We start from the raw sequence: 57,671 nt of genomic DNA, 5'->3' as shown, positions 1-57,671 counted from the left end.
GGCGAGGTGCTGTTCACAAGAAACACATCGCGCCCGCGGATGTTGTCCGCGATCTGCACCCGAATTTCACCATCGGAAAAACGTCCGACGCTGGCGCGCGCGGGCTCGCATCCCAGGTGCTCACAAATGCCAGCCGTCAGCGCCTCGGAGGCGCCGCCGCTGAACACTTTCATATCGCTCGTGTAGGCCACTGAGATGCCAAGTCCTTTACCCAATATGACCTTCCGTGGAAAGCAAAAAAATGGCAGGGGCGGAAGGATTCGAACCTACGATGACCTGCACCAAAAGCAGGTGCCTTACCACTTGGCCACGCCCCTGTGATGTTCAGCCGACACAGCCCTCCGCCCTTCAAGAGCGAGGACCGACAGATGCACAGCGCACACGTGTTTCACGTTGCGGCGTCACGGGATTGGCGAGTATAGCAAGCGGGGGAAGGGCAAGTCAATGAATTGAGGCGTCAACCTACGGCCTCGCTCACCGGACCTTCCGGATTCGCTCCATCAACTTGAGCGACTGCCGGGTGAGATCCTCCGCCTGCTCAATCAGGTCGTCATCATGATTGCGCCGGACCTTCAGCCGCAATCCCGCGATCTTTCGCGCCAGCGGGAGCACCGAGACACCCATCTCGAAAGCGGCGTCGACCTGGCCCGTTCCCAGGAGGCGACAGAGTGCGCCATCGCAGGCGCAGATGGCGGCCCCCGCCTTGGTCAGGCTGCTCCGGGCCTCGGCCAGCTTCGGCGCGCGGTAGATGGAGTTGATCAGTTGCTCCCGGGCTTCGAGGGTCTTGAGCGCATCTTGAAGGGGCTCCCCCGCTCCAATCTGGTGCAGTGACCGCTGGACCGCCTTCGTGTCCAGGTTGTGCCGACGGGCCAGCCCAAGATCCAGCGCTATTTGACGTCGATCATCGTCGCGCAGGCGGCTGCTGATTGCGTCGCGCAACTCCTCGCAGACATGCCGCCGGGCGACGAGCATGATCTGGCCCTGGCCGGGAAACATTTCCAGATGGCGCCGCCAGGCGACGGGCTGCCAGTTGCGGCTGCGAACGAAATCGGTCATATCGAAGACTTCGAGCCCCTCGGGGAGGCCCTGGGGCACGTCGATATAGACCGTCGTGACCTCGGTGAGCTCGTTGCTGATCACGTAGAGCAGCAGGTAATCCGGCCCCTCCAGCCAGCGCCACTGGATGGCGGGCATACCGGGCGGGCGCGTGGTCTCGCGGTGCTCCTCCCAGGTAATGTCGAAGCAGTGGAGCGGGGGCTCGTCAAGGGGCCTCGCCTTGAGGAAAATCGGCGCGAGGGCGGAGAATCGCTCCATGCGATGGCCGAGCTCCGACCAGTTGTCGCTGAAATTGAGGAAGGGCCCCGTGAGCGAGCGCTGGATATTGCCCTGCACCCAGATCGGATCATTGTGATACGCGAAGGAAAACCAGCCTCTCGCCCCGTGCGCAAAGCCGAGATTGATCATCAGGCGCATTTCCGGGCTCGTGTTCCATTCGGGTGTGTCCGTGGCGTACACGAAGGCCGGCGCGACGACCCAGACATGCTGGCCGTCGGCCAGGTGATAATGGGCCTTGAGCGTATCCCCCATTTCCCAGGGCACGTGGGACTTGAAGTGGGATATGCCGCACACCGGAAAGTGGGGCGCGTACAAGGGGAAATTGGTCGGCTCGCGGAGAAGCACCGCCAGGGGATGGTGCGGATCCACGTCGTGGATCAGGGGCTGGGCCTCCATATGCATCTTGAAAGATTGCGATGGCGGCTCGTCTTGAATGGACCAGGCCAGGATGGCGGGCGAATCGGCATAGGGGCGGATGTCGCGCTCGATATACTTGGACTTCTCCGCGTTGAACTCGCTGCGGGGCCAATGGTGGTGCGCCAATACACGGATGCCATAGGATTCCGCCAGCCCGAGGACTTCGCGCCACTCGGATTGGGAGAGGCGGTCAATCTCTTCGATCGCCACACTGTTGTGGTGGTGGCGGGCCACATCTTCCAGGGCGAGACGCCAATAGTCGCGAAACGAAATCTCCATGCACTCCGCCATGCGCTTGGCCGTGCCCGCTTTCATGTACACGCCGAGAGGGAGAAACTCGTCGAGAAGGTCATAGTGCGCCGACTTCGGGGCCGGTCCCCGGCCACTGGCGGGACCATAGCAGGCCTCGTGCTCTTTGGCGCTCAGGCCGCGGAATCGGACCGACTGTATCTCCAGGACCTCCGTGCGGCGCTTGGTCCCGTAGAGGCGAAAAGTACAGTGGAGCACCTGATGCGGAAAGCCGTGGTGCTGCACCAGGCGCGCCACCGTCTGCCACGACTGGACGGGTTCGAGGCCGTCGAAGTGCAATCCGCCCTGATAGCTCAGGGTCCATGCCGGGCGGGCCGAAACGGAGGCGCAACGGTAGGTGATTTCCGCTACGGGAAATCGATTGAGATCGATTGGAAAGCGGGAGTCGAGGCTGCGGCGGGAGCTGAGCGACACCCAGAAACTGGGATCGCTCGACGGCAGGTTGTCGATGGGGCGCACCCCCTCAAAATGCCCGACCAGACTGACGCCCCCATCCCCCAGCTTGCGTTCCGCGGGAATGGACTGCCACTCTCGGTCTGACTCGTCGTCCACGAGGTGCCAATGGGCGATGTCCGACGCGGTAAACTCCACATACTCCGCGGCGTCGCGCCCTTCGGGGTCGGGCTTCTCCAGCACTGTCTTGAGGAATCCGGCGTACTTGTAGTTCATCCGTGGCAACCACCCTTCCAAGCGGAACCTGCACCGGGACTGCCCGGTGCTCAACAAGGCACCGGACGGGTGTAACAGAGGTCCCGGACGCTGATACTATCCAAGCACCCTTCACATTCGCAACCAAAAGCACGGGAGACCGGAGGATCCATGAAACATATCAAACTCGCAACACGCACCCCACAGACCGCCAATATCAATCTGGACGGGTTTATCAACGCCAAAGTACAAACCAAAGAAAACGTGATCAACGCCAAGGCGGGAGCGTTTTAGCGGTTGACAGTTGATCCGCCGCAGGCGGAACAGTTGACAGCGACGCGACCCATAAGACCCATAAGACCCATAAGACCCATTCCCGCAAGCTGCGGAGAAACCATCAACTGTTCCGCATGCGGCGGATCAACCGTCCATTGTCAACTGTCAACTGAAACCGGTACTATAGCGGCCCAACCCGCACAGGAGTACCGTACATGCGCAAAGAGTCCCTCGATTTCCTGAAACGTCTGCTGGCCACCCCGAGCCCTTCCGGCTTCGAAGAAAAGATCCAGAAGGTCTGCAAAGCCTACATGGAACCCTTCGTGGACGAGATCTACAAGGACGTCCACGGCAACCAGTTTCACGTCCTCAACAAGGGCGCGGACCTGCGCATCATGCTGGCGGGACACGTGGACGAAATCGCGCTCATGGTCAACACCATCGACGCCAACGGCTTTATCGGTTTCGTGCCGATCGGTGGCGTGGACAGTGCCGTGCTGGGCGGCCAGAGGGTTACGGTGCATGGCGCCGACGGCCCGGTGCCGGGCGTCATCGGACGCAAGGCCATTCACCTGACTCCGGTGGAGGACCGCAATAAGCCCCTGGAAATGCACCAGATGTGGGTGGACATCGGCGCAAAAGACAAAAAGGACGCCGAAAAGCACGTCACCATCGGCGACCCCATCACCATCGCCGTGGGCTATCAGGAATTGATGAACGAGATGGTCGTCGCCCGCGCGCTGGATGATCGGGTGGGCGCTTTTGTGATTATGGAGGCCGTGCGCCTGCTGGCGAACAAGAAGATCAACGTGGCGGTCTATTGCATCACCACGGTTCAGGAAGAAATCGGCCTGCGCGGCGCCACCACCAGCGCCTACGGTTGCCACCCCCACGCGGGCCTCGCCGTCGATGTGGCCTGGGCCACCGACCACCCCAGGGGCGAGGGCGAGCGCTACGGCGAGACCGCCATCGGCAAAGGGCCCATCATCAGCCGTGGCCCGAACATTAATCCCGTGGTGCACAAGGGCATCGTGGCAACCGCGAAGAAGCACAAGATTCCGATCCAGCCCCTGGCGATGCCGCGCGGCACCGGCACGGACGCCAATGCCATGCAGCTCAGCCGCGGCGGCGTAGCAACGGGCCTCATCGGCATTCCCAACCGCTACATGCACACGCCGGTGGAACTGGTTTCGCTGACCGATGTGGAGAATGCCTCCAAGCTGATCGCGGAGTGGATCCTTTCGCTGAAAGCCAACACGAGCTTCATCCCCAACTGAACGCTCCGACAATCCGAACTCCATCCATTCATTCACGGCCCCGAGCCCATTGCATCGGGGCCTTTTCGTTCTACTCCAACAGAGCGAATCGAAGAAATCATCCTGATTCCTTCAACTGGGGCTGCATTGTGTTCAATAGTCTGCCGCGCATTCCTGATATCATGGTTAAAGCTGGCTTGCACCAAATATCCCGTCATGCGGCGTCCCATTGTTCCAGATTCCCACGGGGACGCAAACCTTCAGCGCAATGTCATGCGCCCTGCAAGACCAAAAGGAGCATCGATTGAAGTATCACAGCCCACCTGTGCACACCCCGCGCAGCCAAATGTATGCGCTCCTGCTGGCCGCCTCCCTCCTTTCGACCTTTGCGAGCAGCGAGACTTTCGTGATCGAGACTGCCGCCCTCCGCTATGAGGTGAACCACACAGGGCGAAGCGTCGCTCTGCTCGACAAATCCACCGGCGACAACCTCCTCGCCAAGGGGGCCGACACCCCCCTATGCACCTTCCAGAAAGATGGAGCCACGTGGGAGTCCCTTTCCCTCGCCGTGCGCGATGGATTGTGGCATGTGGGCTTCGGCGATAGTGGCGTGACGATCGTACTTCGACCGGAAACCTTTTCGACCCATTTCACTCTCGAGGTGGTCTCGGTGAGCGAAGCAGGCGTCGACCAGCTCAATTTCATGTACCTTCCGCTGGGTGCGCAGGCCCGGCAGAGCAACCTGGCCGTATGCAGCCTGGCCCTCAACCTGCAGACCAATGTGCCCGAACTCCCCGGACCGATGGTTACACCCATGGCCACCTGCTATCCCCGCTTCGGCCTGGTGGGCGCGAAAGCGGCCCTCATCGCTGCACCGCAACCGGAAATGCGCGCGGCCATCCAGCACGTGATGCTGTCATCGAACGCCCTCCCCCACTCGCCACTGGGCGGTCCCTGGGCCCTCGATGCCAAAATAAATCGAGGTTCCTATCTCATCGACACGGAGGGCGAGGTGGGCGAATCCTCCATCGACGCCTGGATCGCCCTTGCGAGAAACCTGGGCATGAAGCAGATCGACTTTCACACGGGCAAGTCCATGCGCTTTGGCGATCTCCGGCCCAACCCCGAGCGCTACCCCGGCGGTGCCGATGGCGTGAAGGCCGTCGTGGACAAGCTCCATGACGCCGGGCTGGAAGCGGGCCTGCACACCTACGCCTTCTACATCGCGAAGGACACGCCCTGGGTCACGCCCGTGCCGGATCGGCGGCTGGCGACATCGGCCACGTTCACGCTGGATGCCGATATTGATGCATTGACCAACGCGATACCCGTCGCCGAGTCGACTGCGGCCGTGTCGACCATGACCGGCTTTCAAATCCGCAACAGCGTTACCCTGCGCATCGACGACGAACTAATCGTTTTCTCCGGTGTAAACGCCGAAGCGCCGTTCGGCTTCACGAATTGCGAGCGGGGCGCCCTGGGCACCACGGCCGCGCCCCACGCCAAAGGCGTGGAGGTGGTGCAACTGAAGGAATGCTTCGGCCTCTTTGTGCCCGATGGCGACAGCCCCCTCTTCACCGAAGTGGCGGCCCGCACGGCGGAGGTCTACAATCAGGCCGGCTTCGACATGATCTATCTCGATGCCCTCGACGGGGCGGATATCATGGCGGGCGGCCTGAATAGCTGGCACTATGCCGCAAAGTTTGTTTTCGAACTCAATGCGCGCCTGGAGCGCCCCGCCCTTTTCGAAATGAGCACCATCACCCACCATGTGTGGATGCTGCGCTCGCGCATGGGCGCGTGGGACGTCCCCGCCCGGGGCGCGCAACGCCTGGCCGACATCCACGCCCTCGCCAATGAATCGGCGGGCCGCAACTACATGCCGGTGAACCTGGGCTGGAGTGGGATCTTCGATTGGGCCCCCGTGCAGCCGGAGCGCACCTTCGCCAGCGATGTGGAGCACCTCTGCGCCCGGGCCCTGGCCACGGATTCCAGCCTCTCGCTACTCGTGGGCTTCACCCCCGCCTCGTGGGAGCGCTCCGCGAATGTGCGGCGACTCGGCGGCATCATTCAACGCTATGAGACCCTTCGGCTCGACGGCGGACTGCCCGCCGGTGTGCTCGCGCGCCTTCGGGAATCCCGCAAACCCTTTGTGGTGACGCAGGACGACGGCGGAACCTGGCAGGCGCGCTTGCGCCGCGAGACCGCGCACACGTTGCAGGAAGACGCCGCGACTGAGTGGGGGGTAGACAATCCTTTCGAAGGTCAGCGCCCGCGGATCCGGATTGAGGGACTCGCCGCATTGAAGCCCCTCTCCGACAGCGAGTCTAAGCTACTCGTCGATGGAAACGATCATGCCGACCTGAAGCCCCTGCCCGTCGCGGAGGGCGTGACCTTCTCCTGGGCCACAGGTCCCGCTGCACCCGAAGGGACCGCGCCCAGCTTGAAGCTGATGGCCCGGAACGATGGCGCATCGGCCCATTCCGCCTGGGGCGGCGCGGGCAAGCGCTTCTCGCCCGCACTCAATCTCTACAATCGCGGTATCGGGCTGTGGGTCCACGGCGATGGCTCCGGCGCCGTGCTGAATGTGCAATTGAAGAGCTCGGAAGCCGCTGCGGGCGGTCGGGCGGAGCACTACGTGAACCTCGACTTCCAGGGCTGGCGCTATGTGGAACTGGTGGAGCCCGAGTCCGCGCGGCTCGGTGAATTCGGCTGGCCCTACTCCAAACGGCATGCGGACTGGAAAGGCGAAGTACCCTTCGGCGAGGTATTGCACGACTACATCCTCTGGGTGAACTATGGAGAAATCGCGGAGCTGAACCTCTGGCTCAACAACGTGCCCGAGGGATCCAGCGCGGAGTGCGTCGTGGGTTCGGTCTCCGCCGTGCCCCTGAGGGGTGTCGGCCTGGTCTCTCCGAAGCTAAGCGTGAACGGTACCCTGCTGGAAGTGCCGCTGACGATCAACAGCGGCGAGTACGTCGAAGTGGAGCCTGCGGGTATGGCCACGCACTACAACGCCGTGGGGGATAACCTTCAAACGATTGAATTGCCCGCGCCCCCGATGCTGCTACCGGGACCTAACTCGCTGAGTCTGGACCGAGCAAACCAACCGAGTCGCGCCCGGGTGACGCTCACCCTCGTGGGACCGCCCGAAGCGGAACCCTGAGTCGATGGTTTCGACCGTCCCCGGCGGGACGGCGCCCAGTTCAAGTTTGGGTACCGGTCACCGTGGAGTGCCGACATGCCGCGTAAATGATTGGTCAAATCTGACAACACCTCTTCAATTCCTGCCCCTGTTCATCGCGATTACCGCCAGAACAGCGCCGTGATACGCCAAAAACTCCATAAGTAGCAACATCTTACACTACAGACGGAAATTTGGCACTCCCTATGCTTCACCCTCTCTTGAGAGAGAGTCTGGGATTGGCGGTCTTGGGATACCGCCAATACCCCGTGGTGATTACACCACCAGAAAGGTAGGCGTGCTGTGAAGAAGGGATGTCGCGGGTTGACCCTCTTCGCAATACTGCTGGGCACGGTATTGGCGGAGACAAATGCGGGTGCAACCACACTGGGATCGGAGCGGGAGGAGCATGGAACGGGTCAGACCCTGGAGCGCGGAATGACGCTACACGGGAGCTGGTCAGGAGAATCCGCAGGTTCGGGCATTGCCATTGCTCCGCCCCCGCTCCAGCTTTTCGAATCCGCCCTCACTTGGATTGGAGATCCCGCGCCGCCCCGTACCTCGATTAGTACGCTGGACACTCCTGAACAGGACACCCCGAAATCGAAAATCTCCAACGGCGTAGCCGCTTCCGGCCCGGAGGGGAATACACACGGAGCCGGAGACGTGAACTTCCGATCAAAAGGACCGGCGCTTCAGATCGACGATATTCTTTCGTGGAAATCGACGGGCGACACGCCGCCCGCCGATCCTGAGGACTGGCTTTTCCGCCTTCAATACTCCAAAGCCTCCAGCTATCAGACCCCCGATCCCAACCCGCCATTCCCCATTCCCGAACCAGCGACGAGCACGGTGATGCTGATGGGTCTCGCGGGAATCTTGTCATGGCGTCGGCGCGTCTGAAATAGACCGGCGCAATCGGACGGGATCAGTCGCTTTCGAACTCTTCCACAATCTCGCGCTGCCGTCCGAGGTCTGATTCCACACCCATCGGAGGGCCGGCATGAAGCGGCTCCTGTGGAAAGGGCAGCTCAAGCTGCTGGCGTCGCAGCAGATCGTAACGCTTGAGTAAACGGAGCGTCTGAAGGGTATGGGAAGGGGCATAGTTTCCGTGGCCGCTCAACTGCCCCGCCAGCGCGGCCAGGAGCGCGCCAAATTCGAGAACGTGGCCGATGCCCAGCGCCTGAAGCAACTGGAGCGCGCGGGTGCGTGGAACGGCGGATGCGGGCAACTCCGAGATCACCAGAATCGTCGTGAAATCGGCGCCGCCAAAAGCTTCGCGGGCGAGATCTTCCACCTCGCGCGAGGCCACGTGGGCCAGAATCGGGCTGGACTCTATAACCGACGGATAAAAACGATCCCCGTGCCAGGCCCGCACCTCCACCACCGCGCGCTGAACCGATTGTATGGTGGCGCCGGAAAGCAGGAATGGCGCTCGACCTCCCTCGTCTCCACGAAGATGTTCCACGAAAAGCAAAGACGCATCCTCACTGGCCTTTGCCCGCTCGTCGCCATGGCGCCAGTGGGTCAACACACTGAACCGGTTCAGCTCGAAGAACTCCCGAACCAGTTGCAGGTTGATCTCGCTCATGCCGGGGGCTTTTCGGCGCCCGAACCGGCCAGCAGCGCCGCCACGCGGCTCTTCGGGCGAAGGGCAACGATATCGACCGACAGCTCCCGTGCATCGGCATAACGATCGAGGCGCAGGAGGCACATGCCCCGCCGTTCGAGGACGTCGGCCAGTTCAAAATGCTCGCCATAAGAGTAGTAGTGCACCGCCGTATCCATATGGCTCTGGGCGGTCTGAAAGGCCGCCAGCGCGGCGACAAAATTCTTGCGGGCAAAGTACAACTCACCCCGCAAAAAGTGGGCCTCGGGCTGCTCGGGACTGCCCTCGACGGAGCGCTCCAGCAAGGCATCCGCCTGGTCAAAGGCCGTCAGGGCTACATCGTGGAAGCCGACGAGCTGCGCGGCGCGGGCCTGGAGGTAGAGTGCGGCGAAGTTGGCGCCGCCATTGGTCACGGCTTGCGTGGCCATGGTAAAGGCAAGGTCCCACTCGCCCTTTTCGAAAGCGCAGCAGCCGAGTCCCAGCATCGCCCGGGCATTGTCAGGTTTGACCTTGAGGACCTCCTGGAATATATCGAGGGCCTTGGTTCCATTGCCGCCTTCGAGCAGGGCAAAGCCCAGATCGAGGCGGGGCGGCAGGGGATTGGGCCTGGCCTTGATGGCGCGATAAAAGCACTCCACCGCCTGCTGGAGCTTTCCCTGACGCTGATAGCAGCGGCCCAACTGGTGGCAACTGGCGACGTGATAGGGATCAAGCTGGAGGACCTTCTCGAAATGGCGGATCGCCGCGGCGGTCTCGCCCTTCATGCTGGCGGTAACGCCTTCGTCGTAATAGCTGTCGGCTGTTTCGCCGCCAAAGACCATGGGGTACGTCCTCTCGGAAGTTAACAGGTCACCGCGGCCAGGGCCGCGCGCACCTGTGCCTCCGTTATATCAGTTCGCTGCACCACGCGGCCAATTTGATCCGCCACAATAAACTTCATGGTGCCCGCGCGGACCTTCTTGTCCTTGCGCATCGCGTCGATGGCTTCGTCCGCCGGCAACCCGGCCCAGGAGACGGGCAGACCGTAGGCGCTGAATATATTGCGCTGCCGCGCGTCGAAGTCGGCGCCCACCATGCCCAGTTCCACCGCCAGTGCGCCCGCTGCAACCATGCCAATGGCGATGGCTTCGCCGTGCAGGAATTTCTCGTAGTTCGTGACGGATTCTATGGCATGGCCGAAGGTGTGGCCATAGTTCAAATTGGCCCGCGCGCCGTTTTCCTTTTCGTCCTCCGCGACGACGGCCGCCTTGATCTCGCAGGAACGCACAATCGGCACGGCGAGGGCTTCGGGATCTTTCGCGAGAATCGCGGCGGCGTTCCGCTCCATGAACTCGAATAGTTTCTCATCCGCGATGATGCCGTGCTTGATGGCCTCGGCAAGTCCCGCGCGCAGCTCGCGATCCGGCAGAGACTGAAGCAGGTCCATATCGATAAGCACGCCCAGGGGCTGGTGGAAGGCGCCAATGGTATTTTTTCCCAGGGGATGGTTCACCCCCGTCTTCCCCCCCACACTGGAATCCACCTGAGCCACAATGGTGGTGGGAATCTGAATAAACGGAATGCCGCGCATGAACGAAGCGGCGGCATAGCCCGCCACATCGCCGACGACCCCGCCACCCAGCGCAAGAATGAGGCTGGTGCGATCAAGACCCTCTGCGAGAAAGGTGCCGCAGATGTCCTCCACGGCGGCCATGCGTTTGAACGGCTCGCCCGCCTGCATCGCATGCACGGCCACATGGTGGCCCGCTTCCACGAGGGGCGCTTTCACGCGGTCGGCATAGAGCGGACCCACGTTGGTGTCGGTGACGATGCCGATGCGGCCCTTGATGCCCGTACGCTTTACCAGCGCGGGCAACTCCGACAAGATGCCGTTGCCGATGTGGATGGGGTAGGCGCGTTCGCCAAGCTCTACATTTACGGTTGTGATGATCATTGAATTACCATTTTCGCTCATGAAAAAAAGCGCCCGTGACCGCCGTTGCGATCACGGGCGCGACGTCCAGTGATTATACCGTAACTTTCACGGTCCGCTTCGTGTCGGCGGCCTTCTCGCACGCCAGAATCACCGCGAGACTCTTCAGGCCCTCTTCACCGGTGCAGAAGGGCGCTTCCTCGCCCAGGATCGCGCGGACGAATGCGCCGCCCACGTCCAGACCCCAGGAACCGTCGTAGTTCGTGGGCGGTGCGGGCAGATCGAAGTTGATGGTGCATTTAGGATTGAGCAGGTGGGCCACCAGAGGCTTGTCGGGCTGAAGGCCCACTTCAAGCGTGCCGTTGGCGCAGTGCAGGATCACATAGTTCGCATCGCGGCCCTTGACCGTCCACGAGGCCGCCAGGGTGCCCACGGTACCGTCATCGAACTTGAAGGACGCCACGAAGTTGTCTTCCACGTCGGCCCGCTTCTTCTCCAGCGTTTCGTAGAAGGCGTTCACCTCCACGATCTCCTTCCCGGTGAGGAAGCGGATCAGGTCGGCCTTGTGCACGCCGAGATCGGCCATGGCGCCAAAGCGGGCCTCTTTCTTCTTGAAGAACCACTTGCCCGTGGGACTCCAGAATTCCGGACCCTCATGGCCAAACATGGCGGTGACGTGGAGCACCTTCCCCATGATGCCGCTGTCCATCACTTCCTTCGCCTTCACGTGACCGATATATTTCCGCTGGCTCTGGTTGACCATGAGCAGCTTCTTCGCCTTTTTGGCGGCGGCCACCATGTTCTTCCCTTCCAGCAGGCTCATGGCCATGGGCTTTTCCACGAGCACGTGCTTGCCCGCCTTCAACGCCGCAATGGTCACTTCGCCGTGGAACTTGTTCGGGCTGCACACGGACACCGCGTCCACATTCTTGTCCTTCAACAACGCCTTATAGTCGGTGTAAATCGCGGCTTCCGGCGCGAACTTCGCCGCCACGCCCGCGGCGCGGCTCTTGTCCACGTCGCAGAAGGCGACCAGTTCGGCCTGGGGGCAGGCGGCGTAGTCGGGGATGTGGAGGCGCTCGGCAATGGCGCCGCAAGCGATGATGCCAACTCGGACTTTCTTGGACATGGTGCTCTTCTCCTTCGCAGGTAATTCGGGCTTGTGTGACGCGGCGCGGGTGGAAGGTTGCGCGCGTTTTACGTTCCCCGGATGAATCGTGTCCACTATTGTAAACCTGCGCGAGACGGGAAGCAATTTGCGGACCTTGGGCGGAGCGGACCAACCGGAAAGAGGCGGAAAGACATAGATTTCAATTCAGTCCTATTCCAGCTATCCGTCCTACAAATACCCCATGCCCTCCAGGCCCTGTTCCAGCTCTTCATTGAAGGGCTGGTCTTCCGCTTCGAAGAACGAAGGAAAACTCGCGAGCCAGGTATCCAGCAATGCGCTCAGTTCCTTGACCCGCTCGGGCTGCTCCGCAGCGAGGTCACGCTGCTCGTCGGGATCGGCGGCGAGGTCATAAAGCTGAACAAGCTCGCTGCCCGCGATGCGAATCAGTTTATAGTCACCGAGGATTACCGTGTGCATCGGCGTCTCGGTTTTGTTTGTCGTGCCCTGAGCGAAGATGGGCTCCGCCGGCGGCGCATCCACTTCGCCGCGCAGCAGCGGAGCGAGACTCTTGCCCCGCCACGCGTCGGCGGCGGGCAATTGGAGCATATCCGCCAGGGTGGGTATCAGATGAATGGCGGACACGGGCGCGGAAACAACCTGTTCTTGGATGCCCGGTCCGGTGAGAATCAGGGGAACGTGCAATTGCTCTTCGTACAAGGCTTGCCCGTGCCCCCACTGCCCGTGGTCCCACAACTCTTCGCCATGATCTGAGGTGAAGCAGAAGTAGGTGTTTTCCGCAACGCCTTCGGCCTTCAGCATGTCGAGAATTTTGCCGGCATATTCATCAATATAGGCCACTTCGCCTTCATAGAGCGATTTCACGTAATCTCGATCCGGTTCGGCCACGGCAAAGTTTTTCCCCAGAATGGGCAATCCCCACTGCTCGCCACCGGCATAGGGATGAAAGAAAGGCCAGGGCCCTTCATGGACCCGGCGCAGAGACTCGGGCGGGTCGTAGGGCGCGTGGGGATCGATGTAGTGCACCCAGAGGAAGAAAGGCTGGTTGCGGTGGCGCCTGATGAAGGCCCGCGCGTAATGGTCCAGATCGCGCGTCGTATTGTGGGGCCGGATCTCGGCCAGGGCCGGACACCACGCCTCCACCAGCGCCCCCAGAAATGGCAGCGCGGCGAAGTAGCCCTCTTCCATTAGAAGAATCGGATGGGAACTTGCCCGGGTCTGGATCCCCTCCATCGTGCCGGGAATCGAGGGCAAAAACGCATTGGCCGTTACCGCACCCGTGACGTAACCCGCCGCTTCCAGGCGCATGGGCAGCGTGGGCTCGCTGAGATCCACTTCGTAACGGTTCATCTGTAGACTCCACACGGGGTGGCCACTGCCGGGCGTAAGCGAGCGCGGATACTGGGACGACAACAGCCCCGTCATGGAGGGCAGCGTCCAGGGCGCCAGCGAATAGCTGCGGTCGAAGCGCGTGCCCGACGCCGCCAGTCGCTCCAGGTTGGGCGTGGGCACCTGGCCGCCATAGGCGCTGCAATAGTCGGCCCGAAGCGTATCCGCCACCATGAACACGAGGTTGGGCCGGTCGACATCCCGCCCGACCGGGCGCAGCAGGATTCCGGTACTTACGGGCGGCAAAACAATCACTACGAACGCGGTTGCAAGCAGCGCACGCGGACGCGGCGCCAGAATCTGTGTCGAAAAAAGCAGCACCGCTGACATGCAGGACCACAGTGCCGGATAGATCGTCACCAGCGTGGCCCGATCCGGACGGAAGAGGGCGTACTCCCCCGCAGCCACAAGCGCGCTGAGCGACGATAGCCCGAGGGCGATCAGCAGTCCGCCGAAGCGCGCCGTGGACCACCAGCGCCCCTGCCCCACCGTCATCGCCCCGCTGCACCCGATCAAAGCCGTGGCGACGATGACATCATCCAGCGTGGGGGTCTCTTCTCGATGAACGCTCAGCAGTCCCCACACGACCAGGCCACCGCAAAGGAGCGACGCTGATTCCACGGCGCGCCCCGTCACGTCGGCGCGATGAAGCAGAAAGCGTAGGATTGAAAATACGAGAATGATGGCGAAAGCATAGGCGACAAAGGCCAGACCCGCCCCGACGAGATCCCGCGCCAGAAATCCGGCCCACTGCGATGAGCGCTGGGCCTTCAACCATTCCAGAGCAATAAAGAAAAGCGCCAGTCCGCCGGCGGCGGGCCACGCCTGGAGATTCAGAACCGAATATAACCTGGCGCGCACCGCACCTCCTCAAAACATGAACGCCGCAGAAGCGACCTGACAATCCGGCCCTGCGAAATATTGGAGCGCGCCGATATCCTGTGCTATACTCCGCGCCACACTTCGTCGGGGTGTAGCGCAGTCCGGTTAGCGCACCTGCTTTGGGAGCAGGGGGCCGTAGGTTCGAATCCTACCACCCCGACCATTTATTACACAATCCATCCCCTCCACGCTTGTGTACTTTCGCACCGCGACTCTTTCCCTCTCCGTGTTTTCTCCATGCCGCCGCGACTTCCATGGTTGACTTAACTTGACTATGCGCGCGCGGAGTACGAATATATTGCGATATCGTCGTTTCCCTAGATTCACGGGGCGCCGAGGATTGTGCATCGTCCATCGTTGATCCGGAGAGAGATTCCTATGCGTCCCCTTACCGCTATCCTTGCCGCCGCGACTTGCCTGTGCGCCGCCCTGTCCCACGCCGACTGGCCGGACTGGCGCGGACCAACGGCCGATGGACACACCGACGCCGCCGCGCTGCCCCTCCATTGGTCGGAGACGGAAAACATCGCTTGGAAAACGTCCATTCATGACCTCGGCCTCTCCACGCCGGTGGTGCTGGGCGATCAGGTCTGGCTGACGACGGCGAAGGAAGACGGCACAGTGCTTTATGCGGTGTGCGTCGACTTGAACTCCGGCGCGGTGCTTCACGACGTCCCCGTGTTTGAAATCGCGGAGCCCCAGCGCATTAACCCGCTGAATTCCTATGCCACGCCTTCCGCCGTCATCGAGTCGGGCCGGGCATACGTACACTATGGAACCTTTGGCACCGCCGCTATCGACACCCAGTCCGGCGAAGTCCTCTGGCGGCGCACCGACCTGAATTGCGACCACATGCAGGGCCCCGCATCGTCGCCCGTACTCTTCGAAGATCGGGTCATCATCACCGTCGAAGGCGTCGACAAGCAGTTCATGGCCGCGCTGGACAAAAAGACCGGCGAGACGGCCTGGATGTATGAACGCCCGAAGGACCTCTACACCGGCATCCAGGGCGTATACATGAAGTCCTACCAGACCCCCGTGCTCCTGGAAATAGACGGGATGACGCAACTCGTGAGCAATGGCGCCCTCCTGGTCACTGGACACAATCCCCGAACCGGCGAAGAGATCTGGCGCGTGCGCTACAAGGACGACAGCACGATCTCCCGCATCGTCCAGGGCGATGGAATCCTTTTTGTAAACACCGGAGGCCCTCCCGGCGGCACGGAGCTCTGGGCCATTCGTGAGGGCGGCGAGGGCGACGTAACCGATACCCACGTGGTCTGGAAAATGACCGAGGACGTGCCCCACGAATCGTCTCCCGTGCTCGTCGGCGATCTCCTCTACACCATGAGCGATCCGGGCGTGCTGAAGTGCCTGGAGGCCGCCACGGGCAACGTGGTCTGGTCGGTGCCGATGAAGGTCAAATACAGCGCTTCGCTTCTGGCCACCGCCGACCGGATCTACCTCTCGAACAAAAAAGGGACCACGACCATCATCGCGCCGGGCCGGGAGTACAAGGAGCTCGCAAGCAATCAGCTCGACGGCGAAATCTGGGCATCACCCGCCGTCGCCGAGGATTCCCTGCTGCTCCGCACCAAAACGCACCTGTATCGGATCGCGGAGAAGAAATAGCGCAAAGCTCAGAGGCTGTGGATTTTTCAATCAAGGCGGTAGCCAAACGGGAGCGCGGGTTTTCCTACCCGCGTGCCGTGCGACAGAGTCGCACGAGAATCACGGACTGGAAAGTCCGTGCTCCCGGTGGTCAGTTCCCTCACAAGCTCTCAGTTCGCGTCGTGGTCGTTCAACGTGAAGCAAACAATCACTTCATCAAGTCCCACGTGCCCTCCCGCCCGCAATTGCCCTTCGATGAACGAGGTAAAGCCCTCCGGTCGCCCCTGGATGATCGGCGGCCAGTCGGGCGGCGGCGCATACCAGGCGCCATCCCCATCGCGCATGTGAGAGCGATCCGACGAGAAGCTTCGCACGTAGACATCGCCGTCGAAAAGCAGGAAGCGCGGGCGGATGACTTCGGGCATTCGCTCCTGAAAGCGAAAGGTCCGGCGAAGATAGGTCGCCGCATCGACGGGAAACGGCAGCGCCGTGTCGAGGTCGTAGACACGCCAGGCACCCTCCTTCACGAAAAGGATCACGTGGTAATCCCACCACACGGGATAGTCCGGCACGTCGCACATCCGCTGGTCCCAGAAAAGACAGGCCGCCTCGGCGTTGGAGATGATCGCGACCACACGCTCGCAATCGGCGAAGGCCGGATCCTGGGCGAGGTGCCATATGTTCTCCTCGCAGTAGCGGGCGCAGTACTTCAATCGGGATAGGGGCGGGACATCGTGGGGCATGGGTTATTACACCATGGGATCTGTGGGGCATGCAAACGGACGGGACCGTCCTGAACGCAAGGGCACGTGAAAGGGCGCAACGCATGCAACCAAACAGTAGTTCCCCACCATGGGGAAGCCCGCTGTGCGTTCGGGACCGTCCCGCGTTTTTCAGTAGTGCCAAACAATCAAACGATTACCTCGGGTGCCACCCGTACACGCAGGAGCGACAGCGACTAAGTTTACGTGTGTAACATCGCGGATCGGAACTCGATTGAAACTCATTGGCTGAGACGCAAAATTCCTGATTTGTACCGAAGGTTTCTCTGCTCACTTGAGTCTCGTCACCCGCAAGCTACCGACCGCCCAAGGCGGCCCGCGTGCGGGTGGCATCAGGCGTCGTCTTTAGGGACCTACGCTGGTTGCTCACATCTTGGTAAAACTCGGATTTCACCCTTGAAGCTCGCTGCACACCAGCGCTATGGTATCTCCCAGGCACGCCACACGACAGGGGTAAACTTATGTTCCACATGGCACTCGGATTCATCGTCAGCCTTTTCGCCGCCACGCAAGCACCAGAGCCCGCGCCCATTCCCCCCGTGGACCCCGCCGCACCACCCGCCGTGCGCATCACCATCGAAGCCAACCTGCCCGACGACACACCCGCGACCGATATCCCGGTTTACGAAGTCGGCCTCGATCGTGGCTACATCCGCTATGGCGAAATCGGAAAGACCGACGCCGTTGGACACTTCACCATCCCCTTCCAACGGGGGCGCGAGTCCGACGACGCCAAATCCCGGGGCTATGGACTCTACCGTTACGTCCTCATGCCGCCCGCCCACGCGTGGGCGGTGTCCGACTTCTACTGCTGGAACGAATACCCCGAAGGCGGCCCAGCAGCCCAACCCGGCGGCGTCGGGAATTTGTATGCCTACGACACATGGTTCGCCCCGGACTACGATGGCCAACTCAAAGCCACCGACCCTGCGGACAACTGGAGCTACGGAAAAGGCGTCGCGCTCTTTGCGGGGAAGGATGTAAAGTGGCCCGTCCGTCTTAAGGTGGGCGAATCGGTAGAGTTGACCGTCGTAGATCAGGACGGACTCTACATCCCCGAAGCGGAACTCAACATCGGCATCGACCTGCGCGCACGTACCCGCACGGGCTACGGAGGGTATATACCCATCACATACACGCGCACCAATGGCAAGGGCGTCGTCCGGCTCGACCACGCAGGCGACTTCGCCTACAATTTCGCGATTGTCAGCGGTGACATCGGCGAATACATCGCGCCGAATGCGTACTACTATCGATCCGACATAGACCACAACATCGCCCGTCAGCGATCGACTCTTCGCTTTCAGCGCCTGGACCCAATCTATCTTCAATTCCAAGTCCGCGACGCCGACAGCGGACAGTCCATTTCAAGCGCGACCACAACATCGCCCGTCAGGGATCGACTCTTCGCTTTCAGCGCCTGGACCCGATCTACCTTAGATTCCAAGTCCGCGACGCCGACACCGGCCAGTCCATCTCAAGCGCGACCATAACGCCAAGCTATCAATTCGCTGCCTTTTCCCAAACCGGGTTCCCGGTCGGAACCACCCGGAAGGACGAAGAGACGTTGACGGTCGAATTCTGTGAACCACTGGAACACGTTACCTGGTTCGAAGTGACAGCGCCGGGATATGAAGAGGGGAGATTCATGATGGATAAGCACGAGGCCGGCGAGGTGATTGAGATACTGCTGTTCCCGATAGTGACTGATACCGGAATTGCTGAACTCAAGCGATAGAACTGTCGGGCAAGGGTCCGATCAACGCGTCGAGGTGAAGGGATTTCGCGAGGCCCTCGTCCGAATCACCCTTCCAAAACCTGAATAAACTCCCGCACCGCTGCAAAGGCTTGTGCGGCACCGCCGGGGCTGCCTCCGAGAAACTGAGCGTACCTCACTGGCCCATCATGGGCAGGGCTATCGAAATTCCGCCGAAGAGAGTCGAAGGCGCGCGCAAACGAAACGGCCTCGCGTTCTGAGTCCCTCACGGTGCTGGCGACACCCGTAACACCGCCTGCTGCGTGTTGCAGCACATATACAAGGTCATGAACATCCTTCCCCTCGCGTCGGTTTTCAAATGCCAGCGCCTTCAAGACCACAAAAGGCACAGGACGGCACACTTGCAAGGTTTCTGTCACGATGCCGCCGGTCATGGTCTTGCCGGTGATCGATACTTTCACAGGCTCGATCAGGGCCAGGCCAAGTCCTTCCACCTGTACAGCGCTCAACTGACTCTCCACCGCCCGGACCACCTCTGGAGGGCCGTCGTACATGGTGGTTAGGAAATCTACGACCACCGGGCCGCCTTCTGCGGACATCATGAACGAGTGTCGCTGTTCGTTACCCCGCGCATTGATGCCGGGCTCAAATCCCATCCGCTCCAACCTTGCCCGAATACTTGCATAGGCTCGCACATCCGCCACGGCGAGGCTCACGGCGAGGTCTACATCGAGTGTGCCACAGTGCTTCGGGATGTTCGGCTGATTCTGCGGCACCAGGTATCGCGGCGCGAGGCCACCGACCAGTACGAAGTGTTCCCGGTATTCGCCGAGGTGCGACCATATCTCAAGCAGCACCTGCTCCGCACGCTCGGTCTGGCTTGCGTCGTACCCGTCAATTTGTTTCGGCTTATTGCTCATCCGACCTTCCCCGCGAAGTCCAGCCGGGTATGGCGCAGTGCTTCCGCCTGCTCCCTGGCCCGTCCCGGCATTCGACACAAGTCGAGATAAAGCTGCGCATCCGAAACCACGGGACCCAAGGAGGTTTCCGTCGTGAATTGAAGTACGCCGGCATCCTGCGGCACGTAAAGTGTGACGTTGCCGCCGCGCTCGACGGGAAACACATCCGCCAGCTTCTTCGGTATCTCCGAAACGTAGGCCGTGTACATCGAAGGTGTCGCATAGGGCGCGCGCAAATGAGCGCCCGTCCACCCAGTCCATGCGAAGGGTACACCGGCCGCTTCCAAGGCCGCCTTAAGCTTTCCAGCGCCCTCGTCGTAGTTGCCCGCGCTAATGGCGAAACTGTGCTTTACGTGGCGGTCGAATCGGTAGTGCGCCAACCAGTCTTGCAGTAGCTGATCAGGGTCTTCCAGCCAGAAAGCGCCCATAAATTTCCGCAGATAGCGTTGCGCAATCATGCGCTGTGCAAGTGTGCTTACATAACCTGCGCTCAATCCGGTCTCGCGCACGATATCGGCCTGAGTCCATTTGTCTGGACACTTTTTGAGGAAACCCCGCAGAATTCGCGACGCCTTCGCTGTAAACACGGTACCTGTGGATGGCTCTGGCCTGGGCTCTTGACTTGGTCGCAGTCGTTCGATGTACATGCCGGGAACGCGCAGCCAGACATTGCCTTCCAAGTCGAAGACCGCGACCTTCAATTCGCGGCATCTGTCCAGCAACGACCAAGTCAGACGGCGAACACAAAGGGCCGGGAACTGCCCCCGCCTGAGGCGTTTGCGTAGATGCGCGAGTGCCAAAGGCACTTGATGGGAAGCAAGGCCAGAATAATATATGACAAGCAGTTCCACGCCGATGCTCAGGTGAACTTCAAGTTCTTTCGAGTCGTCCGTCGCTGAAGTTGAGAACCGCAGCGCTAGACCCGATTCTCCTATCGCGCGTTGCACTGCCACTTTTATGTTGTCTTGAACGACCTCCATGGGCATTTCCCTATGTTGGTCAAATTTTACTATATGGGGAGATTTTTCGCAAGAAGAAGTTTCCCACATAGAGAATAACGGGTCTTGCCAATACTGATTCGCCCTTACAAAATCTGCCGAAACAGCATAAACCCTTCCGCCGCCGCCACCGAAATCTCACTCCCTCTCAAACGCGCCGTGTACTCGACATTCTGCACGCTGGAGTGGTGGATCGGGTCGCGCATTTGGCTGGAGTGGAGGCTCAGGGCGTGGAGTTTTTGCTCCAGGTAGTCGGAGATGTCCACGTAGAAGTTCATGTGGATCTTTTCGTGCTCCAGGCTCCAGAACAAGGAGGTGTTGTTGTAGCCCAGCACGAGGGGCTGGATGGGTTTGTCTTTGGGCACGCCGGGGCGGGCTGCCGTGAAGGCGGCGCGGAAGACGGCTTCGTGGTCCTGATTGTACGACGACACCGGGATGGCGAGCATAGTGGGCTGGAGTTTGTCCAGCGCGAGGCGGGCGTCGCGCTCGAATAGGGCGATGAGATCGCGGCGGGGAATGGTGTCGAGGCGCAGGTGCGTGTCGGCGTCGCGATAGAGGTACTCGAAGTCGTCGACCTTGAGGTACTCCATCACGGCTTCGAATTCTTTCTCCCGCGTGCGGCCGTCCACGAGTTCGTCTTTGCCGTCGTAGTGCTTGAGGGTGCCGACAGAGCAGCAGATGACGTAGACCTCGCCGCCGAGATCTTTGATGCGGGCCATGGTGCCGGCGCAGCCGAAGCTTTCGTCGTCGGCGTGGGGCGAAATGACCAGGAGCCGTTGCTTCGACAGGTACTCGTCACCGGGGGTCTGGGGCACTCTCATTCAACAATTCCTCGTAGATGGCTTCAATCCGTTGAACCATGTGTTGCAGGCTGTAGTGGGGCACTACCTTGGCGCGGGCCGCGGCTCCCATGAGGCAGCGCCGCTCGGGGGAGTGTACTAGGGCGAGGACGGCGCGCGCCAGTTCGTCGGGCGATCGGGGCGCGACCAGAAGGCCCGTCTCGCCGTCGTCGACGATATCGGGGATGCCACCGACGCGGGTGGCGACCACGGGAAGGCCCGCCGCGCCCGCCTCCAGGATGACGCGGCCCATGCCTTCGTTGATGGAAGGCACAACAAGCACGTCAAAGGCGGCTATGAGATCGGGCACGTCGTCGCGGCGACCCAGGAATTCGATCGGCAGGCCGCGCGCGGAAGCTTTGAGCAGATCGGACTGTGCGCCATCGCCCACGATTTTGAACTTCAGCGAGGGGTCCTGCTCATGAAGCTGACGCGCCATTTCGATGAAATAATTGAAGCCCTTCACCGGCTCCAACCGCCCCACGCCGCCGATGAGGACTTGATCACCCGCGATACCCAGCGCGGCGCGGGTTTCCCCACGGCGCGCGATGGCGGCTTCCCAGGGCGCGGTGTCGATGCCGCTGAAGACCACACGGTATTGATCGCGCTGGCCAATGCCCTCGGCGAGGTGCTCTTTGATGCCGCCTTCGGTCAATTCGATGATGCGGCTCGTGCGGCGGGCGGCGTGGCGCTCCATCCAGACGTAGAGCCGGGTGACGGGGCCGTTGAAATAGCCGTGGAACACGTTGCCGTGGGGCGTGTGGACCACGTGGCGGATCCCGGCGCGCTCGGCGGCCAGGCGCCCGAGGAAGCCCGCTTTGGACATGTGGGTGTGGACGATATCGTAGCGCCCTTCCCGAAGCGTTCGCGTCAGGCCCCGCAGCGCCAGCCAATCGCGGTGCGGCATGGGCGCGCGCACCAGATGGGGCTCGCGGATAATAGCGATGCCCGCCGCCGCCACCGCCGCTTCGATGCTCCCTTCGCTGCCGTCCGTCGGCCCGCTGATGAGATCCACCTCGAAGCGTGATCGATCCGCGAGACGCACCGTATGGAAGGTGTTCTCCTGGGCCCCGCCCTGGGAGAGGCGGGTGATAATATGGGCGATGCGGTGGCGGATCATGGGGAATGGGTCTTATGGGTCGTACGGGCGGCAATTAACCGCTACCAAGAAATATACTGCAAGTTCGCGAATCGTCTTCCGGCCCGAAGGGCCATGACATATTAGCCCAGGGCAACGCCCTGGGAGGAAGTGGTATCGATCTACTTACAGCCCTGAAAGGGCGGAACATCAGGCACTTAAACTCTCCTGCTGTGATGCCCTTTCAGGGCGTATGTGACTTTTGCACCGTTAAACCCAGGGCATTGCCCTGGGCTAGTATGTTAGGGCCCTTCGGGCCGAAGAAAATCCAATGCGACAACCAAAAAACGCCCTTCCACAAAAATGCCGCCCCCAAATATCGTGTGCATGATGGACGGAATCCATTTTAGGTCCCTATAGCAACATAAATCGCATAGCTCATTGATATCACAGGCCCCTACGGGCCCTCGATCAACTTTTTGGCAAACACATCCCAGTTGAGTTGCTCTTCGACCCGTTTCTTCCCGGCGCTTCCGAGCGACTCCGCGAGTTCGGGATTTTCCAGGATGCGGCGAAGCGCCTCCGCGAGCCTTTCCGCGTTTCCCGCCGGCACCAGCAGGCCAGTCTTATCGTGCTGCACAGCATCCACCACGCCGCCGCTCCGTCCGGCCACGACCGGCTTGCCGTGGGCGTGAGCTTCCGTAAACACGAGCCCAAACCCCTCGACCTGGCCGTCCTCGTCTTCCCCCGTGGGCAGGGCGAAGCAGGTGCAGGTCTGGTAGAGGGCCTGGAGGGTGTCGTCGGGCACGTAGCCGGGCAGGTGGACGAAGCCCTCCATGCCCAGGGCCTCGGCTTTGCGTCGGCAGGCGGCCAGCTCGGGGCCGCGCCCGACCATGACGAGGTGAACATTGGGGCACCACTCATGCAGGAGCGGCAGCGCCTCGACGATGGTGATCTGGCCCTTGCGCGGGATAAAGCGGCCCACCGCGAGGATGAAGGGATAGCCCTCCACATCGAGACGGCGACACGCGACGGCGGCAACGTCGGGCGCAATGGGCTCGGGCACGCGGGCCCCAGGCAGAACCACCCGGACGAAATCTTCAGGTACGCCGAATCGAATCAGATTCTCGCGGGTGAACTTGCTGATCGCCACGGTGCGCTCCCCGTTGCGGTAGAGGTTCAACAGGGCGAATCGGGCGAAAGGGTTCCGGGCGAATTTGAGAAACTCATAGGCATAGGCCAGATTAATATAGGTCGTACCCCGAAAAAGCCTCGCTATTCGCCCCAGCACCCCGCCGTAGGAAATATTGATGGCGATAATGCGGTCTACGCCGCGTGTGTGGCGCCAGCTTTTCAACAAGAAGGGCACCAGCCGAAACCAGCCAGCGTCATAGCCTCCGAAGCGCACCACGGTATAGGGCTCGGACGCGTCGAAGGCCTCCATGTTGGGAAAAAGCGGGGCCACCACGGTCACCTCGTGCCCCTGTCGATGGAGGGCGCGGGCCAGCTCCAGGGCGACGGTGCTGATGCCGCCTTCTATGGGCGGATAGTCAACGGTGGGAATGAGAATACGCATTTTCGGGAAAGGGTTCCGGGATGGGTTTTGGTTTGGAGTTTGGAGTTTGGAGTCTGGAGTCTGGAGTCTGGAGTCTGGAGTCTGGAGTCTGGAGTCTGGAGTCTGGTGAGTCTTATGGGTCGTATGGGTCGTATGGGGCTTGGGGCGTATGGGGCGAAGCCGTAGCCTACAGCCTACAGCCTATTTCACCACCAGAAAGTCTCCCATGGCCAGGGCATCCATGCCGGTGCCGTAGAAACATCGCAAAGCGTCGGCCGGCGTATGCACGATGGGCTCCCCCATCACGTTAAAACTCGTGTTGAGCACCATGGGCACGCCCCGGACCGCCTCGAAGGCCTTGATGAGCTGGTAGTAGCGCGGGTTCGAAGCTTCCGTCACCGTCTGGACCCGCGCGGTGCCGTCGATGTGGGTGATCGCGGGCACCTCCGCCTGTTTCTCCGGCCGCACGGGATAGACAAAAAGCATGAAGGGCGAATCGGTGCAGCCCTCGAAGTACTCCGGCGCCCGCTCCGCCAGCACGCTCGGCGCAAAGGGACGGAACTCCTCACGAAACTTCACGTAGGTATTCACCAGGTCCTTCATGTCCGCCCGCGTCGGATCCGCCAGGATGCTCCGACTGCCCAGCGCCCGGGGACCAAACTCCATGCGGCCCTGATACCATCCCACGATCTTTCCTGCCGCCAGCAGCCTCGCCGCATCGCCCGCAATATCCGTCGAGCGCGTGTAGGGCGTCTTGGTCAGCTTGAGGTGGGCCTCTATCGCGTCGTTGTCAATATCGGGCCCCAGATTCGCCTGGGTCATGGTGTAGCCGCGCTGCGGGCCATTGAATCGGTGGTGCAACTGAAGCGCCGCGCCGATGGCGATGCCGTCGTCGCCCGAGGCCGGCTGAATCCAGATATCCTCGAAGCCCGACTCCCGCTTCAGGCGGCCGTTCATGGAGCAGTTGAGCGCCACGCCGCCCGCCAGGCAAAGCTTCGTCAGACCCGTCTCGCGGCGGAGATTCTCCGCCAGGCGCAGGACGATGTCCTCCAGCAGGCGCTGGGCCGAGGCCGCGAGGTTCTGGTGGTGCTCGGTGATGGCCTCGCCCTTCTTGCGCGGCGGGCCGAATTCACGGATAAACTTATCGCTGAAATAGCCGCAGCGCGAGCCGGGCAAATAGTGCCAGGCGGTATAGCTGTGGTCAATGCGGTACCAGCCATCGTCCTGGGGCCGGAGCACCTTCTTCAGCGTCTCGTAGTACACCGGCTCGCCATAGGAAGCCAGGCCCATCACCTTGTACTCGTCCGATGCGCGCAGGAAGCCGAGGTAGTCGGTTAACGCCGAGTAAAATACGCCCAGCGAGTTGGGATAATTCGCCTGGCGCAACCGGGTGATCTCCGCGCCCCGGCCAATGCCGGTCCACGTGGCGGCCCACTCCCCCACATAGTCGATGGAAAGGAGCGCGGCCTCCTCGAAGGGACTGCACAGGAAGGCGCTGGCCGCGTGGGCCGGGTGATGCTCCATGAAGTGAAGTTGCGCTTTCTTTCCCCGGAGCGACTGCATACCCCGGATGTAGCCCCCATTGTGCCAGAGCTCATAGGCCGAAAAGGCGGCGGCGTAGAAAGGGCTTCGCCACGCCGTGCTCAACCGGTAGGGCAAACGACGGCCAACCCGCAGCCCGGGGCGCATGTAGCAGCCGATATGATCGACGTCGTCCAGGGTCAGCCCCGCCTCTCCGAGGCACCATTCCACCGCCAGCCGGGGCACGCCCCCCTGATGTTTCACACGGGAAAGGCGCTCTTCCGCCACGGCGGCAACCACCCGACCGTCCCGCACCAGCGCGGCGGCGGAGTCGTGGGAATAGCCACCGATACCCAGAATGTTCAATCGTATTCTCCTGCCATTGGACGAGTTAGGGCGGCGGCGGGGCCGGGCCAGCTTGGGCTATTATAGAGAACCGGGAGCCTCATAGGGAATACTCTTCACGCTTTTAACAGAATTACGTGGCTTTACCTTAATCGTTGGAATTGTGAGCGCAACCGTGTATGATATTAGGCAGAGTGGTCTTTTTACATAAAGGAGTAGAATCGTGGAGGAGAACATGTCGGAAACCGAAGAACAAATGCGGCAGCGGAAGAAAAAGGACCAGCACCTGGGCGATACCAATCCCTCGGACATGGTCAAGATGACCGTTACCCTGCCCCGCTCGGTCGCGGCCTTCCTTCGCTGGAAAGCCGAAGTGGAAGGCATCAAGCGCGACGAGCTCCTGCGCCGCATCGTGACCTACTACGCCAAGCGCCTCCGCGAGCGGGATCTGAACACCCCGCCCGTGATGGACTGAGCAGGCCCGGAGTCGGCGAGGACGTCGAAATCGAACGATGCTGAACCGAGCAGAACTTCTGGAGATTCTCCAACACGGTGAGAACTCCGGCGTCGAGTTTAAGCGGGACGCCGTTGCAAACCACGATCTGGCGAAGGAACTGGTGGCGTTCTGCAATCTGGCGGGCGGCATCGTTGTGCTGGGTGTGGAAGACGACGGCAGTGTCGGGGGCATAACTAGACCCGCATTGGAAGATTGGGTCATGACCACCTGTCGCGACAAGATCCGCCCGGCGATCATACCGTTCTTCGAGATCATTCACGATCTTGAGCCGGGCAAAGATGTTGCCGTAGTGCAGGTCTCTCGTGGATATGACGTGCATTCGCTCTGGCACAACAACGGCACCCGGTACTATATTCGTGTGGGGTCGCAGAGCCGGGAAGCCACACCCGAAGAGTTGCGGCGGCTCTTCCAGCAGCGCGGGACGATTCGCGCCGAACTTCAACCCGTATCCGGCGCAATGCTGGACGATTTGGACGCGCGGCGACTCAGAAATTATTTCGGCCAGATTCGCCAGCAGGCGTTACCGCCAGAGGGCGATGAAGGCGCGTGGACCACGCTACTATTTAACACGGAGTTTATGTCCGAGGATGGAATTACCGTCGGCGGCATGCTGCTCTTTGGGAAAAATCCAAATCGTTTCCTCCCCCACGCCGGCATCGACGCCGTGGCCTATCCCGGGGTGGAGAAAGACTATGCCACCGTTGAACGCAGCGCGCTCCGCGGCCCGATGGCTCCACTTCTTGCGCAAGACGGCGCTATCGTGGAAAACGGCTTGGTGGAGCAGGCGATTCATTTCGTACGTCGCAATACGCCCACCGAGTCCATCCTGGACAACGGGCGGCGGATTGACCGACCCGCCTACCCGACGGAAGTGCTCCGCGAAGCCATTGTGAACGCCCTCATCCATCGAGACTACCTGTTGTCGAGTACCGATATTGAACTGTCCGTGTACCGTGATCGGCTCGAAATCGTCTCGCCGGGACGCCTGCCCAACGGTATCACGCCCGAACGGATGCGGACCGGATGCCGCGCCGCGCGCAATCAACTAATCAAAGACACGATGCGCGACTACGGCTACCTGGAACACATGGGCATGGGGATTCCACGAAAGATCATTCTCGGCATGAAGGCCCACAACGGCACGGAACCCGAACTCGTCGAAGATTCCGAATCGTTCGCGATTCGACTGCACGCCTGAGCAGCCCCCTCACACGCCCTTATACCGCTGCCGCACGCACTCCGCCAGCGCTATCGCCGTGCTCACCGACGCGTTCAAACTCGTGATCGCACCCGTAAGCGGTATACGCAGCCGCAGGTCGCACTGCTTTTCAACCAGGGGGCGCACGCCCTTGCCTTCGTTGCCCACCACAAGCGCGATGCGGCCTTTCAGGTCGGCCTCCCAGAGCACCTGCTTGGAATCGGGCATGAGCGCGGCCACCCAGAAGTCGTGCTTCTTGAGCTGGTCCGCCGCGCGGGCGATGTTGGGCACCTGGATGAGGTCGATGTACTCCATCGCGCCGGCCGCAGCCTTCACGGCGGCGGGGCTGAGGGGCGCGGATCGGTCCTTGGCAAACATCACGCCCGCCGCGCCGCAGGCCGCCGCCGATCGCACGATGGCCCCGAAGTTCTGGGGGTCTTCGATGCAATCGAGAATCACCAGCACGGCGTCGGGCGCGATCTTCCCGGCGAGCCACTCGTTGAGCGGCCGCACGGGGATGGGATTGGCGAAGAGCACCACGCCCTGGTGGCTACCGCCTTCCGCGAGCTTCTCCAGCTCCTGGCGGTTCACCTCGCGCACGGGAATGTGGCCCGCCGCTGCGCGGATCTCTCCCAGGTCCCGTGCGGATTCAAGCAAAAAAAGCTGGAGTGCCTTGCGCCGTTTGGCGCGCAGGCACTCCAACACAGGTATGCGGCCCATGACCGTATCGTGTGAATGACTCACTGTATTTCGTACATTTCCTTGAGTTTTGAGACGCGGAGACTCAGATTGTCGAAGTTCCCCACGCGCTCGTCGTATTGGTGGGCATCGACGCGGATGAGCTCGTCCAGAATATTGACCGCCGTCTGGTATTCCCCAATGCGCTCATAGCAGGTGCTCAGGCGCTCCATGTTGAACCAGTAGTTTGGCGCATTCTGCCCATAGCGTTCAACACTGGTCTCGATAATGTCGATGCAGGCCCGCCATTTCCAGATATGATACGTATACGCCGCCAGCTTCGTCAGTCCCGCCTCGTCCCGGGTGTCCTGGGCCACGTCAACACCCGGCGTCGCCGCCGTGAACCGGCCGTACATCCAGTTCACACCGCCGCTGGTGAAAAGCCAGCCCGTCCCGACGAGGGCCGCGATGATCAACGGCCATTTGAAACCACTCAGATCCATGATTGCTCTCCTTGCTGGTTGAGCCGCACGAAATCGTGTCGGCCCTGGATGAATTGAATGAACGATGCAATAAGTGCCTGATGCTTAATGAAATAAGGATGCTAGAAGCCCAGCACCCCCCGCACGCGCAGGGTCAATTCGGAAAGTACCGGAATGTAGAAGACGGTACCGACGACTCCCGCGGCGAAGAGTACGACAACAAGATAGAGGATGGACGCGACCCACCGGCGCAATTTTACAAAGAACGTGGAGCGCGCCGTGGTGTTGAGCTCCTGAGAGCGGCGAATAAAGGCTTCGTGGATGTTCCGGCAATTCTCGGAGCAGAATTTGCCCGTGGGACCCACGACCGTGCACTTGTGACACGTGGGAACGGTACACTGCTTGCACCGGTTTACCGCCTGCATGTTCGGGTGATGAATACACCCCGTTTGTGAAACGTCGACCATGATCCCTCCCTGTTTTCCCACATGCGTGATGCTGACCTGCCCGGTACTTTAGCAGAATACGCGGAATTTTTCATCAAGATTTGTGGTGGGCCGGAAGTCGGGCGTGGGTGCGGGCTCAGCCCCCGAATAGCCCCTCAAACCACAGGCGCAATCCCCCCTTTTCCACGGCGTCCAGATCTTCCAGGAGCGCGCCCGCGGTGGGATAGCGTTCGTCGCGGAGCTTGAGGCAGCGCTGGATCACGTGATCCATGCTTCGGGGCACGTTTCGCGCCAGGCTGGAGGCGGGGGGATATTGGCCCGCCGGCACCTTGCCCGTGAGCAACTGGTACATGATCACACCGAGGGAATAGAGATCGGCTCGGCTGTCAATGCCCAGGGGATTGGACTTCTGCTCCGGGGCCTGATAGTGAATGGTGCCGACGGCCATGCGCGAGAGGGCCGGATTGCTCTGGTCCAGCAGTTTGGCCAGTCCAAAGTCGAGCAACGTGATATGGCCGCCCGGCCCGCGCATGATGTTCTGGGGCTTCAGATCGCGATGAATCGTGTACCGGTGTGCATAGGTCAGGGCATGGCAAATCGGGCGCATGATCCGGAGGACTTCGTCCAGTGGCAGTTGGCCGTCCCGAGACTTCAAATAGCGGAAGAGGGTCTCCCCCTCCACCAGGGCCATCGTGAAAAACTGCATGCCCGTATCGAAATCCATGCCCAGATCGTGCACCCGGACAATGTTGGCGTGGGACAGTTTCTGGCTAATCTTGGTCTCAATGAGGAAGCGGCGCTGGGCCTGGGGGTTGGAAAGAAGGCGGGGCAACATGACCTTCAGGGCCCGTCGCTCCTGAAGATGGGTATCCTTCACCAGATAGACCGCCCCCATGCCGCCGAAGCCCAACTGCTGGAGCACCTTGAAACGCCGGTTAATAACGCTGCCGGGGCGCAGGTCCACCGAGCGCTGATCCGGGGTGAGGCGTCTCAGCGCCGCCTTGTCCTCGGCCAGTCTCTTGAGAATTTCCGCCTCATTGAGAGCGTCGAAGCTGCTCTCCGCGAGGGATTCTCCCGATCGGGGAGACCCGGGGGTGTTGGGATCCTGCCGTTCACCCTCGGGAGGACTCAGGTCTTGCGTCTCGTCCATGTTGTTTTCCAGCGGCCACGCGCATGAAGATCCACTGCTTCGAGAGGGTCTGGAACCTGGCCCCCAGCGGCATCCAAGCCCATGGTACACCTTTGGATACAACGGCGCAACAGGCCCACCGTCGCAATTCGCTGAATTGACCTCCACACGGCACGCGCCTATAATGCCGGAGCGGCGACCGGGGGGTGAATTGTCGCACGCCACATCCGGGGGAACCGGAGATCTTGGAACATAATGGCTGACGCAGACGAAATACGGATCTATCTGGAGTCCTACCCGGACGATCACGAGCAGCGCTGGCGGCTCGCCCGAAAGCTCTATGAGCAGCGCGCCTATACCGCCGCCCTGTCGGAGCTGATCCGGCTCCGGAAATCCTGGCCGGACCATGTGCCGGTGCAGCGCTACCTGGGGGCGGCCCACTTCCGTCTGGGGCAGTTCACCGAGGCAGCCTCGGTGCTGGAAATGGCCGTGGCCCGAAACCCCGGCGACGTATTGCTCCTGGAGCAACTGGCCAAGACCTATGAGGGTGCCGGACGTCGCCACCGCGCCATCGACACGTGGAAGTTGGTCCTGAAATTTGACGCCTCGCCCCGGGCGGTGGAAGCCCTCGACCGCCTCGGCGTAACCGCCAATACGCCGCCCCCCGGCGCGCAGGCGAGCACCGTGCAGGAGTTGTCGACCCACGGCGATGACACCCTGATGAACTGCCCCCATTGCGGCGAGCCCAATGATATGTTCAGCGAACGGTGCTGGCGCTGCCATGGGGAATTCGCCGTGACCCAGGCCCACGAAGCGCCGCAGGAGGTCACACCCGCCCGGCCCGGTCGAAGCAAGTTGGTCGCGGCCACGATCGCCGTACTCCTCATCGTTGTGGCGCTGGTCGCGTATCTTGTTCTGAGTTGAGTCTTGTTTCCGCGAGCATGCAGGGAGACCAGGAATTGAATCTGTTGATTGTTGGCGCGTTTGCGCTGGTGGCGATCCTGATTGTAATCGCACTCTTGTGGACTTCCCGGACGCGGGAAAAACCGGGAGAGTTGCCGTCGGCCACCTTCCCCCCCGCGCCCCACGCACCGCTCTGGAGTGGATGGCGGCGCTTCAAGGTGCGCAAACGGGTGGATGAAGATCCCGCGGGCCAGTACGTGTCGTTCTACCTTTGCCCGGTCAACCGCAGGCGATTGCCCGCCTTCGAGCCGGGCCAGCACGTGCAGCTACGGGTAGAAGTGCCCGATCCCGATCATGAAGGCCGGATGAAGGATCTCATCCGGACGTACTACCTGTCGGACAGCGCCAACGGGCGCTACTATCGGATTCTGGTCCAGCGCGTTTCCGAAAACGGCGGGCTGGCCAATTATCTGGTGAAGCACCTTCAGAAAGGCGCGCTCGTTGAACTCACCGCACCGGCGGGCCACTGTCCCCTCGACCTGGCCGAGGCGAAGCCGCTCGTGCTGCTGGGCAGCGGCGCGGGCCTGGCCCCCATGATCGCCCTTTGCAATTCGCTCATCGACCGGAAAATATCCCGGCCCGTCGCATTCTTCTACGGCATGCGCAACGCCGAGGAACTACTCTACCTGCCCAACCTGGAGTACGCGGCCGGGCACCTCCCCGACATTCGCGTCGAGCTGTGCTTCAGCGAGACCATGCCGGAGGGCACCGTGGACGGCGCCACCTCGGGGGACGGCGTCGTCTACCGAAAAGCCAGCCTGGGCACCGCCTTCCTGCGCAAGTCCCTCAATCTGCCCGATCACCGCTACTACATCTGCGGACCCGGCGAAGCACTGGACACACTGGCGGCGGATCTGGAGGCCCTGGGCGTGCCGGGCGATCAAATCCACCGCGCGGGCTTCGCCGAGTAGGGACAGCGGCGCCACGTGACTGCGAGTGGCGTCGTGCACCTTGCGTGGTAAATGCGCATGGCGGATAGCGAGAATCGCCCAGACCGGCGCGGCTGTCCTGTCGTCTGACGTCGCCACCCGTTACAATCAAAAAAAACTTCGCGGACGTGATTGCGGATTGAGATTTCTTCATGCATTCGAGGTGCCTTCCCTGACTACAGGACAGCCCCGCCGGTCACGATCACCCTCCCTCGTTCTTGGCTCGCCGGCTGGCTCAGGGAGAACTTCGCGGACTTTTGACACGAGGCGACGCTGTCCCTACAACCACTGGACGTACTCGATAACGTTGTTGTCGGGGTCGGCAAAGTAAAGCCACCGCACCTTGCCGGGGATAATCAGGGGGCCGTCGATTAGCGCAATACCGCTCTCCTGAAGCCTCGTGACGGCCGCGTCGAGGTCCTCAACAGCCAGGGCCACGTGGGGACAATAGGGCTTCTGAATCACTGAACGTTCAAAAGGAATCGGGCAACCCTCGCCGTCAATGCGAGACAGCAACTCCAGATTGCCCCCTTCCAGTTCGAGAAAGGCGAATACCTCACCGTGCTCTCGATCTTCCTGCTTGAACATGAGGGGCAATTCGAGTACTTCGGTGTAAAAGGCTATCGCGCGATCGATGTCGGCAACTTGTACGGCGACGTGGTCTAAGCGGGGCATGTTTTCCCTCAGTATTTGTCATGAGTATCAGACTAATCGGACGAATCAGACCGACCAGATCTGTCTGATCGGTCTGACTCTCTTCAATCAGCCAAAGGCGAATCGCGCTCGGATTCCGCCTACTGCTTCGGCAACCATTCGCTTAGCAGATACTCGCAGTTGATCACCTTCTCCACCAGGTCCGCAGGGATGTAGAAATAATGATTGCTCGCCTCGAAGCCCAGGCGCGAGTCGACAGATTGCAGGGCATGCATCTTTTTCGCTGTTTCGATTTCGGCCTTCAGCAAGCGCTCCAGTTCAGCCTTGATGGGCGCCTTCGCATCACCCTCGGCTTTGGCCAGGGCGTCCCGTGCGACGATGAAGGCCGCCTGATCTGCCACGCTCTGGAAGTGGAGGGCGCAGGCGCGGGTGATGCGCAGTTCCTGCGCCAGATTGGCTTTTTGCGTGGCGTCGAGTCCGGACGCGTCTTCGGCGGCGAGCGCGTCGGCCGCCCCGTTGAAACCCTCCGCCATGATTGTGAATTGCTTGATGAATATGTCGCGGGGAAACTGCACGCGCCAGGCGTCCAGGTTATCGTAGGGGAAACAAACCATGGTGGCGCCATAGCCCGTGGGCGTGCCCCAGAGGAGATTGGACGGGCCCACCTGCTGCGGGCCGCTATACATGGTGCCGATGTGGTAGGGATACTCGGAATAGGCCGTGCTCACGGACTGCCAGAACTTCACCACGGCCGGGGCGAGGGCTTCGCCGAAGCGATCCACGGCCACCTGCTTCATCGCAGCTTCCGGCGTGATGGTGGTGTCCGACCCCATGGCGGAAAAAACCTCCAGATTCGGAGAGGGATGGCCACCGAGGGTCCAGCCGAGCATGATGCCCTCCACGCCCGCTTCGCGGAGCCGCCGCGCATGTTCTGCGGCATTCGCCACCGCAGGTACGTAGGGCACCGAAGAAATTTCCCACGTGATGTTGGCCTGGATCTTGGCCATGGTCTTCATACCGCGATCCCGGGCCACCTTCCAGTGGGCCGTGGCGCGGGGGCCGGGGCCGACGGAGGACAGGGAGTATTCGCCCACGCTGGACTCGATGCCGCCGCGCACGATGGGCAGGTCCCACTCGCTCACGCTCATGAGGGCCACTTCTTTGGGCAGGCGTGCGATGAGATCGGGGGCCCAGGCGTTGTTCCAGCCCCAGTCCCAGACGAAGAACTCTTTTCCGCCACCGCCGGCTTCGATGCCCTCCCAGATAAGGGTGTTGACCTCGGCGATGACCTCGGCCGGGGTGCGGTCTTTACAGCGGGGACAGTCTGCGCCCTTGCCGTGGGACCAGCAGCTCGTGAGATTTTCCGAGGCGGAGATGGTGAAGAAACCGCCGAGATTCGGCACCGCCTTGCTCACCGTGGCCACGGAATCGCGCAGCCAGGTCTGCACTTCGGGCAGGGAGGTGCAGAATGAAGTGATCTCGCCGCTCGATACGCCTTTGAGCTCGGGATGCTTCTCAAAAAAGGCGTGGGGCAGGCCGCGCGGCTCGTTGAGATAGAGATAAATGTCGACGCCGGAGGCCTTGACGCGGTTGACCAGCGCGTTCAGGTATTCGAGGCGCTTTTCATAGCCTTCGCTCTTCTCGGGTTCCCAGGGGAAGGGCGCGAGTTGATACAGCAGCGCGGGAATCCAGATGCCGCTGACGCCGGAAGCCTTCACGCGCTCCAGATACGCCGGCGGAAAGGGGTCAATGTCGCTGTGCTCCAGCGGATCGCCGTAAAGGCCGAAATAGGGCGCGCAGAAGCGGGGGTTGAAGTGTTGCTCCTTGGGTACCGCTTTCGTATTCTCGAAGGGAGCGCTGAGCGTTTTCACAAACTGAAAAAGGGGCTCTTGCGTCGCAAGACCGTCGGGAAAGTCCTGCTTAACCCACTTGGCTATCTGGGCCGCCTGGGCCTTCGCCTCATCCGTCGGCGGCGCATAGGTGATGGGCTTGGAATTCGGCTTCAAGCTGCCGAACTTGATGAAGAGGAAGTCGTCCTCGCGCAGCACGAAGTCCAGCTTCTCCGCGTCCCAATTCAGTAAAGTCAGCATCTGGTCATAGGGCAGCAAATGCCAGTTGCGGCGAATCACGGTGATGTAGGAGCGGGCCTCCTGCTCTTTGCCGATGGCGGGCGGACCGGTGAGTCCCATGCTGTGGCCAATTTCAGTCAACTGCGCGGGCGTGGCGTCCACGGCATCCGCCATGCGCTCCATGGGCACGAGATCCCAGTTGCGCCAGACGAAGGCATGAAGCGCATCGGGGAAGTGGGGCGTGGTCAGGGGCTCGGGCGCGGAGCCGGTCGGAAGATTCACGCCCAGCAGGGCGATGAACGCAATGAGTTGAACGGACATGAGAAGCCTTTCGGGAGATATCAATGGTCACTGGGTCGTATACGAACCTGATAATTTAGAATAGAATAGCAATTTCACGGGTAGAGATTGTCCGAGTATGTTTTGGCTATTTTCTACGAACGCACTCGACCGGAGGTCGGTCGCCAATGTGGGTTAGGCGTCCCGCCTGACCAAAGCGCTCCGGGTAGACTCCACGCACGCGTGTGGTCGAATCAAATCCTGCGTTCCGTCGCGGAAATCACCGGCATCCATTCTTGAGTCAGGTCGTGTTGGTCAGGCGGGACGCCTAACCCACGTCGGCTGGTCTTCAAAGATCCCGGATATTGTACGAATGTGCGTTTTAGACAACAAGGTCGCATCGTTCGCGGGTGATTTGCGACGGGCACCATGCCGAACAACGTATGCATGATAGCGAACACGCCCGAATCGGTCTTGTACGATTCAGGGTCGCGTTTGTGTGGCGTCGCGAATCGTTCGCAAGGTCGCTCTCATGGCTTTGACCCGATCGGGCTCCTCCAGATAGCGGTTGCGGGATTCGGCGGGATCTTCCGCGAGGTTATAGAGCTGTCCGGCGGGATCACCGGGGCCTGACTCGATAATCGCCGGTTTCGTGAAGCCGCCGGAGCCCAGGCGCATCATGAATTTCCAAGGCCCCTCGCGCAGGGTCATCATGCCCTGGCCCGACATGACCGCGAGATGCTCGCGAACGGGGTTGCTGGTGGGCTGTTCGCCAAGGAGCGCCGGCAGAAAATTGAAGCTATCGGGCCCCGCGCCTTCGGGCAGGTCGACATCGATAAGCGCGGCGAAGGTCGCCATAAGATCGACAAAGCTGATCATCTGTCCGCTCGTGCTGGCGGGCTGAACACGTCCCGGCCACCGCACGATAAAGGGCACGCGGTGGCCCCCCTCCCATCCGTCGCCTTTCATACCGCGCAGGCCGCCGGAGGCATCGTGGCCGAAACGCGCCACGTCCTCCTCCAGCCACATGGGGCCGTTGTCGGAAGAGAAAATCACGAGCGTATTGTCCCGCATGTCCGCGTCGTCCAGTGCCTGAAGCACGCGTCCGATCATGGCGTCGGTCATCATGAGAAAGTCGCCGTACATACTCGCGCCGCTTTTGCCCACCCATTCCTCCGAGGGCAGCCAGGGTGTGTGGGGCGCGGGATAGGCCAGATAGAGAAAGAGGGGCCTGGTGGTGTCGCGCGTCTTGATGACCTCGATGGCTTCGTCGGTAAATCGGGGCAGGACCTCCGGCAGCTTCAGATTCGGCGCAATGCCGCCCTCCCGCCAGAATGCGCCCTGCACGGGCGACCAGCCCTCGCTGTTGTTCGCCGCGATGTGGTGTGTCGGCGGCTCCACGGCACGATCACCGCGAATGTAGAAATAGGGCTCGATATCGGTCGACGCGCGGATGCCGAAGAAGGTGTCAAAGCCGCGATTCACCGGCCCGCCCGGCAGGGGCTTGTCGTAGCCCTCTTCTTTAAAACCGCAGTGCCATTTACCCACCATGGCCGTCTGGTAACCCTGCTGCTTGAGCAGCGACGCGATGGTCATCTGCCCATCGGCGATGAGGGGCCGCTCCCGCCAGTTCTCCACGCGCACACGGAAAGGATATTGGCCCGTCAGCAGGCCGTAGCGCGACATGTGGCACAACGGACCCGGCGCATGGGCATCGGTAAAACGCATGCCCTCCGCCGCGAGGCGATCAATGTTGGGCGTGGGGATTTTCGACTCCGGGTTGTAGCAGCCGGGGTCGCCATAGCCGAGATCGTCGGTGAGGATGATGACGATGTTGGGAGGGGCGGCGGGAACTGCGTTGATAGCGATCAAAGCAATTGCCGCGAGAACCACAACATTAATGACGGAGTTTTTCATGCCAGGCGCCTTTCCTGAGCTTGTCGCCGAGGCAATCACTCTTCCCCGAACTGGGTGGCCGCGTCGGGTAGCAATATCTCCAGAGAGAGGATTAGCTCCGGCACATGAACCGTAGCCGTTTCCCAAATTCTTTCGCATCGAATCTCACCGTACTCATGGGCCAGGATATTGCGCTGGCCAACAATCTGTGCCCAGGGTATCTCGGCATGGGCTGATCGAAATCCCGGAGTAATTCGTCGGGCCGCTTCACCTATCACCTCCATGGCGCGTTCCATGGACATCTGCAGCGCCCAATCGCTTTTATAGGCTTCAAAGTGCGTCCGACCAACCAGGATTACAACACGGCGGGCATACTTGAGCATATCCCAAAGGTACGACTCGTCGCGGTTTTCAAGCGGCATACACGATCTCGCGGTGGTCTAAAATCGCCTTCTTCCGATACGGATTGGAGAGCGCCTCCTTTTCGACTAAATCGACCTTCCGCCCAAACATGGACTCCAGCTCGATCACCATTTGGGCCATGTCCCACAAGCCAATGTGCGCTTCTTCCTCAAAACTTACCAGAACGTCCAAATCACTGTCGGGGCGGAAGTCATCGCGCAGCACAGAACCGAAGAGCGACAGCTCTTTGACACACCATCGGGCACAGAACAGCTTAAGAGCTTCTTGAGGCAATACAACTTGAATTGTGCTCATTTGCGCTCTCTCCTTTCGCTCGTTCCGGGGTAGGGCCTTTGAACAGTATCAGGGACGCCTGAGGAAGCTAACAGCTTCGTACTCCGGCTCTACTCCGCCGCGATTCCAATTTCCTTTGCGAATCCAGCCGCGGCCTGAGCCACCCGAGGCTGGTCGGACTTCAGGGCTCTCGCTACATCTTCTTCGGCTCCCTTGCCTTCGAGGCGCACCAGGATCGAAAGTAGATGCACCTGTTCATCCGCAGCGGGATTGGCCGCCAGCCGCTTGCGCGCCGCCTTGGCGGCCTTTGGATTCTCGCCATTATTGGCCAGTGCGGAAAGAATCTGGAGTTGCGTCACACTAGACTTCGTACGTAGACCCTTCGTAAGTGCGCGGTTGGCCTTCTCCGTCCCGAGCGTGTCCAGCACCAGGATTGCGTGGGAGGCGTTGGCCTCATCCTTGAGCAATCGCGCTACGGATTTCACCGACTCGTCCGTGCCGCACTGCTGCAACTGACGCAGCAGGAAAGCGCGGCATTCGGCATCGGTATTCGCTTCAAGCCCCTCAAGGAGAGCCTCCTCAACGACTTCGCGACCGGCTTCGACACCTGGTCCGCTCACATAGCGTGCAAGGCCCGTGAGCGCATAGCGCACGGCGTTGTCGTCGCCCGCGCCCAGGGGCACGAGTCGTGTGCAGAGGCCCTCAATCGCATCGTCGTCCATGGCGAGCAACTGCTCGAAGAGGCTGTTCGCCGTGGCGGCGTCTTGCGCGGGAAACTGTGCGATGATTTCGTCTACCGTGGCGGCTTCGGCGGCGAAGGCGGATACAAGAATCGTCGCAAGGGCTATAAGAAATCGCGTTTTCATGCGGTGAATTCCTTTCGGTTACCTAGATCTGCCACGGGCCGCGCATGGGCTGCTTCAGGAGGCGGTTGGCCCCTTCGTCGTCGATGAAGCGTTCCGCCACGGGGTCGTATTTCAGGTTGCGGCCAAGGCGCACGGCGATGACGCCGAGATTGACGAGGGAGCAGGAGCGGTGGCCGTTGGATTCGTTCAGCGCGAACTTCTGGCGCGTGCGGACCGCCTCGGAGAAGTCGCCAAGCTGTGGCGCGGGATCGGGCAGTGCGGCCACTTTCTCTTTCAGGCCGGTGATGGTCGATTCGAATTTCGGGAAGAGTTTGCCTTCGGGACCTTCGATATAGGCCGCGCCCTGATCCGCGCCCACGCCGTCGAGAATGATCTCGCAGCCGTCGGCGTAGCGGTACGTAATCCTGCGCCACGAACCCACGGCGTCGTCGTGCTGCTGGGGCGCATCCACTTCGATCTCCACGGGACCGGTATCGTCTTTCTCCAGAAGATACTGAACGGGATCGAGGTAGTGCTGGCCCATGTCGCCGAGCCCGCCGCCGTCGTAATCCCAATAGCCCCGGAAGGTCGCATGGGTCCGGTGCGCACTGTAGGGCTTCCACGGCGCGGGCCCAAGCCACAGGTCGTAATCAAGCACCTCCGGCACCGGCTCCGGCTTCAGATCCGTACGCCCGCTCCACTGGTCCACTTTCCAGTTGAAACCCGTGGTTGCGCCCACGGTGACCTTCAGCGGCCAGCCGAGGAGGCGATTCTCCACGACCTTCTTGATCTCCTTCACGTCGCAGTCCATGCCGTAGAATGTGCCCTGGAAACGGAACCACGTGTTCAGGCGAAAGATGCGCCCATGCTCCTGCACCGCCTTGACCACCTGCTGGCTTTCATAGATCGTGCGGGCCATGGGCTTCTCGCACCAGATGTCCTTGCCTGCGCGGGCGGCGGCCACGGAAATCAACGCATGCCAGTGAGGCGGCGTGGGGATGTGCACAATATCGATGTCGCTACGCTCCAGCACCTCGCGGAAGTCGCCATAGCCCGCAACGTCGTCGCCCGTAACCTGTTTGCCGATTTCCATCGCTTTTGCGAGGTGGTTGCGGTCCACGTCGCACACCGCGAGCAGGCGCGAGCCCGGCATGCTCAGGTGCCCCTTGCCCATGCCGCCCACGCCGATGACGGCCTTGGTGAGCTCTTCGCTCGGCGCAGTGACGCCCGGCCCGCCGAGGGCCTTGCGGGGAACGATAGTGAAGAGGCCGATGGCGGTCGATGCGCGGAGGAAGTTGCGCCGTGTAGTGGTAATGGCGTTGCGTGTTTTCAAGACAGGCCCTTTCGGATGTAGGTGATCCAGGGTGGATTTGTGTGCTGGGTATCGTAGTGGATGGGTGAGCCGGGGAGCAAATACGGCCTACAGGCCGCTGTAGCCTTCGCGCAATGCCACTTGAGAAACGAGGAACGAATCGTGGTTTTCGACCCAAACATCATACGCCGCGAGATTGTGAACCTCTGAGACGGTTGACTGGACGATTTGATGGCCCCCAGCGGGGCATCCATAGATTGCATCGCCCACGCGAAGTTCCTCGGCGAAACGCCACTGCTTTTCTGACTCTCCCTTGATCGTGTGTTGGCCAACCACGCGCGCGATGGTGCTTATAATTTCCTCCAAGCGATGGCCGACTTCGTGTGACGTGAAACGGAGGACGGTCATCCCGTAGTTCTCCATAAAGGCATCGCGCCTTCTGTCGTATTGCCCGGCGGCTTGAGACTCTCCATGTTGGATACCATCGATCTCGACTACCAAACCGACCTCGCGACAGTAAGAATCTGCGATATAACTGCCGATCGGGTGCTGAGCCCTAAACTTTACGCCGAGTTGGCTGCTGCGAAGTCTATTCCAGACCGCCAACTCCGGCGGCGACATGGCGTGGCGCATTCTCCGAGCGCGACCAAAGTTCGTGAGAGGTATCCCGGACCATCCACCCTCTGGCGTAAGTCGCCGAACTCGCCGCTGACTGAGGACGAGGTGAGCGCCGGTGAGCAGGATGGACTGGTTGTGGTTGAAACCCACCCTGACCATCTGCCCGGCGTTGCGATAAGCTTGGATTCGGGTGACTTGGCACGGTGTACCTTGTCTGGAACAGACCCAGTCACCGGGTTGAAGTTGCTCGACCGGGAGTACCCCCCCTACCCCCCCGCAAGCGGGGGGGACCTTTGGCTCGGAGTTTTTGATACATGATCCGGGTTTGTTTTGGGTCTGCATTGACGCCGCGAGAGAATTCGACACCGGCCCCTCAGACAAGTTCTCAGGTGGAAATGGCCCATCTTGACCCGTCGACAAAGCGGAACTCCCCGCTCCCGCTTGCGGGCCACCGCCACCACAAACCCCAGAGGTCCCCCCCGCTTGCGGGGGGGCAGGGGGGGTACCTCTTCCCGCGACCCAGATCAATGTGCCCCTTGCAACCGCCACCTCTTACCCCTCCAAACTCCACGGCTCCCGCATCGGCCTTGATCGCATGGCGTTGGCTTCGGCATCGCCCGTGATCTCCTCTTTCGCCGCGTCCCACGCGAGTTTTCTTCCCAGGCGCATGGAGATGTTGCCGAGGTGCATCGTCGTACTCAATCGGTGAATATCTTCGGGCGAGTAATAGGGAGATTTCCTCGACTTCACACCGTCGATAAAGGCCTGGTGCTCGCCGACGGGCCTGGGGTACATCTTGTTGGTTTCGGGGGGATACACCGCGTTCAAGATCTCGGGGTCGCTCGCTTCAATGGGTTCGCGCCAGGCCTTGCTCTTGATCCAGCCGTCGCTCCCGTAAAACCCGATGCCGGTGCCGTCGGATTTCACGAGCATCTCCACACCGCTGGCGTATTTGTAGTTGATCTCGTAGGTTGTTGCGGTATTGGCCATGCAGTCCACGGGAAACTCCCCCTTGCCGTCCACCTCCACCGGGCCGCCGTGCTCTTCGTAGAGGGCCACCTGGGCGGTGTCGATGAGGTGGGCGCCCCAGTCCGTCAGTTTCCCCCCGGAGTAGTCGAAGTGGTTGCGCCATTGCTGCGCGTCAAGTTTGGTGGGGGTGTAGGGCGAGAAGGGCGCGGGCCCCAGCCATAAATCGTAGTTCAGCCCCTCCGGCACCGGCACGGGCTCTTCTTTGGGGAAGGCATCCCCCGGCGGCAGGGCCACGCGGATGCGCTCCAGCTTGCCCAGGCGACCGTTGCGCACCAGCTCGGCCATGCGGTGATAGATGTCCACTGAACGATCTTCAATACCGCCTTGATAAATGATGCCCGTCCGGGCGATTTCGCTAACCAGCGTGCGGCCTTCGGCGATGGTGAGCGTGGGCTTCTCGCAGAAGACATCCTTGCCCGCGCGGGCCGCCATGAGGGACATGAGTACGTGCCAATGGTCGGGGGTGGAAATGACGACCCCGTCGATATCCGAGCGGGCCAGAAGCTCACGGAAGTCGGCATGAATCGCGCAATCCTGGTTGGCATAGGCCTCGTTCACCTTGTCCCGCGCGGTAATACAGCGATCGGCATACACGTCGCACACGGCCACCACGCGGGCCTCGGGAATCTCCAGAAAATTGCGGAGGTTGTAGCTTCCCCCATGAATGCCGAGGCCGATACAACCGAGGGTCACTTTCTCGCTCGGCGCGGGGCCTTCGGCCTGCAGCCGCAAGGCGGAGAAGGCGGGCAGGGCCAAGGCGGCCGATTTCAAGAACTGGCGTCTGTTGGTATCACGCAACATGGTGAACTCCGATCACGTGGTGAGAATGTTCTCGGTCTACAAAACCAAACTAGAGATCTGAACCGCAAATTTTCGCAAATGGACGCAAATTATTGGGGCAATTCAGGGCCAATTTGATGTCATCGATTTCCGCCAAATCCCATGCCTTCCGTGGTCGATGAAGAAATGATCGACCACAGAGATCACGGAGACACGAAGAATGCAACATGAGAATAGAGGAGGAGTGTGTTCGAATTTAAAGAAGCTTTGCATTCTCGCCAGTGTCTCAGACACTCATTTTTTCTCCGTGCCTCAGTGGCCTCCATGGTTCAAATCTTTTCGACCCGCCAGCCTATTTCGTCAGGTCCTGAAGCACCTTGACGTACGCCTGCACATCTTCGGGCTTGTTCCGGGCGAAGAGCATCCCGGGCAACACGACCTTCTTCTCCACCGCCTCGCCCTTCATCGCTTTGACGGCCGCCGTGAGGGCCTGGTGGCCGATATCGTAGGGCTTTTGCCCCGTAACCGCCTGGAGCACGTCGTCCTGCGCGAGGAGGAACCCGCCGATCTGCTCGCTCATGTCGGTACCGAAAACATATACCTTGCCTGCAAGGCCTTTGGAGATGACGCCATTGACCGCGCCGACGGTGCCGCCTTCGTTGGCGGCCCAGAGCACGTTGATTTCGGGATGGGCGGTCAGCATGTTCTCCACCACCACCGTGGCGGCCTCGGCGAGCCACGCATCCTGCTCGGAAACAATCTCGACGCCGGGCAGGGCCTTTATCTTGTCGCGAAAACCCTGCACGCGCTGGCCGCCGGGTTCGGGCGCGAGGGAAACATATTCCACCATGCCGACCTTGGCCTGGCCGCCGAGGCGCTCCTGAATGAAGGCCACGGCCGCGTCGCCCGTGGTGCTGCCGAGGGAAATCTGGTCGCTCCGGATGTTGCTGGCGGCGAAATCGGCGTCGATATAGCTGTCATAGGTTACAACGGGGATGCCCCGCTCAAAGGCGCGCTTCAGCGCGGGGATGGAGCTCGTGGCGCTCTGGGGCGGCACCACCAGGGCGGCGACCTGATTGGCCATGTAGGTGTCGATCAGGGAGATTTCCTTGTCGAGGGTGCCGAAGCTGTTGTTTACGGAAACTTCCACGCCCAGCTCCGCGGCGGCGGCGCGCATGCCAAACTCGTTCAATCGAAAGAACTGGTCTTCCTGTAGAACTATCGCGCCAATCTTGGGCTTGCCGCTGTCGGAGGTGGGCTGCTGATTGCAGCCGACGGCCAGGGTGCAAAGCGCAGCAAGCGAAAAGAGGGTTGAACGAAAACGGGCCATGGGATTGCCTTCCTTGCCATTGGCGCAGTCGCTGCGCCGGGTCCACACCACCCGCGCGAACGCGCCGGGTGCGGAGCCATGATCCTACAGGCCGCGACGCAAGTCAAGTGCGGCCCGCCGAAAACTACTCCGCGCCCTCGGCGGCCTGGGTAACGAAGCAAACCGGTTCATGGCCGAAGGCGTCCCGAAAGCGCCGCTGAATCGTCCCCGCCACCCGCTCGGCGAAGGCCTTCTGGACCAGGGTGACGGTGCAGCCTCCGAAGCCGCCCCCGGTCATACGCGCCCCGATCACCCCGTGCTCCGGCCCCAGCGCCCGGGCCGCTTCCACGAGAAAATCGAGCTCGGGACAACTCACTTCAAAGTCCCGCGCGAGGGACTCATGGCTGGCATAGAGGTGCGCCCCGACCGAGTCCATGTCGCCCCGCACAATACTGTCGGCCACGCCAAGTGTGCGCTTGTTCTCCGAGATCACGTGGCGCGCGCGTCGATACAGCGCATCGTCCAGTTGGGGCCGGAGGCGCTCCAGTGCTCCTTCGCTCATATCGCGATAAGAAGAAAGGCCGGAACGGCGAAGCACGGCGGCGCACTGTTCCCGCCGGATGGCATAGGCGCCGTCCGTGAGATTGTGTGATACGCCGGAATGAATGACGACGACGGCAATGCCCGTATCCCCGAAAGGCACATGGCGCGCTTCATTCGAGCGGCAATCAAGAAGCAGCAGGTGGCCCGAGCGACACATTACGGAGGCCATCTGATCCATCAGGCCGCAGGGCACCCCCGCATAGTCGTGCTCCACCTTCTGGCAGAGGCGGGCCTTGTCGAGGGGCGTCAGGCGCTGTCCGCTGATCTTCTCGAGCAGCGTGGTCGTGGCCACGCAAAGGGCCGCACTGCTGCTCAGCCCGCCACCCAGCGGCACCGTGGAATCAATAACCCCGTCGAAGCCGGGAAGCGCCACGCAGGTGGCCCGCTGAAACTCAAGCAAAACACCGAGCAGGTATTTTCCCCAGGTCGGCGCATGGGCGATATCAGGCCGGTCCAGATCGATCTCCAGCGATTCGCCGGCCTGGCGACTGCTGAAGTGCGCCCTCCGGTCTTCCCGGGCGGTGGCCCGAATCAGGATTTCCCGTTCGATGGCCATGGGCAACACCCAGCCGTCATTGTAGTCCACATGCTCGCCGATGATGTTTACCCGGCCGGGCGCGCGGGAAATCCAGCGGCGGGCCTGACCCTGCGGGGGATGTCCAGTGATGACGGCCTGCGTGGTGGGCATGATGAAAACTCCGAAACAACCGGGGCAACAATCGCCGGCGATGGGACTTATACTCGCTTCGCCAGCACATCCTTCTCATACTGCTTGACCTCCGCGAGCCAGGCGGCTCCCGCAGGCACGCCCTGCACCGTGCAATAGTAGTCCCAGACCGCGCCGAAGGGCATGGTGCGCAGTTCTTCAAACAGGGCCAGTCGCGCGGTGTAGTCGCCCGCCTGCTCCAGGGCCTTGAGCGCGGCGGTGGGCTCCAGCAGGGCCACCAGCAGCGACTTGATGGTTGATCGCGTGCCGATGGTCCACGCGGCAATGCGGTTGATACTTGCGTCAAAGAAGTCGAGACCGATATGGACCCGCTTTTCCTGGCCGTGGCGCACGATTTCTTCCGCAATGGCGCGGGTGTCGTCGTTCATCAACACCACGTGATCGCTGTCCCAGCGCACACCCCGACTCACGTGGAGCAGCACCTCGTCCACATACAGCAGGACAGAAGACAACTTGTCCGCGATCGTTTCCGTGGGGTGGAAGTGTCCCGCGTCGAGGCAGAGGAGCACCTGATTGGCGATGGCGTAACCCATGTAGAACTCGTGGGAACCGACCACATAGCTTTCCGAACCGATACCAAAAAGTTTCGCCTCCACGGCATCCAGATTGTGATTGCGATCGAGCTTCTCGGCAAAGACTTTGTCGAGCGATTCGCGCAGGAGCGCGCGGGGCGCCAGGCGATCCACCGGCACATCCTTGAACCCGTCCGGGATCCACACGTTGGTCACGCAGGGCGTGCCCAGTTCACGTCCCATCACTGCGCCGATCTTGCGGCTGGCGATGCAGTGCTCGATCCAGAAATTCCGCACGCCCTCGTCATAGCTGGAGAGGGTAAAACCACTGTCGGCCATGGGGTGGGCGAAGCACGAGGGGTTAAAGTCCATGCCCAGGCCGAGACCCGTGGCCCAGTCGATCCAGCGGCTGAAATGTTCGGGCTGAATTTCATTGCGGGCAACGGCCTTGCCACCCGTCTCGGCGTACATCGCGTGAAGGTTGAAGCGGTGCCTGCCCGGAAGGAGGCCCAGCACCTTCTCCACATCCTGCCGGAGTTCGTCGGCGTTGCGCGCCTTGCCCGGATAGTTGCCCGTGGCCTGGATGCCGCCGCCGCTGGCGCTCTCCACCTTCTCGAATCCGCCCACGTCGTCACCCTGCCAGCAATGAAGCGAAACCGGTATCGTGGCGAGGCGTTTCAAAGCCGCTTCCGTGTCTACGCCGAGGGCGGCGTAACGTTCTTTTGCGAGGGTGTAAGCCTGATTGACGGCATCTTCCCGGGGGGCGGTATATTCCATGTTGGCCTCCAGTAAATCGGCGTGGCGTGGTTGGTGTGGGCAGGTGAATTCGGGGCCTTATCTTAACCTATAGACCGTGGCGTTCCCAAGCCGACGGAAGCATGTGCTATCCTGTCGGGCGAGCTGGCCCGCATCTATCGGAGGAGTACGCACCATGCCAACCGCAACCACGTCCCTGTTCTCCCGCTTTCTTTCGCCCGTCCTGCGCGCTGCCGCCTTGACCGCCCTCGTGACGGCCCCGGCAATCGCACAGACCCACACCCTGACCGTGTTCCCGCCGGAACACAAGGTCATGAACGACCCCGAAACGGGCGCCACCCTCACCTTCCTGACGACCGATCCGGGCACGGATTCCAACCTCTACTTCCACGAATACTCCTGGACGAAGGATGGCGCCTTCATCCTCTTTACCTCCGCGCGCGCCAACGGCGGCCTGATGGCCTACCTTACGGCGACAGGTGAACTGGTCACCTTTCAGGACACGGTGGGCGGCCTCGGCGGCGCAACGGCGGCGGTGACCGGCAGCGGGCTCTACGCCATTCGCGGCCGACAGATCGTGCGCGTGGATCTGAGCGCCGAAATCTCCCCCGACCCGGCCAAGGCCCCTTCCAAAGTCACCGCGACCGAAAAAGTCATCGGAGACCTGCCCGAATACGGCGGGGGAACGAATTTGAGCGAGAATTGCGCGGGCACGACCCTCTCCATCGGTGTGGAAGGGGGCTCGATCGGCCCCGTGCCGGCAATTCTGACCATCGACGTCGCCAGCGGCGAAGTGAAGGAGTTGTGCCGCCTTCCCCAGTGGCCCAATGTTGTACAGCACGTGCAGTGGAGCCATACCGACCCCTTTATGCTCAGTTTTGCCGGCCGGAAGCCCCGCCTGATGGTGGTGGACACACGGGACGGCAACCCCCGGGCGGCCTACAATGAATGGCCGGATGAACTTGTAACCCATGAATCCTGGTGGGTAAATGACCAGATTATCTTCTGCGGCGGAACAATTCCGAAACCTACGGAGATTTCGCACGTCAAATTACTCGATATGAAGACGGGCGCGGTGCGGGTAGTGGGCACGGGCGCCTGGTGGAAGGGGGGATCTTCCGAGGAAATCTCCCGCTACAATTGGTGGCATGCCGATGGAAGCGACGACGGACGATGGATTGTCGCGGACAACTGGCATGGTGATATCATGCTGTTTGAAGGGAAGACGACCCGTCCAAGATTGCTCACGGGCAACCACCGGACCTATGGAAAGGGTAACCACCCCCACGTGGGTTTTGACCGTGCCGGCAAGTCGGTCGTTTTTGCTTCGCACCTGCTGGGTGACGAAAACGTTTGCGTCGCGACCATTCCCGAGGCGTGGCAACGGGAGAACCCTTCCTGAGGGTCTCTCCGGAGGCTGGCCGCGACGATCGCAGAGGAGTATGCTGCACGCTATGGCCAGAGTAGTTGGTATTATCCCATCCCGGTACGCCTCCACGCGGCTGCCGGGGAAGGCCCTCGAAGACATCCTGGGAAAGCCCATGATCCAGCGGGTCTATGAAGCATGTAAAGAGTCGGATATCCTGGACGCGCTTTATGTGGCCACGGATGATCGGCGTATCGCCGACGTTGTGGAGGCGCTGGGCGGCGAGGTGATCATGACCTCGCCCAACCACGCCAGCGGCACTGATCGCCTCGCGGAGGCCATCCAGTCGCTGGAGGCCGACATTGTCGTCAACATTCAGGGAGATTACCCTTTTCTGAACCCCATCATGATCCGGGAGGGGGTGGAGCCCCTGCTCCAGGACCCCGATCTGCCCATGACCACCATGATGCGGGCCGTCTCCAGCCCCACCGACCTCCACAACCCCGATGTGGTCAAGGTGGTCATCAATCTCAAGAGCGAGGCCATGTATTTTTCCAGGGCGCTCATCCCTTTTCCCAGGGGCTACAAGGCCCACAGCGTCTATGAGCACATCGGCATGTTTTTCTATCGGCGCGACTTCCTGGAGTCCTTCTCCAAGCTCCCCCCCACGCCGCTGGAGCAGGTGGAACGCCTGGAGCAACTCCGCGCCCTGGAACACGGCTACCGGATTAAGGTCGTCCTCACCCAGTGTAAAGACTCCCTGCTGAGCGGCTTCAGCGTGGACACCAGCGACGATCTGGACCGCCTGGAAGAGATGCTGAGCAAACGTGGAATTGTCTCCTGAACCGTGGGGCGACCGCCATGCCGGGACTGATGGAGCGATTGCGGTCGGAGGCCCTTCTGGTTGCCGACGGCGCCTGGGGCACGGAACTAATCCGCCGCGGGCTCGACGTGCTGCGAGAGCCCGCGGATTCCTGGAATCTAAGCCGGCCCGACGCGGTGGCGGAAGTGGCCGGGCTATATGCCCCACACGCGGATATGCTCTCCACAAACTCCTTCGGCGCAAGTCGCACCCGACTGACACCCTTCGGTCTTGAAGAAAACACCGCCGCGATCAACACGCGGGCCGTCGAGATTGCGCGGAATGCGTTGCGGACACGCCCATCGACCAGACGCCCTTCGGGGCTCATCGCCGGTGCGTTGGGGCCGGTTCGAGGACCGGGAAGAACCCAGCCCGATGACGGCGCGCTGGCCGAGGTGTACCGCGAACAAGCCTCCCATCTGGCGGCCGCCGGCGCTTCCTTTCTCGTGCTGGAAACGATGACCGATCTCAAAGAGGCGCTGATTGCCGTGAAGGCGGCACGGTCGGCATGCACCCTTGAGGTCGTGTGCTCATTCGCTTTTCGCGAGGGCCCGACCGGACATTTCGACACGTGGTCGGGCCACGCCGTGGAAGAGGCCCTCAATTCCGCTCTCGACGCAGGCGCGGCGATGGTGGGTGCGAACTGCGTTCCGGCGACCGGGAGTCTGCTCGCGCTCGTGACCGACATGCGTGACTTAATGGGCGCACGCCCCCTCTGGCTGAAACCCAACGCGGGTCAGCCTGGCAGCCAACCCGATGCCACGGGCAGGCTGACCCTGCATTACCCCCACCCCTTGCGCGGACTTTCTCTGGATTCGCTGTGCGACGCCCTGGGTCACGGCATCATCGGCGGCTGCTGCGGCACAACCCCGGAGGACATAGCCGTGCTCCGGAATGAGATAGATCGCCGCGCCACGCGGATGTAAAACGTTGTCTGCTGTCCTTCACATCAACCGCCGCGTCACGTCGCTATCCGCTGAACCGCCCCAATGAATATTCGGGGTCCGCCCTGCGTCCATATGCCATCGACGTAACATCAGGCAGGGCCTGAGGAGGTTAGCAGCATGAAATTATCGCCCAAGTGGATCTCGACGACGCTGGCGGCCGTAACGCTGGCACTTGTAACGGTATTCGTTGCACCGGAAGCCAACGCGGGTGTACGCGTGATTCGCACGCCCATCCCCGGCGGGTACTATGGCGGGTACTACGGCGGAGCCCACTGCGGCCCCGTCTACCGTCCGCCGGTGCATCGTTGTTCCTACAGCCTGCAACAGCGGCGTGCGTTCATCGGCTATGACCATTGCGGCAGGCCGATGTATCAAGTCTACTACGTGCAGGTCCGCACCTGCGGTTGCCGCTGACCGCAATTAGACGAACCCTTCCGTGCTCCGGTGCGGGCCATTGGCGCTTCTCTCCGAGGCGCGCTACAATAGCGCCTCGACCCCCATGGCCTGCACTGGAGCCGTTCTCTTGAGATCGCTTTTATTTCTCCCATTCATAGCCGCACTGTTTACCCTTCTTCTCCTGGGTTCAACGAAAGCCGCCGCGCACCCCCTCGGCGACTTCTCCATCAATCAGTATTTCATTGTGGATGGCGGCGCCCCGCGCCCGACCATCCATTTTCTGCTCGACGTAGCCGAGATCCCCTCCTTCACCGAGTTGGACATGCTCGATACCGACTTCGACAGCCAGTTGAGCCCGGAGGAAGTGGAAGCCTATCTGGACCAGCGCATACCCCAGCTCGCCCGCTTCATTCACATGAAAATTGACGGCGCGGACATGCCGGTCACGACAACCTCGCACAAACTCATTCTCCTCGAAGGCAATGGCGCCATGCTGGTGTTCAACATCCTGCTGAGCCTGGAAGCGCAGACCGATTGGCCCGAGGCCCCGTTCACCCTGCAGCTCGAGTCGGAGAATTATCCCGATGAGCAGGGAACCCGCGAGTGCCTCCTGCTGCCGGGCGAAGACCTGGCCGACACCACCGCCACCCTGGCGCCGGAAATCGTGGGCGAGCAACAGCGTGTGGAACAGAATTCGGTGCCCGTCGTTGTTTACGGAAATCGACGCGCATCATTCACCCTGCACTTGACCCCGGGCCAGACCGTGAACGTCGCCGACCTGCCCACCGTCGATTCGCTCCGCCATTTCTCCTGGACCTCCACGGCGCGGATGGCCAGGGAGCAGGGAGAAACAGGACTCGCCGGCGGCATCGCCAGGGCCGTCCTCGACTCCGGTCTCAGACCAGGCCTGCCGGGTGAATCGAAGCCGCTCGTGGCCGTCGCGGAGGGCGTGAGTGATGAGAAGGTATCCACCGGAGTGCGGGAGGGCGGTGCGACCATGGCGAGCCGCCTCCTGGATCGGATTTCCGAGATTGTGCGCCGGGACGAGTTCCCCCCACCCGCGCTTCTGGCGCTCGGCCTTGCCATCGCGGCGGCACTGGGAATGGGCCACGCATTTGCGCCGGGCCATGGCAAGACCGTGATGGCGGCCTACCTGATCGGAGAACAAGGCACCGCCTGGCACGCGTTGATCCTCGGCATCGTCGTCACCATTACCCACACCTGGAGCGTGATCCTGCTCGGACTCGTCACGCTATACTTCGAAGACATGATCTCCGAAAGGGACGTGAATTACTGGACGGGCATCCTTTCGGGGGCAATCATTATCGGCATTGGCGGACTGCTGTTTCGCCAGCGCTATCACCAGCTCCTCGCCAGCGCCCAGGGCAAGCCCGGCGACTGGCGTTTCTACCACGGTCACGAGCACACCGTAGACGAGCCCGCCATACTCGCTCTGAAGCCGGGCGAAGCCCCCTCCTACCGAAACATTCTGTGGCTGGGCATTTCCGGGGGCGTAGTGCCCTGCCCCGCCGCGCTCATTGTCCTGCTGCTGGCCCTCAAGGTGGGCCGTCTCTCCTACGGTCTCGCGCTCATCCTCGCCTTCAGCCTCGGACTCGCCGCCGTACTCGTCGTCATAGGACTGCTCGTGGTGCGGGCGTCACGCCTGCTCCAGCGCCAGAAGCTCACCGACCACCCCCTCCTGCGGCTGCTGCCCCTCGGCTCCGCCGCGCTGATAACCCTCCTCGGCGCCTGGGTCGTGATCTGGACCCTGCTCCAATTCGAAGTGCTGCGCTTCGGGTAGCCCACCGCAAAACGTCACGCAACTTCGCTCGCTGTTGGCGACCACGGATTACCTGCCGCTGCCTCCGGCCACAACAAAATGTTTTACCACGAAGGCACGAAGAACACGAAGAGAAGAGTTTTCACGGCGATGCAGGCCTTCGGCAGTCGTTTAATTCCCCATGGCATGCCGTCTTCCTGATGTCTCGCACGCCAAGCCGCGAATACGCGAAGATAATTGGGGAGCAAGCTCAATTTGCATCTTGCTTGGATTGCATGGGGATTCATGGTTGTAAAACGCTTCAATCCCCATCCCTCCTCCCTCTTTCTTCTTCGTGCTCTTCGTGGCCTTCGTGGTGAAAAATCTGGTTGCGGCCAACGACTGCTCCAAAACTTTCGTGGTAAGGTAGTTTTCCCTATTCCGGGATGGCCATCGGGCCAAAGACCGGCAGGGCCATGCCCGCTTCATCGGTGATATTGCAGTAAGGGTCGATACCGCGTCCATACCAGAGTTGCGCGCCCGCCGGGAATTCGTTCACCCAAATCAGCAGCGCATTCGGATCGTCCGGCGCGATCTCCACGTTGAACACGCAGGGCTTCACCGGACCCGCAGGCCCCTCGCTGACCGAGAAACCGCTGGGACGGCCCGCCACAACGAGCTTGCCGTTTACGCCGCTGAAGGTCACGCGCAGGTGCTGACCGTACCCGGTACCCACGCGCTGCATGTCGGCTACGCGCGGACCCGCCTGCACCTTGCCGCCAAACAGGTTCGCTTCGGCAATGTTCGCCAGGCGATGCCCGAGGGTCTTCAAACCGGCCGTACCGATGTGAATTCCATCGTCCAGGCCCAAGTCCACGGCGGGCACCACAGCCGTATTCGGGACTTCCGCAACCGTGCTCAACTGAATCGCCTGAATCCGGTTCCAGGACGCTTCATCCCACGGCAGGATCACCCTGCCAAGCTGGACATAGTAGAAAGGCAGATCCGGGTTGTTAAAGTCACGGCGCATGGCGTCGATGAGTGCTTTGAACTTATCCGCAAAGATGGCGGACGCCTCCGCGTTGGCATCGGACTCGCCCTGATACCACAACACGCCCCGGACCTTGCCGCCGGCCGCCGCCACCTGCTTCACCATGGAGCCGTAGAGCGAAGCGCCGCCCTGATCTTTCAGCGCCGGGTCCCACCCCTGCATGGACGTACCGCCGTGAGCAGACGCTATCAAGCCAACCGGGCGCCCGGTGCGGCGGACCATTTCTTTAGCGAAGGCCATGCCGAGGCCCGCGCCCTTGTGCCCATCGCGCCAGGCAACAATCTGCTGCTGCCGCACCACTTCGCCCTGGGCGGCATCGAAATGGATCGCATCGGGCGACTCAGGCAGGGTGTGGAGAGGTTCCTGGGCCACACGCCACTCGTAGCTCATGGAATAGGTGTTGACGCGCGGATCGAGCGTCTCTTCGTTGACCCGGTTGCCCACGCCCTGCATGTTCGACTGGCCCGCAAGCACCCACACATCGCCCACCAGCACATTAAGCACTTCGTCGGATGCGAGGACCGCGCCATTCGCCGTGACCCGCACCTCAACCCGGTAGGGACCGCCTGCGGGAACAGTTGGAACCGATGCCGACCACACGGCGCCGGCCTCGCCCACGGGCATCCAATCCACGACAACTTTCTGCACCGCCGACACGCGGGCTTCGAGCGCACCAGTCTCCGCCGCCGTGCCAGAAAGCGACAACGTGGCCGAGCCATCGGCGTCACACTGGACCACCTGGTAATCCGTGAGGCCCGACGTAATATCGATAGCCAATGCCTTTGGCGACAGGAAAGACAGACCGACCATGGTCAGAATGAGGGTGAAGCGATGCATGGGAATTCTCCAGAAAAGACGTTCGAAATCCGCGCCTTGCTGCGGAGCGGGAAGGATTGCACGCGCCGAGGACGGAACGCAAATGGCAAGTTACAATTTGGTTGATGCTTACAATAAAAGCGGCCTGCGACGGCTGTTGACAGTAGTAGCAATTATTGCTACCATTCTTAAAAAGGAGTTTGTGCCATGTCGAATGTGGAAAAGATAAGCGTTGCACTAACCACCGAATTGGCCACTATGGTTAAGGAGGCTGTCGAGAAAGGCCAGTACGCCTCGTCGAGTGAAGTAATACGCGAAGCGCTGCGCGACTGGAAGTTTAATCATGCTATCAGAGAGCAAAAACTCCTGGAATTGCGTGAACTCTGGCAGGAGGGTATCGACAGTGGCCCCTCGGAAATTGCCACATTCCAAGACCTGAAGCTAGTCGCTCGAAAACGGGCGGGCATCTAGTCGCGTGGCTAAGCGGGTCAAGAGAACGGCCAAGTCGGATCTAGATCTGATTGGTATCTGGAGTCATATTGCCCATGACAATCCAGATGCGGCTGACGCCCTATTGGATCGGTTCGAAGAGAAAGCGCTAAAACTTGCCAAGAATCCCAAACTTGGTCCGGCGCGAGAAGATATTTCGCCGGGGCTGCGAATTTTCCCCGTTGGCAATTACGTCTTGCTGTATCGTGAGATTCCAACAGGCATTGAACTTGTGCGTGTTGTTCATGGGGCGCGCAATCTCTTCTATATCCTTTAGCTCACCGCTGCTCCGCCCGCAATCGCTCGCCATAGGCCTTCCACGCCGCCATGCTCTTTTCCAGATTGCCCCGGGTGTCGCCCTTCACGTTGTAGCACTGCAATCCCACCGGGCCGGTGTAGCCGAGTGACTTCAACTTCTTCAGCACGCCGTACACATCAAAGGCACCCTCGCCCAGCGGCTGAATGAGCCGGTCCCAGTCGCCGTCGTGCTCCGCGCCGTTGATGGAGACGAAGAAAAGCCGGGGCGCGGCCTTTTCCAGGATCTCGTCGATTCGGGCCCCATTGCCCGCCTTCAGCTCGTGGCACAGGTTAAAGGTCACGCCCACATTGTCGCGCTCAACCTGCGCCACCACACGCAACGCATCGTCCAGCGTGGCCACATGGAAGCCCGCATGGGGATAGAGCGCCACGCGAATGCCCGAGGCCGCCGCGAGATCGGCAATCGCCTGAATAGCCGTCACCGCCTTCACATCGTCTTCCGCCTGGCCCTGCACCGTAAGCCAGAGGTCCACGCCCGTGCCTTTGAGCCGCGCGATGGCGCGAACGAGTTCTTCGCTGAAGGCCGGCTCCTTGTCCACATGACACGGCACATACACATTGAAAATCTTCAGACCCCGGGCATCAAAGGCAGCCAGCCGCGTGTCCAGGTCCACTTCGTCCTGATAGCTGATCCCCCCATAGCCCAGCTCCGCCAGACAATCCGCCTGCTGCTCGGGCGTCCAGACACCACGCCCGACGCCATTGTCAAACGCGAAGAAGGGGTTCGCGTGCGCCGCAACGGTCAGTGCACACAACGCAAGCAGAACAAAGACTCTCATGGCACACTCCTCTCAATGGACAACTATCAACTATCAACTATCGACTATCAACTGTCAACTATAACGTTCGGTATTGATCCGGCGGACCGCCGGATAGTAGCGTATGGGCGCAATCCACCAAGGCGGGGTGGACCCACACCAACCTCAGATTCAGGGCTGACCCATGAATGATATAGAGCGCTTCATCACCGGATTCCGGGTGTTTCAGAAGGATTACTTCGGACCCCACAGCGATCATTTCGAACCGCTGAAGCATGGCCAGAGCCCGAAAACCATGATCATAGGCTGCTCCGACTCCCGGGTCGATCCCGCCCTGCTGACCAACAGCGCGCCCGGCGACATTTTCATGGTGCGCAACGTGGCCAATCTGGTTCCGCCGTATGTGGCCGACGGCGGGCAGCACGGCGTGAGCGCCGCGCTGGAGTTCGCCGTGTGCATCCTGGAGGTGGAGCACGTCATCGTGCTCGGCCATTCCCAGTGTGGCGGCATCAACGCCCTCATGAACGGCAATTGCGAGGCCAAAGGCGGCACCTTCATATCCCGCTGGATGTCCATCGCCGCGCCGGCCAAGGAACAGATCATCAACGAACTCGGCCAGAAGGACCCGGCGTTTCAGCAACGGGCCGCCGAACAGGCCGCGATTCTGCTGTCGATCGAAAATCTGCACAGCTTTCCCTTTATCGACGAACGGATCACCGCGGGCAAACTCTCCCTTCATGGCTGGTACTTCGACCTCCGCGAAGGCGAATTGCTCGAATACCGCGCCGACCTGGGCCGCTTCAAGAAGCTTACCGACGGCGCTTCGGCCTGAGGCTACGCAAACACCTCATCCACCACATGGCCGAAGACGTCCGTCAGGCGGCGGGCGCGGCCCTCAAAGTGGTAGGTGAGTTGCTCGTGGTCAAAGCCCAGCGCCGCGAGCATGGTGGCGTGAAGATCGTGGACGTGCACCTTGCGCTCCACCGCGCGGAAGCCGAGTTCGTCCGTCGCGCCGATGGCCTGGCCACCGCGGATGCCGCCCCCCGCCATCCAAACGCTGAAGCCGTAAGGATTGTGATCCCGGCCCATGGAGCCCTGCATCACCGGCGTGCGCCCGAATTCCCCCGCCCACACGATAAGCGTGCTGTCCAGCATGCCCCGCTGGCGTAAATCGCGGATCAAACCCGCGATGGGCCGGTCAATCTTCGCGCCATTCGCCTTGTGATTGTCCGCGCACTTGTCGTGGCCGTCCCAGTCGTTGTTGTAGAGCTGGATAAAGCGCACGCCCCGCTCCGCCATGCGCCGCGCCAGCAGGCACATGCGCCCGAACTTCGCCGAGGGCTTCTCGTCCAGTCCATAGAGCGATTGGATGTATTCCGGCTCGTCGGAGAGATCGATCAGGTCCGGCGCCGCCGTCTGCATGCGATAGGCCAGTTCGTAATTCGCAAGCTGGGCGGAAAGGCGCGAATCGTCGGGGCGAGCCTCCTGAAAGCGCCCGTTCCACGTGTGGAGCGCGTCCAGCATCGCCCGCTGCTGGGCCGCGCCGTTCGGCGGACTCAGATTGGAAATGGGCGTGCCCTCCGCGCGCATCGTCGTGCCCTGATAAATCGCCGGGAGGAAACCGCTGCCATAGCTCACCGCCGCCCCCGCGCGATAGGCCCCGTCCGTCATCACCATATACGCCGGCAGGTTGTCCGCCGCGCAGCCCAGGCCATACGTCACCCACGACCCCGCACTCGGATGGCCCAGCAACGTCGAGCCCGTGTTCAGCAGGCCCAGGGCCGGTCCATGAATAAACGACTCGTGGTAACACGAGCGAATCACCGCCAGCTCATCCGCCTCCCGCGCCAGCTCGGGAAACAGGCCCGAAACCTCCAGACCCGACTCGCCGTGCTTCGCAAAAGGAAAAGGCGAACCCATCAACGTCGCCCCCGCCGCCTTCATGAACTGAAGACTCAGCCCCTCCACATTGAAACTCTCCGGCAGGGGCTTGCCGTCATACTTCGTCAATTCCGGCTTCGGGTCAAACGTGTCCATGTGACTCGGCCCGCCCGTCATGAACAAAAAAATCACCCGCTGCGCCTTCGCCGGAAAATGGGGTGCCTTCGGCGCAAGGGGATTGGCCGACGACGACGCATCCCGCGCCAGCAGCGAACCCATCGCCGCCGCGCCAAAGCCAAAGGCCGACTTCCGAAGAAAATCCCGCCGATCAATGGCGGATTCAAAGCGATTGCAGTGATGCGGGTTCATGGGGCGACTCCTGTAGGGAATAGTCTACCCCGACGACACGCACGGCGGCAACGAAGCGGAAGCCCAGCCATCCGACATGATTTCAGCGTCGCAACGCAAGCCAAACCCGCGAGGTCGACCGGCTCCGCTGGGAGCGCAGGCGGCGCGGCGAAGACCACCTCCGACAAACGCCCCCCCGCTTGCGGGGGGGTAGGGGGGGTAACACTCCGCGGGGGTCGGGGGGTACCGCTTGCGGGGGTTAGTGGGGGGACCGCTTGCGGGGGTTAGGGGGGGACCGCTTGCGGGGGTTAGTGGGGGTACCGCTCCTCTCCCTGCGACACATCCGCCGATGCACCGCCCCCCATCGCCCATCCACAATTATTAATTCCCTCTTCCCTCTTCCTTCTTCCTTCTTCCTTCTTCCTTCTTCCTTCTTCCTTCTTCCCCCTTCCCTCTTCCCTCTTCCCTCTTCCCTCTTCCCTCTTCCCTCTTCCCTCTTCCC

The 57,671-nt window shown here is 61.4% G+C and carries 51 protein-coding genes and 2 tRNA genes (1 of these 53 running past the window's edge); 18 read left to right on the top strand and 35 right to left on the bottom strand.

The genetic code is table 11. The annotated features are described in order from the left end of the window. The 3 genes from JNK74_10660 to JNK74_10650 form a co-directional block, all read right to left on the bottom strand. On the bottom strand, positions 1-173 hold the beginning of the coding sequence (locus JNK74_10660; GenBank protein ID MBL7646637.1) for a ribose-phosphate pyrophosphokinase. It extends 766 nt beyond the left edge of the window; the window shows 173 of its 939 coding nt (coding positions 1-173); its start codon is at positions 171-173; its stop codon lies off the left edge, out of view. Between the two features lie 69 nt (positions 174-242). Then, positions 243-317: transfer RNA gene (locus tag JNK74_10655), tRNA-Gln, on the bottom strand. Positions 318-474: 157 nt separating this feature from the next. Beyond that, entirely contained in the window at positions 475-2,730 is a 2,256-nt protein-coding gene (locus tag JNK74_10650) for a hypothetical protein (protein ID MBL7646636.1), read from the bottom strand. Between the two features lie 470 nt (positions 2,731-3,200). On the opposite strand from JNK74_10650, the gene JNK74_10645 reads away from it, so the two are divergent. The 3 genes from JNK74_10645 (at position 3,201) to JNK74_10635 (ending at position 8,328) form a co-directional block, all read left to right on the top strand. Next, positions 3,201-4,262 carry a M42 family metallopeptidase gene (locus JNK74_10645; GenBank protein MBL7646635.1) on the top strand — a complete coding sequence of 354 codons (1,062 nt, stop codon included), beginning with the start codon at positions 3,201-3,203 and terminating at the stop codon, positions 4,260-4,262. Positions 4,263-4,545: 283 nt separating this feature from the next. Further along, the gene (locus JNK74_10640; GenBank protein MBL7646634.1) at positions 4,546-7,407 is read left to right on the top strand and encodes a hypothetical protein; all 2,862 of its coding nucleotides are present in this window, start codon (positions 4,546-4,548) and stop codon (positions 7,405-7,407) included. A 321-nt stretch (positions 7,408-7,728) separates the two neighbouring features. Continuing rightward, complete coding sequence (locus tag JNK74_10635) at positions 7,729-8,328, top strand: PEP-CTERM sorting domain-containing protein (GenBank protein ID MBL7646633.1); 600 nt, start codon at positions 7,729-7,731, stop codon at positions 8,326-8,328. Between the two features lie 25 nt (positions 8,329-8,353). On the opposite strand, the gene JNK74_10630 is transcribed toward JNK74_10635, so the two are convergent. From JNK74_10630 to JNK74_10610, 5 genes are all read right to left on the bottom strand, one after another. Beyond that, a complete protein-coding gene (locus JNK74_10630) occupies positions 8,354-9,016 on the bottom strand; it encodes a hypothetical protein (GenBank protein MBL7646632.1) in 663 nt (220 codons plus the stop codon). After that, positions 9,013-9,855, bottom strand: coding sequence for a tetratricopeptide repeat protein (locus JNK74_10625; protein MBL7646631.1), 843 nt, complete (start codon positions 9,853-9,855; stop codon positions 9,013-9,015). The genes JNK74_10630 and JNK74_10625 overlap by 4 nt, the downstream gene beginning before the upstream one ends. A gap of 20 nt (positions 9,856-9,875) precedes the next feature. Continuing rightward, entirely contained in the window at positions 9,876-10,961 is a 1,086-nt protein-coding gene (locus JNK74_10620) for a 3-dehydroquinate synthase (protein MBL7646630.1), read from the bottom strand. Between the two features lie 79 nt (positions 10,962-11,040). Then, complete coding sequence (locus JNK74_10615) at positions 11,041-12,075, bottom strand: Gfo/Idh/MocA family oxidoreductase (GenBank protein ID MBL7646629.1); 1,035 nt, start codon at positions 12,073-12,075, stop codon at positions 11,041-11,043. Positions 12,076-12,285: 210 nt separating this feature from the next. Beyond that, a complete protein-coding gene (locus tag JNK74_10610) occupies positions 12,286-14,325 on the bottom strand; it encodes a sulfatase-like hydrolase/transferase (GenBank protein MBL7646628.1) in 2,040 nt (679 codons plus the stop codon). A gap of 106 nt (positions 14,326-14,431) precedes the next feature. On the opposite strand from JNK74_10610, the gene JNK74_10605 reads away from it, so the two are divergent. Together JNK74_10605 and JNK74_10600 are read left to right on the top strand one after the other, a co-directional pair. Then, positions 14,432-14,509, top strand: a tRNA-Pro gene (locus tag JNK74_10605). A gap of 215 nt (positions 14,510-14,724) precedes the next feature. Next, positions 14,725-15,978: a PQQ-binding-like beta-propeller repeat protein gene (locus JNK74_10600; GenBank protein ID MBL7646627.1), complete on the top strand. Its 1,254-nt coding sequence runs from the start codon at positions 14,725-14,727 to the stop codon at positions 15,976-15,978. 149 nt (positions 15,979-16,127) lie between these two features. Here JNK74_10600 and JNK74_10595 read toward each other — a convergent pair whose 3' ends face one another. Next, positions 16,128-16,700: a hypothetical protein gene (locus JNK74_10595; GenBank protein ID MBL7646626.1), complete on the bottom strand. Its 573-nt coding sequence runs from the start codon at positions 16,698-16,700 to the stop codon at positions 16,128-16,130. A 500-nt stretch (positions 16,701-17,200) separates the two neighbouring features. Between JNK74_10595 and JNK74_10590 the strand changes: the two genes are divergently transcribed. Continuing rightward, a complete protein-coding gene (locus tag JNK74_10590) occupies positions 17,201-18,232 on the top strand; it encodes a hypothetical protein (protein ID MBL7646625.1) in 1,032 nt (343 codons plus the stop codon). A 310-nt stretch (positions 18,233-18,542) separates the two neighbouring features. On the opposite strand, the gene JNK74_10585 is transcribed toward JNK74_10590, so the two are convergent. From JNK74_10585 to JNK74_10560, 6 genes are all read right to left on the bottom strand, one after another. After that, positions 18,543-19,376, bottom strand: a complete 834-nt coding sequence (locus JNK74_10585) for a nucleotidyl transferase AbiEii/AbiGii toxin family protein (GenBank protein ID MBL7646624.1) — start codon at positions 19,374-19,376, stop codon at positions 18,543-18,545. Further along, a complete protein-coding gene (locus JNK74_10580) occupies positions 19,373-20,395 on the bottom strand; it encodes a hypothetical protein (GenBank protein ID MBL7646623.1) in 1,023 nt (340 codons plus the stop codon). Before JNK74_10580 ends, JNK74_10585 begins: the two co-directional genes overlap by 4 nt. 104 nt (positions 20,396-20,499) lie before the next feature. After that, entirely contained in the window at positions 20,500-21,234 is a 735-nt protein-coding gene (locus tag JNK74_10575) for a PIG-L family deacetylase (GenBank protein ID MBL7646622.1), read from the bottom strand. Then, positions 21,209-22,372, bottom strand: a complete 1,164-nt coding sequence (locus JNK74_10570; protein MBL7646621.1) for a glycosyltransferase family 4 protein — start codon at positions 22,370-22,372, stop codon at positions 21,209-21,211. The genes JNK74_10575 and JNK74_10570 overlap by 26 nt, the downstream gene beginning before the upstream one ends. A gap of 415 nt (positions 22,373-22,787) precedes the next feature. Next, entirely contained in the window at positions 22,788-23,906 is a 1,119-nt protein-coding gene (locus JNK74_10565; GenBank protein MBL7646620.1) for a glycosyltransferase family 4 protein, read from the bottom strand. A gap of 180 nt (positions 23,907-24,086) precedes the next feature. Further along, positions 24,087-25,772: a carbamoyltransferase gene (locus tag JNK74_10560; protein ID MBL7646619.1), complete on the bottom strand. Its 1,686-nt coding sequence runs from the start codon at positions 25,770-25,772 to the stop codon at positions 24,087-24,089. A 214-nt stretch (positions 25,773-25,986) separates the two neighbouring features. Between JNK74_10560 and JNK74_10555 the strand changes: the two genes are divergently transcribed. Both JNK74_10555 and JNK74_10550 read left to right on the top strand, forming a co-directional pair. Then, positions 25,987-26,226, top strand: a complete 240-nt coding sequence (locus JNK74_10555; GenBank protein MBL7646618.1) for a hypothetical protein — start codon at positions 25,987-25,989, stop codon at positions 26,224-26,226. Between the two features lie 37 nt (positions 26,227-26,263). After that, complete coding sequence (locus tag JNK74_10550; protein ID MBL7646617.1) at positions 26,264-27,466, top strand: putative DNA binding domain-containing protein; 1,203 nt, start codon at positions 26,264-26,266, stop codon at positions 27,464-27,466. Positions 27,467-27,475: 9 nt separating this feature from the next. Here JNK74_10550 and rlmB read toward each other — a convergent pair whose 3' ends face one another. The 4 genes from rlmB to JNK74_10530 form a co-directional block, all read right to left on the bottom strand. Beyond that, positions 27,476-28,210, bottom strand: a complete 735-nt coding sequence (gene rlmB, locus JNK74_10545) for a 23S rRNA (guanosine(2251)-2'-O)-methyltransferase RlmB (GenBank protein ID MBL7646616.1) — start codon at positions 28,208-28,210, stop codon at positions 27,476-27,478. Continuing rightward, complete coding sequence (locus JNK74_10540) at positions 28,207-28,647, bottom strand: hypothetical protein (GenBank protein ID MBL7646615.1); 441 nt, start codon at positions 28,645-28,647, stop codon at positions 28,207-28,209. The genes rlmB and JNK74_10540 overlap by 4 nt, the downstream gene beginning before the upstream one ends. Positions 28,648-28,748: 101 nt before the next feature. Continuing rightward, positions 28,749-29,093: a hypothetical protein gene (locus tag JNK74_10535; GenBank protein ID MBL7646614.1), complete on the bottom strand. Its 345-nt coding sequence runs from the start codon at positions 29,091-29,093 to the stop codon at positions 28,749-28,751. Between the two features lie 115 nt (positions 29,094-29,208). Continuing rightward, positions 29,209-30,222, bottom strand: coding sequence for a serine/threonine protein kinase (locus JNK74_10530; GenBank protein MBL7646613.1), 1,014 nt, complete (start codon positions 30,220-30,222; stop codon positions 29,209-29,211). A gap of 234 nt (positions 30,223-30,456) precedes the next feature. On the opposite strand from JNK74_10530, the gene JNK74_10525 reads away from it, so the two are divergent. Together JNK74_10525 and JNK74_10520 are read left to right on the top strand one after the other, a co-directional pair. Continuing rightward, entirely contained in the window at positions 30,457-31,125 is a 669-nt protein-coding gene (locus JNK74_10525) for a tetratricopeptide repeat protein (protein ID MBL7646612.1), read from the top strand. A 35-nt stretch (positions 31,126-31,160) separates the two neighbouring features. Further along, positions 31,161-32,075: a hypothetical protein gene (locus JNK74_10520; protein MBL7646611.1), complete on the top strand. Its 915-nt coding sequence runs from the start codon at positions 31,161-31,163 to the stop codon at positions 32,073-32,075. A 297-nt stretch (positions 32,076-32,372) separates the two neighbouring features. Here the strand turns inward: JNK74_10520 and JNK74_10515 are convergent, their stop codons facing one another. The 12 genes from JNK74_10515 to JNK74_10460 form a co-directional block, all read right to left on the bottom strand. After that, a complete protein-coding gene (locus tag JNK74_10515; protein MBL7646610.1) occupies positions 32,373-32,768 on the bottom strand; it encodes a VOC family protein in 396 nt (131 codons plus the stop codon). Between the two features lie 119 nt (positions 32,769-32,887). Then, positions 32,888-35,137: a hypothetical protein gene (locus JNK74_10510; protein MBL7646609.1), complete on the bottom strand. Its 2,250-nt coding sequence runs from the start codon at positions 35,135-35,137 to the stop codon at positions 32,888-32,890. A gap of 441 nt (positions 35,138-35,578) precedes the next feature. Beyond that, positions 35,579-37,012 (bottom strand): arylsulfatase, encoded by a 1,434-nt coding sequence (locus JNK74_10505; GenBank protein ID MBL7646608.1) that lies wholly within the window; start codon positions 37,010-37,012, stop codon positions 35,579-35,581. Positions 37,013-37,047: 35 nt separating this feature from the next. Further along, positions 37,048-37,413 (bottom strand): DUF86 domain-containing protein, encoded by a 366-nt coding sequence (locus JNK74_10500; protein MBL7646607.1) that lies wholly within the window; start codon positions 37,411-37,413, stop codon positions 37,048-37,050. Continuing rightward, positions 37,403-37,708, bottom strand: coding sequence for a nucleotidyltransferase family protein (locus JNK74_10495; protein ID MBL7646606.1), 306 nt, complete (start codon positions 37,706-37,708; stop codon positions 37,403-37,405). The genes JNK74_10500 and JNK74_10495 overlap by 11 nt, the downstream gene beginning before the upstream one ends. A gap of 89 nt (positions 37,709-37,797) precedes the next feature. Continuing rightward, a complete protein-coding gene (locus JNK74_10490) occupies positions 37,798-38,553 on the bottom strand; it encodes a HEAT repeat domain-containing protein (protein ID MBL7646605.1) in 756 nt (251 codons plus the stop codon). Positions 38,554-38,575: 22 nt separating this feature from the next. Beyond that, positions 38,576-39,847 (bottom strand): Gfo/Idh/MocA family oxidoreductase, encoded by a 1,272-nt coding sequence (locus tag JNK74_10485; GenBank protein ID MBL7646604.1) that lies wholly within the window; start codon positions 39,845-39,847, stop codon positions 38,576-38,578. Between the two features lie 105 nt (positions 39,848-39,952). Further along, complete coding sequence (locus tag JNK74_10480) at positions 39,953-40,621, bottom strand: endonuclease domain-containing protein (GenBank protein ID MBL7646603.1); 669 nt, start codon at positions 40,619-40,621, stop codon at positions 39,953-39,955. Between the two features lie 393 nt (positions 40,622-41,014). Next, entirely contained in the window at positions 41,015-42,292 is a 1,278-nt protein-coding gene (locus JNK74_10475; protein ID MBL7646602.1) for a Gfo/Idh/MocA family oxidoreductase, read from the bottom strand. A 331-nt stretch (positions 42,293-42,623) separates the two neighbouring features. Further along, positions 42,624-43,601 carry a substrate-binding domain-containing protein gene (locus JNK74_10470; GenBank protein MBL7646601.1) on the bottom strand — a complete coding sequence of 326 codons (978 nt, stop codon included), beginning with the start codon at positions 43,599-43,601 and terminating at the stop codon, positions 42,624-42,626. A 124-nt stretch (positions 43,602-43,725) separates the two neighbouring features. Continuing rightward, the gene (gene galK / locus JNK74_10465) at positions 43,726-44,871 is read right to left on the bottom strand and encodes a galactokinase (GenBank protein MBL7646600.1); all 1,146 of its coding nucleotides are present in this window, start codon (positions 44,869-44,871) and stop codon (positions 43,726-43,728) included. Positions 44,872-44,918: 47 nt separating this feature from the next. Further along, positions 44,919-46,199 carry an L-rhamnose isomerase gene (locus tag JNK74_10460; protein MBL7646599.1) on the bottom strand — a complete coding sequence of 427 codons (1,281 nt, stop codon included), beginning with the start codon at positions 46,197-46,199 and terminating at the stop codon, positions 44,919-44,921. Between the two features lie 154 nt (positions 46,200-46,353). Here JNK74_10460 and JNK74_10455 point away from each other — a divergent pair, with 154 nt between their 5' ends. From JNK74_10455 to JNK74_10435, 5 genes are all read left to right on the top strand, one after another. After that, on the top strand, positions 46,354-47,580 hold the full coding sequence (locus tag JNK74_10455; GenBank protein MBL7646598.1) for a hypothetical protein: 1,227 nt from the start codon (positions 46,354-46,356) through the stop codon (positions 47,578-47,580). Positions 47,581-47,632: 52 nt separating this feature from the next. Next, positions 47,633-48,388 (top strand): 3-deoxy-manno-octulosonate cytidylyltransferase, encoded by a 756-nt coding sequence (gene kdsB, locus JNK74_10450; protein MBL7646597.1) that lies wholly within the window; start codon positions 47,633-47,635, stop codon positions 48,386-48,388. A 17-nt stretch (positions 48,389-48,405) separates the two neighbouring features. Then, positions 48,406-49,332, top strand: a complete 927-nt coding sequence (locus JNK74_10445) for a homocysteine S-methyltransferase family protein (protein MBL7646596.1) — start codon at positions 48,406-48,408, stop codon at positions 49,330-49,332. Positions 49,333-49,470: 138 nt separating this feature from the next. Next, positions 49,471-49,767 carry a hypothetical protein gene (locus JNK74_10440; GenBank protein ID MBL7646595.1) on the top strand — a complete coding sequence of 99 codons (297 nt, stop codon included), beginning with the start codon at positions 49,471-49,473 and terminating at the stop codon, positions 49,765-49,767. A 109-nt stretch (positions 49,768-49,876) separates the two neighbouring features. Beyond that, positions 49,877-51,550, top strand: coding sequence for a sulfite exporter TauE/SafE family protein (locus tag JNK74_10435; protein MBL7646594.1), 1,674 nt, complete (start codon positions 49,877-49,879; stop codon positions 51,548-51,550). A 394-nt stretch (positions 51,551-51,944) separates the two neighbouring features. Here JNK74_10435 and JNK74_10430 read toward each other — a convergent pair whose 3' ends face one another. Continuing rightward, on the bottom strand, positions 51,945-53,396 hold the full coding sequence (locus tag JNK74_10430; protein MBL7646593.1) for a sialate O-acetylesterase: 1,452 nt from the start codon (positions 53,394-53,396) through the stop codon (positions 51,945-51,947). A 186-nt stretch (positions 53,397-53,582) separates the two neighbouring features. On the opposite strand from JNK74_10430, the gene JNK74_10425 reads away from it, so the two are divergent. Together JNK74_10425 and JNK74_10420 are read left to right on the top strand one after the other, a co-directional pair. After that, positions 53,583-53,846, top strand: coding sequence for a type II toxin-antitoxin system ParD family antitoxin (locus tag JNK74_10425; protein MBL7646592.1), 264 nt, complete (start codon positions 53,583-53,585; stop codon positions 53,844-53,846). A 4-nt stretch (positions 53,847-53,850) separates the two neighbouring features. Further along, positions 53,851-54,141, top strand: coding sequence for a type II toxin-antitoxin system RelE/ParE family toxin (locus tag JNK74_10420; protein ID MBL7646591.1), 291 nt, complete (start codon positions 53,851-53,853; stop codon positions 54,139-54,141). Position 54,142: 1 nt separating this feature from the next. On the opposite strand, the gene JNK74_10415 is transcribed toward JNK74_10420, so the two are convergent. Beyond that, positions 54,143-54,961 carry a TIM barrel protein gene (locus JNK74_10415; GenBank protein ID MBL7646590.1) on the bottom strand — a complete coding sequence of 273 codons (819 nt, stop codon included), beginning with the start codon at positions 54,959-54,961 and terminating at the stop codon, positions 54,143-54,145. A 163-nt stretch (positions 54,962-55,124) separates the two neighbouring features. Between JNK74_10415 and JNK74_10410 the strand changes: the two genes are divergently transcribed. Continuing rightward, positions 55,125-55,772 carry a carbonic anhydrase gene (locus tag JNK74_10410; GenBank protein ID MBL7646589.1) on the top strand — a complete coding sequence of 216 codons (648 nt, stop codon included), beginning with the start codon at positions 55,125-55,127 and terminating at the stop codon, positions 55,770-55,772. 2 nt (positions 55,773-55,774) lie between these two features. Here JNK74_10410 and JNK74_10405 read toward each other — a convergent pair whose 3' ends face one another. Continuing rightward, a complete protein-coding gene (locus JNK74_10405) occupies positions 55,775-57,190 on the bottom strand; it encodes a DUF1501 domain-containing protein (protein MBL7646588.1) in 1,416 nt (471 codons plus the stop codon). A 287-nt stretch (positions 57,191-57,477) separates the two neighbouring features. Continuing rightward, positions 57,478-57,671, bottom strand: a 194-nt coding sequence (locus JNK74_10400) for a hypothetical protein (protein ID MBL7646587.1), incomplete at its 5' end; no start/stop codon positions are given.

The organism is Candidatus Hydrogenedentota bacterium, from assembly GCA_016791475.1.
Taxonomy (GTDB): Bacteria; Hydrogenedentota; Hydrogenedentia; order Hydrogenedentales; family JAEUWI01; genus JAEUWI01.
Note: the sequence above shows the minus strand (reverse complement) of the source record. Positions and strands in the feature narration are given on the sequence as shown.

Excerpts from the sequence above, each read along its gene's own strand:
- JNK74_10650 (MBL7646636.1), bottom strand. The coding sequence starts at position 2,730 with ATGAACTACAAGTACGCCGGATTCCTCAAGACAGTGCTGGAGAAGCCC.
- JNK74_10645 (MBL7646635.1), top strand. The coding sequence starts at position 3,201 with ATGCGCAAAGAGTCCCTCGATTTCCTGAAACGTCTGCTGGCCACCCCG.
- JNK74_10630 (MBL7646632.1), bottom strand. The coding sequence starts at position 9,016 with ATGAGCGAGATCAACCTGCAACTGGTTCGGGAGTTCTTCGAGCTGAAC.
- JNK74_10625 (MBL7646631.1), bottom strand. The coding sequence starts at position 9,855 with ATGGTCTTTGGCGGCGAAACAGCCGACAGCTATTACGACGAAGGCGTT.
- JNK74_10615 (MBL7646629.1), bottom strand. The coding sequence starts at position 12,075 with ATGTCCAAGAAAGTCCGAGTTGGCATCATCGCTTGCGGCGCCATTGCC.
- JNK74_10600 (MBL7646627.1), top strand. The coding sequence starts at position 14,725 with ATGCGTCCCCTTACCGCTATCCTTGCCGCCGCGACTTGCCTGTGCGCC.
- JNK74_10595 (MBL7646626.1), bottom strand. The coding sequence starts at position 16,700 with ATGCCCCACGATGTCCCGCCCCTATCCCGATTGAAGTACTGCGCCCGC.
- JNK74_10590 (MBL7646625.1), top strand. The coding sequence starts at position 17,201 with ATGTTCCACATGGCACTCGGATTCATCGTCAGCCTTTTCGCCGCCACG.
- JNK74_10585 (MBL7646624.1), bottom strand. The coding sequence starts at position 19,376 with ATGAGCAATAAGCCGAAACAAATTGACGGGTACGACGCAAGCCAGACC.
- JNK74_10580 (MBL7646623.1), bottom strand. The coding sequence starts at position 20,395 with ATGGAGGTCGTTCAAGACAACATAAAAGTGGCAGTGCAACGCGCGATA.
- JNK74_10575 (MBL7646622.1), bottom strand. The coding sequence starts at position 21,234 with ATGAGAGTGCCCCAGACCCCCGGTGACGAGTACCTGTCGAAGCAACGG.
- JNK74_10570 (MBL7646621.1), bottom strand. The coding sequence starts at position 22,372 with ATGATCCGCCACCGCATCGCCCATATTATCACCCGCCTCTCCCAGGGC.
- JNK74_10565 (MBL7646620.1), bottom strand. The coding sequence starts at position 23,906 with ATGCGTATTCTCATTCCCACCGTTGACTATCCGCCCATAGAAGGCGGC.
- JNK74_10555 (MBL7646618.1), top strand. The coding sequence starts at position 25,987 with ATGTCGGAAACCGAAGAACAAATGCGGCAGCGGAAGAAAAAGGACCAG.
- JNK74_10550 (MBL7646617.1), top strand. The coding sequence starts at position 26,264 with ATGCTGAACCGAGCAGAACTTCTGGAGATTCTCCAACACGGTGAGAAC.
- JNK74_10540 (MBL7646615.1), bottom strand. The coding sequence starts at position 28,647 with ATGGATCTGAGTGGTTTCAAATGGCCGTTGATCATCGCGGCCCTCGTC.
- JNK74_10535 (MBL7646614.1), bottom strand. The coding sequence starts at position 29,093 with ATGGTCGACGTTTCACAAACGGGGTGTATTCATCACCCGAACATGCAG.
- JNK74_10530 (MBL7646613.1), bottom strand. The coding sequence starts at position 30,222 with ATGGACGAGACGCAAGACCTGAGTCCTCCCGAGGGTGAACGGCAGGAT.
- JNK74_10525 (MBL7646612.1), top strand. The coding sequence starts at position 30,457 with ATGGCTGACGCAGACGAAATACGGATCTATCTGGAGTCCTACCCGGAC.
- JNK74_10515 (MBL7646610.1), bottom strand. The coding sequence starts at position 32,768 with ATGCCCCGCTTAGACCACGTCGCCGTACAAGTTGCCGACATCGATCGC.
- JNK74_10510 (MBL7646609.1), bottom strand. The coding sequence starts at position 35,137 with ATGTCCGTTCAACTCATTGCGTTCATCGCCCTGCTGGGCGTGAATCTT.
- JNK74_10505 (MBL7646608.1), bottom strand. The coding sequence starts at position 37,012 with ATGAAAAACTCCGTCATTAATGTTGTGGTTCTCGCGGCAATTGCTTTG.
- JNK74_10500 (MBL7646607.1), bottom strand. The coding sequence starts at position 37,413 with ATGCCGCTTGAAAACCGCGACGAGTCGTACCTTTGGGATATGCTCAAG.
- JNK74_10495 (MBL7646606.1), bottom strand. The coding sequence starts at position 37,708 with ATGAGCACAATTCAAGTTGTATTGCCTCAAGAAGCTCTTAAGCTGTTC.
- JNK74_10490 (MBL7646605.1), bottom strand. The coding sequence starts at position 38,553 with ATGAAAACGCGATTTCTTATAGCCCTTGCGACGATTCTTGTATCCGCC.
- JNK74_10480 (MBL7646603.1), bottom strand. The coding sequence starts at position 40,621 with ATGGTCAGGGTGGGTTTCAACCACAACCAGTCCATCCTGCTCACCGGC.
- JNK74_10475 (MBL7646602.1), bottom strand. The coding sequence starts at position 42,292 with ATGTTGCGTGATACCAACAGACGCCAGTTCTTGAAATCGGCCGCCTTG.
- JNK74_10470 (MBL7646601.1), bottom strand. The coding sequence starts at position 43,601 with ATGGCCCGTTTTCGTTCAACCCTCTTTTCGCTTGCTGCGCTTTGCACC.
- galK (MBL7646600.1), bottom strand. The coding sequence starts at position 44,871 with ATGCCCACCACGCAGGCCGTCATCACTGGACATCCCCCGCAGGGTCAG.
- JNK74_10460 (MBL7646599.1), bottom strand. The coding sequence starts at position 46,199 with ATGGAATATACCGCCCCCCGGGAAGATGCCGTCAATCAGGCTTACACC.
- JNK74_10455 (MBL7646598.1), top strand. The coding sequence starts at position 46,354 with ATGCCAACCGCAACCACGTCCCTGTTCTCCCGCTTTCTTTCGCCCGTC.
- kdsB (MBL7646597.1), top strand. The coding sequence starts at position 47,633 with ATGGCCAGAGTAGTTGGTATTATCCCATCCCGGTACGCCTCCACGCGG.
- JNK74_10445 (MBL7646596.1), top strand. The coding sequence starts at position 48,406 with ATGCCGGGACTGATGGAGCGATTGCGGTCGGAGGCCCTTCTGGTTGCC.
- JNK74_10440 (MBL7646595.1), top strand. The coding sequence starts at position 49,471 with ATGAAATTATCGCCCAAGTGGATCTCGACGACGCTGGCGGCCGTAACG.
- JNK74_10430 (MBL7646593.1), bottom strand. The coding sequence starts at position 53,396 with ATGCATCGCTTCACCCTCATTCTGACCATGGTCGGTCTGTCTTTCCTG.
- JNK74_10425 (MBL7646592.1), top strand. The coding sequence starts at position 53,583 with ATGTCGAATGTGGAAAAGATAAGCGTTGCACTAACCACCGAATTGGCC.
- JNK74_10415 (MBL7646590.1), bottom strand. The coding sequence starts at position 54,961 with ATGAGAGTCTTTGTTCTGCTTGCGTTGTGTGCACTGACCGTTGCGGCG.
- JNK74_10410 (MBL7646589.1), top strand. The coding sequence starts at position 55,125 with ATGAATGATATAGAGCGCTTCATCACCGGATTCCGGGTGTTTCAGAAG.
- JNK74_10405 (MBL7646588.1), bottom strand. The coding sequence starts at position 57,190 with ATGAACCCGCATCACTGCAATCGCTTTGAATCCGCCATTGATCGGCGG.